General features: G+C 69.4%; 58 protein-coding genes and 1 pseudogene. 24 read left to right on the forward strand and 35 right to left on the reverse strand.

Annotation, left to right across the window (positions count from 1 at the left end; all coding sequences use genetic code 11):
* The 5 genes and pseudogenes from jaqu_RS20495 to jaqu_RS05565 form a co-directional block, all read left to right on the forward strand.
* A pseudogene (locus jaqu_RS20495) lies at nucleotides 1–523 on the forward strand (DNA polymerase III subunit gamma/tau); the annotation flags it as partial.
* A 103-nt stretch (nucleotides 524–626) separates the two neighbouring features.
* Nucleotides 627–1,109 carry a DNA starvation/stationary phase protection protein Dps gene (gene dps, locus jaqu_RS05550; protein WP_043917964.1) on the forward strand — a complete coding sequence of 161 codons (483 nt, stop codon included), beginning with the start codon at nucleotides 627–629 and terminating at the stop codon, nucleotides 1,107–1,109.
* A gap of 98 nt (nucleotides 1,110–1,207) precedes the next feature.
* On the forward strand, nucleotides 1,208–1,552 hold the full coding sequence (locus tag jaqu_RS05555) for a YbaB/EbfC family nucleoid-associated protein (RefSeq protein ID WP_043917965.1): 345 nt from the start codon (nucleotides 1,208–1,210) through the stop codon (nucleotides 1,550–1,552).
* Between the two features lie 25 nt (nucleotides 1,553–1,577).
* A complete protein-coding gene (gene recR / locus jaqu_RS05560) occupies nucleotides 1,578–2,174 on the forward strand; it encodes a recombination mediator RecR (protein ID WP_043917966.1) in 597 nt (198 codons plus the stop codon).
* Nucleotides 2,175–2,261: 87 nt separating this feature from the next.
* Nucleotides 2,262–3,584: a bifunctional diguanylate cyclase/phosphodiesterase gene (locus jaqu_RS05565; RefSeq protein ID WP_043917967.1), complete on the forward strand. Its 1,323-nt coding sequence runs from the start codon at nucleotides 2,262–2,264 to the stop codon at nucleotides 3,582–3,584.
* 55 nt (nucleotides 3,585–3,639) lie between these two features.
* Here the strand turns inward: jaqu_RS05565 and jaqu_RS05570 are convergent, their stop codons facing one another.
* Entirely contained in the window at nucleotides 3,640–4,269 is a 630-nt protein-coding gene (locus jaqu_RS05570; protein WP_043917968.1) for a ribonuclease T2 family protein, read from the reverse strand.
* A gap of 128 nt (nucleotides 4,270–4,397) precedes the next feature.
* On the opposite strand from jaqu_RS05570, the gene jaqu_RS05575 reads away from it, so the two are divergent.
* The gene (locus jaqu_RS05575) at nucleotides 4,398–5,147 is read left to right on the forward strand and encodes a DUF1013 domain-containing protein (RefSeq protein WP_043917969.1); all 750 of its coding nucleotides are present in this window, start codon (nucleotides 4,398–4,400) and stop codon (nucleotides 5,145–5,147) included.
* Between the two features lie 56 nt (nucleotides 5,148–5,203).
* Here jaqu_RS05575 and jaqu_RS05580 read toward each other — a convergent pair whose 3' ends face one another.
* Nucleotides 5,204–6,001: a protein-disulfide reductase DsbD domain-containing protein gene (locus jaqu_RS05580; RefSeq protein ID WP_052500790.1), complete on the reverse strand. Its 798-nt coding sequence runs from the start codon at nucleotides 5,999–6,001 to the stop codon at nucleotides 5,204–5,206.
* A 139-nt stretch (nucleotides 6,002–6,140) separates the two neighbouring features.
* Here jaqu_RS05580 and jaqu_RS05585 point away from each other — a divergent pair, with 139 nt between their 5' ends.
* Nucleotides 6,141–6,686 carry a YqgE/AlgH family protein gene (locus jaqu_RS05585; protein ID WP_043917970.1) on the forward strand — a complete coding sequence of 182 codons (546 nt, stop codon included), beginning with the start codon at nucleotides 6,141–6,143 and terminating at the stop codon, nucleotides 6,684–6,686.
* A gap of 16 nt (nucleotides 6,687–6,702) precedes the next feature.
* On the opposite strand, the gene jaqu_RS05590 is transcribed toward jaqu_RS05585, so the two are convergent.
* Nucleotides 6,703–7,656 carry an L-threonylcarbamoyladenylate synthase gene (locus jaqu_RS05590; RefSeq protein ID WP_043917971.1) on the reverse strand — a complete coding sequence of 318 codons (954 nt, stop codon included), beginning with the start codon at nucleotides 7,654–7,656 and terminating at the stop codon, nucleotides 6,703–6,705.
* A 71-nt stretch (nucleotides 7,657–7,727) separates the two neighbouring features.
* Here jaqu_RS05590 and jaqu_RS05595 point away from each other — a divergent pair, with 71 nt between their 5' ends.
* The 6 genes from jaqu_RS05595 (at nucleotide 7,728) to jaqu_RS05615 (ending at nucleotide 13,446) form a co-directional block, all read left to right on the forward strand.
* A complete protein-coding gene (locus jaqu_RS05595; RefSeq protein ID WP_043917972.1) occupies nucleotides 7,728–9,398 on the forward strand; it encodes an acyl-CoA dehydrogenase in 1,671 nt (556 codons plus the stop codon).
* 73 nt (nucleotides 9,399–9,471) lie between these two features.
* On the forward strand, nucleotides 9,472–10,524 hold the full coding sequence (locus jaqu_RS05600; RefSeq protein WP_043917973.1) for an MBL fold metallo-hydrolase: 1,053 nt from the start codon (nucleotides 9,472–9,474) through the stop codon (nucleotides 10,522–10,524).
* 189 nt (nucleotides 10,525–10,713) lie between these two features.
* The gene (locus jaqu_RS05605) at nucleotides 10,714–11,175 is read left to right on the forward strand and encodes a DUF6173 family protein (protein ID WP_043917974.1); all 462 of its coding nucleotides are present in this window, start codon (nucleotides 10,714–10,716) and stop codon (nucleotides 11,173–11,175) included.
* Between the two features lie 54 nt (nucleotides 11,176–11,229).
* Entirely contained in the window at nucleotides 11,230–11,376 is a 147-nt protein-coding gene (locus jaqu_RS20995; RefSeq protein ID WP_084629439.1) for an aa3-type cytochrome c oxidase subunit IV, read from the forward strand.
* Nucleotides 11,376–11,996, forward strand: a complete 621-nt coding sequence (locus tag jaqu_RS05610; protein WP_043917975.1) for a hypothetical protein — start codon at nucleotides 11,376–11,378, stop codon at nucleotides 11,994–11,996. The genes jaqu_RS20995 and jaqu_RS05610 overlap by 1 nt, the downstream gene beginning before the upstream one ends.
* A gap of 37 nt (nucleotides 11,997–12,033) precedes the next feature.
* Nucleotides 12,034–13,446 (forward strand): MFS transporter, encoded by a 1,413-nt coding sequence (locus tag jaqu_RS05615; protein ID WP_043917976.1) that lies wholly within the window; start codon nucleotides 12,034–12,036, stop codon nucleotides 13,444–13,446.
* Nucleotides 13,447–13,501: 55 nt separating this feature from the next.
* Here jaqu_RS05615 and rpsU read toward each other — a convergent pair whose 3' ends face one another.
* Nucleotides 13,502–13,708 carry a 30S ribosomal protein S21 gene (gene rpsU / locus jaqu_RS05620; protein ID WP_043917977.1) on the reverse strand — a complete coding sequence of 69 codons (207 nt, stop codon included), beginning with the start codon at nucleotides 13,706–13,708 and terminating at the stop codon, nucleotides 13,502–13,504.
* Nucleotides 13,709–13,819: 111 nt separating this feature from the next.
* Between rpsU and jaqu_RS05625 the strand changes: the two genes are divergently transcribed.
* On the forward strand, nucleotides 13,820–14,530 hold the full coding sequence (locus jaqu_RS05625) for a COQ9 family protein (RefSeq protein WP_043917978.1): 711 nt from the start codon (nucleotides 13,820–13,822) through the stop codon (nucleotides 14,528–14,530).
* On the opposite strand, the gene jaqu_RS05630 is transcribed toward jaqu_RS05625, so the two are convergent.
* Nucleotides 14,505–14,846, reverse strand: a complete 342-nt coding sequence (locus jaqu_RS05630; protein WP_201774352.1) for a hypothetical protein — start codon at nucleotides 14,844–14,846, stop codon at nucleotides 14,505–14,507. The genes jaqu_RS05625 and jaqu_RS05630 overlap by 26 nt on opposite strands.
* A gap of 64 nt (nucleotides 14,847–14,910) precedes the next feature.
* Between jaqu_RS05630 and jaqu_RS05635 the strand changes: the two genes are divergently transcribed.
* The gene (locus tag jaqu_RS05635) at nucleotides 14,911–15,897 is read left to right on the forward strand and encodes an NAD(P)H-quinone oxidoreductase (protein WP_043917980.1); all 987 of its coding nucleotides are present in this window, start codon (nucleotides 14,911–14,913) and stop codon (nucleotides 15,895–15,897) included.
* A gap of 8 nt (nucleotides 15,898–15,905) precedes the next feature.
* Here jaqu_RS05635 and jaqu_RS05640 read toward each other — a convergent pair whose 3' ends face one another.
* From jaqu_RS05640 to ubiA, 3 genes are read right to left on the reverse strand one after another with little or no spacing between them, the layout of a single operon-like run.
* A complete protein-coding gene (locus tag jaqu_RS05640; RefSeq protein ID WP_043917981.1) occupies nucleotides 15,906–16,247 on the reverse strand; it encodes a hypothetical protein in 342 nt (113 codons plus the stop codon).
* Nucleotides 16,244–18,208 (reverse strand): OmpA family protein, encoded by a 1,965-nt coding sequence (locus tag jaqu_RS05645; protein WP_043917982.1) that lies wholly within the window; start codon nucleotides 18,206–18,208, stop codon nucleotides 16,244–16,246. The genes jaqu_RS05640 and jaqu_RS05645 overlap by 4 nt, the downstream gene beginning before the upstream one ends.
* 38 nt (nucleotides 18,209–18,246) lie before the next feature.
* The gene (gene ubiA, locus jaqu_RS05650; protein ID WP_043917983.1) at nucleotides 18,247–19,188 is read right to left on the reverse strand and encodes a 4-hydroxybenzoate octaprenyltransferase; all 942 of its coding nucleotides are present in this window, start codon (nucleotides 19,186–19,188) and stop codon (nucleotides 18,247–18,249) included.
* A 9-nt stretch (nucleotides 19,189–19,197) separates the two neighbouring features.
* Here ubiA and jaqu_RS05655 point away from each other — a divergent pair, with 9 nt between their 5' ends.
* The 4 genes from jaqu_RS05655 to jaqu_RS05670 are packed head-to-tail and all read left to right on the forward strand — an operon-like array spanning nucleotide 19,198 to nucleotide 22,691.
* Nucleotides 19,198–19,929: a 16S rRNA (uracil(1498)-N(3))-methyltransferase gene (locus jaqu_RS05655; RefSeq protein WP_043917984.1), complete on the forward strand. Its 732-nt coding sequence runs from the start codon at nucleotides 19,198–19,200 to the stop codon at nucleotides 19,927–19,929.
* Nucleotides 19,926–20,753: a GNAT family N-acetyltransferase gene (locus jaqu_RS05660; protein WP_043917985.1), complete on the forward strand. Its 828-nt coding sequence runs from the start codon at nucleotides 19,926–19,928 to the stop codon at nucleotides 20,751–20,753. The genes jaqu_RS05655 and jaqu_RS05660 overlap by 4 nt, the downstream gene beginning before the upstream one ends.
* The gene (locus jaqu_RS05665; protein ID WP_043917986.1) at nucleotides 20,750–21,253 is read left to right on the forward strand and encodes a hypothetical protein; all 504 of its coding nucleotides are present in this window, start codon (nucleotides 20,750–20,752) and stop codon (nucleotides 21,251–21,253) included. Before jaqu_RS05660 ends, jaqu_RS05665 begins: the two co-directional genes overlap by 4 nt.
* Before the next feature lie 49 nt (nucleotides 21,254–21,302).
* Nucleotides 21,303–22,691, forward strand: coding sequence for a glutamate--cysteine ligase (locus jaqu_RS05670; RefSeq protein WP_043917987.1), 1,389 nt, complete (start codon nucleotides 21,303–21,305; stop codon nucleotides 22,689–22,691).
* Nucleotides 22,692–22,775: 84 nt separating this feature from the next.
* Here the strand turns inward: jaqu_RS05670 and jaqu_RS05675 are convergent, their stop codons facing one another.
* From jaqu_RS05675 to jaqu_RS05750, 16 genes are all read right to left on the reverse strand, one after another.
* Nucleotides 22,776–23,009 (reverse strand): hypothetical protein, encoded by a 234-nt coding sequence (locus jaqu_RS05675; protein WP_084629442.1) that lies wholly within the window; start codon nucleotides 23,007–23,009, stop codon nucleotides 22,776–22,778.
* 23 nt (nucleotides 23,010–23,032) lie between these two features.
* Nucleotides 23,033–23,635 carry a glycerol-3-phosphate 1-O-acyltransferase PlsY gene (plsY, locus tag jaqu_RS05680; RefSeq protein ID WP_043917988.1) on the reverse strand — a complete coding sequence of 201 codons (603 nt, stop codon included), beginning with the start codon at nucleotides 23,633–23,635 and terminating at the stop codon, nucleotides 23,033–23,035.
* 124 nt (nucleotides 23,636–23,759) lie between these two features.
* A complete protein-coding gene (pyrC, locus tag jaqu_RS05685) occupies nucleotides 23,760–25,013 on the reverse strand; it encodes a dihydroorotase (RefSeq protein ID WP_043917989.1) in 1,254 nt (417 codons plus the stop codon).
* Nucleotides 25,014–25,064: 51 nt separating this feature from the next.
* On the reverse strand, nucleotides 25,065–25,598 hold the full coding sequence (locus tag jaqu_RS05690) for a hypothetical protein (protein WP_043917990.1): 534 nt from the start codon (nucleotides 25,596–25,598) through the stop codon (nucleotides 25,065–25,067).
* Between the two features lie 46 nt (nucleotides 25,599–25,644).
* The gene (locus jaqu_RS05695; RefSeq protein WP_043917991.1) at nucleotides 25,645–26,187 is read right to left on the reverse strand and encodes a hypothetical protein; all 543 of its coding nucleotides are present in this window, start codon (nucleotides 26,185–26,187) and stop codon (nucleotides 25,645–25,647) included.
* A complete protein-coding gene (locus jaqu_RS05700; RefSeq protein WP_043917992.1) occupies nucleotides 26,184–27,110 on the reverse strand; it encodes an aspartate carbamoyltransferase catalytic subunit in 927 nt (308 codons plus the stop codon). Before jaqu_RS05700 ends, jaqu_RS05695 begins: the two co-directional genes overlap by 4 nt.
* Before the next feature lie 58 nt (nucleotides 27,111–27,168).
* Nucleotides 27,169–27,507: a DMT family transporter gene (locus jaqu_RS05705; RefSeq protein ID WP_201774353.1), complete on the reverse strand. Its 339-nt coding sequence runs from the start codon at nucleotides 27,505–27,507 to the stop codon at nucleotides 27,169–27,171.
* Nucleotides 27,508–27,514: 7 nt separating this feature from the next.
* Nucleotides 27,515–29,002: an aldehyde dehydrogenase family protein gene (locus tag jaqu_RS05710; protein ID WP_043917993.1), complete on the reverse strand. Its 1,488-nt coding sequence runs from the start codon at nucleotides 29,000–29,002 to the stop codon at nucleotides 27,515–27,517.
* Nucleotides 29,003–29,023: 21 nt separating this feature from the next.
* Nucleotides 29,024–29,878 (reverse strand): ABC transporter permease, encoded by an 855-nt coding sequence (locus jaqu_RS05715; RefSeq protein ID WP_052500791.1) that lies wholly within the window; start codon nucleotides 29,876–29,878, stop codon nucleotides 29,024–29,026.
* The gene (locus tag jaqu_RS05720) at nucleotides 29,875–30,777 is read right to left on the reverse strand and encodes an ABC transporter permease (protein WP_043917994.1); all 903 of its coding nucleotides are present in this window, start codon (nucleotides 30,775–30,777) and stop codon (nucleotides 29,875–29,877) included. Before jaqu_RS05720 ends, jaqu_RS05715 begins: the two co-directional genes overlap by 4 nt.
* A complete protein-coding gene (locus tag jaqu_RS05725; RefSeq protein ID WP_043917995.1) occupies nucleotides 30,774–31,838 on the reverse strand; it encodes an ABC transporter ATP-binding protein in 1,065 nt (354 codons plus the stop codon). The genes jaqu_RS05720 and jaqu_RS05725 overlap by 4 nt, the downstream gene beginning before the upstream one ends.
* A 61-nt stretch (nucleotides 31,839–31,899) precedes the next feature.
* A complete protein-coding gene (locus tag jaqu_RS05730; protein WP_043917996.1) occupies nucleotides 31,900–32,955 on the reverse strand; it encodes an ABC transporter substrate-binding protein in 1,056 nt (351 codons plus the stop codon).
* The gene (locus tag jaqu_RS20500) at nucleotides 32,952–34,247 is read right to left on the reverse strand and encodes a sigma 54-interacting transcriptional regulator (protein ID WP_052500792.1); all 1,296 of its coding nucleotides are present in this window, start codon (nucleotides 34,245–34,247) and stop codon (nucleotides 32,952–32,954) included. The genes jaqu_RS05730 and jaqu_RS20500 overlap by 4 nt, the downstream gene beginning before the upstream one ends.
* Complete coding sequence (locus jaqu_RS20505) at nucleotides 34,244–35,026, reverse strand: PAS domain-containing protein (RefSeq protein WP_052500793.1); 783 nt, start codon at nucleotides 35,024–35,026, stop codon at nucleotides 34,244–34,246. The genes jaqu_RS20500 and jaqu_RS20505 overlap by 4 nt, the downstream gene beginning before the upstream one ends.
* Nucleotides 35,027–35,139: 113 nt before the next feature.
* Nucleotides 35,140–36,348, reverse strand: coding sequence for an acyl-CoA dehydrogenase (locus jaqu_RS05745; protein WP_043917997.1), 1,209 nt, complete (start codon nucleotides 36,346–36,348; stop codon nucleotides 35,140–35,142).
* Nucleotides 36,345–37,637 carry an aspartate aminotransferase family protein gene (locus jaqu_RS05750; protein WP_043917998.1) on the reverse strand — a complete coding sequence of 431 codons (1,293 nt, stop codon included), beginning with the start codon at nucleotides 37,635–37,637 and terminating at the stop codon, nucleotides 36,345–36,347. Before jaqu_RS05750 ends, jaqu_RS05745 begins: the two co-directional genes overlap by 4 nt.
* A gap of 75 nt (nucleotides 37,638–37,712) precedes the next feature.
* On the opposite strand from jaqu_RS05750, the gene jaqu_RS05755 reads away from it, so the two are divergent.
* Nucleotides 37,713–38,306, forward strand: coding sequence for a cupin domain-containing protein (locus tag jaqu_RS05755; RefSeq protein WP_236687800.1), 594 nt, complete (start codon nucleotides 37,713–37,715; stop codon nucleotides 38,304–38,306).
* Entirely contained in the window at nucleotides 38,297–39,418 is a 1,122-nt protein-coding gene (locus jaqu_RS05760; RefSeq protein WP_043917999.1) for a CaiB/BaiF CoA transferase family protein, read from the forward strand. Before jaqu_RS05755 ends, jaqu_RS05760 begins: the two co-directional genes overlap by 10 nt.
* Here the strand turns inward: jaqu_RS05760 and jaqu_RS05765 are convergent.
* On the reverse strand, nucleotides 39,415–40,194 hold the full coding sequence (locus jaqu_RS05765) for a citryl-CoA lyase (protein ID WP_043918000.1): 780 nt from the start codon (nucleotides 40,192–40,194) through the stop codon (nucleotides 39,415–39,417). The genes jaqu_RS05760 and jaqu_RS05765 overlap by 4 nt on opposite strands.
* On the reverse strand, nucleotides 40,191–41,399 hold the full coding sequence (locus tag jaqu_RS05770) for a CaiB/BaiF CoA transferase family protein (protein ID WP_043918001.1): 1,209 nt from the start codon (nucleotides 41,397–41,399) through the stop codon (nucleotides 40,191–40,193). Before jaqu_RS05770 ends, jaqu_RS05765 begins: the two co-directional genes overlap by 4 nt.
* Nucleotides 41,400–41,484: 85 nt before the next feature.
* On the opposite strand from jaqu_RS05770, the gene jaqu_RS05775 reads away from it, so the two are divergent.
* Nucleotides 41,485–42,156, forward strand: a complete 672-nt coding sequence (locus jaqu_RS05775) for an IclR family transcriptional regulator (RefSeq protein WP_043918002.1) — start codon at nucleotides 41,485–41,487, stop codon at nucleotides 42,154–42,156.
* Here the strand turns inward: jaqu_RS05775 and jaqu_RS05780 are convergent.
* Complete coding sequence (locus jaqu_RS05780; protein ID WP_043918003.1) at nucleotides 42,153–42,938, reverse strand: MauE/DoxX family redox-associated membrane protein; 786 nt, start codon at nucleotides 42,936–42,938, stop codon at nucleotides 42,153–42,155. The genes jaqu_RS05775 and jaqu_RS05780 overlap by 4 nt on opposite strands.
* 17 nt (nucleotides 42,939–42,955) lie before the next feature.
* Nucleotides 42,956–43,462, reverse strand: a complete 507-nt coding sequence (locus jaqu_RS05785; RefSeq protein WP_043918004.1) for a DUF305 domain-containing protein — start codon at nucleotides 43,460–43,462, stop codon at nucleotides 42,956–42,958.
* A 102-nt stretch (nucleotides 43,463–43,564) separates the two neighbouring features.
* On the opposite strand from jaqu_RS05785, the gene jaqu_RS05790 reads away from it, so the two are divergent.
* Nucleotides 43,565–43,837 carry a metal-sensitive transcriptional regulator gene (locus jaqu_RS05790; protein ID WP_043918005.1) on the forward strand — a complete coding sequence of 91 codons (273 nt, stop codon included), beginning with the start codon at nucleotides 43,565–43,567 and terminating at the stop codon, nucleotides 43,835–43,837.
* Here the strand turns inward: jaqu_RS05790 and jaqu_RS05795 are convergent.
* The 7 genes from jaqu_RS05795 to jaqu_RS05825 form a co-directional block, all read right to left on the reverse strand.
* Nucleotides 43,834–44,229, reverse strand: a complete 396-nt coding sequence (locus tag jaqu_RS05795) for a hypothetical protein (RefSeq protein WP_052500794.1) — start codon at nucleotides 44,227–44,229, stop codon at nucleotides 43,834–43,836. The genes jaqu_RS05790 and jaqu_RS05795 overlap by 4 nt on opposite strands.
* 3 nt (nucleotides 44,230–44,232) lie before the next feature.
* Nucleotides 44,233–45,642, reverse strand: coding sequence for a multicopper oxidase family protein (locus jaqu_RS05800; protein WP_043918006.1), 1,410 nt, complete (start codon nucleotides 45,640–45,642; stop codon nucleotides 44,233–44,235).
* A gap of 14 nt (nucleotides 45,643–45,656) precedes the next feature.
* Nucleotides 45,657–46,535: a copper resistance D family protein gene (locus jaqu_RS05805; RefSeq protein ID WP_043918007.1), complete on the reverse strand. Its 879-nt coding sequence runs from the start codon at nucleotides 46,533–46,535 to the stop codon at nucleotides 45,657–45,659.
* 6 nt (nucleotides 46,536–46,541) lie between these two features.
* Nucleotides 46,542–46,886: a copper resistance CopC family protein gene (locus jaqu_RS05810; protein ID WP_043918008.1), complete on the reverse strand. Its 345-nt coding sequence runs from the start codon at nucleotides 46,884–46,886 to the stop codon at nucleotides 46,542–46,544.
* Between the two features lie 106 nt (nucleotides 46,887–46,992).
* Nucleotides 46,993–47,460, reverse strand: coding sequence for a DUF411 domain-containing protein (locus jaqu_RS05815; protein WP_043918009.1), 468 nt, complete (start codon nucleotides 47,458–47,460; stop codon nucleotides 46,993–46,995).
* Between the two features lie 41 nt (nucleotides 47,461–47,501).
* Nucleotides 47,502–47,837, reverse strand: a complete 336-nt coding sequence (locus tag jaqu_RS05820; RefSeq protein WP_043918010.1) for a hypothetical protein — start codon at nucleotides 47,835–47,837, stop codon at nucleotides 47,502–47,504.
* Nucleotides 47,838–47,894: 57 nt separating this feature from the next.
* Complete coding sequence (locus jaqu_RS05825) at nucleotides 47,895–48,479, reverse strand: Spy/CpxP family protein refolding chaperone (RefSeq protein WP_089268303.1); 585 nt, start codon at nucleotides 48,477–48,479, stop codon at nucleotides 47,895–47,897.
* 71 nt (nucleotides 48,480–48,550) lie between these two features.
* Between jaqu_RS05825 and jaqu_RS05830 the strand changes: the two genes are divergently transcribed.
* Nucleotides 48,551–49,072 (forward strand): Crp/Fnr family transcriptional regulator, encoded by a 522-nt coding sequence (locus tag jaqu_RS05830; RefSeq protein WP_161793829.1) that lies wholly within the window; start codon nucleotides 48,551–48,553, stop codon nucleotides 49,070–49,072.
* The last annotated feature ends 302 nt before the right edge of the window (nucleotides 49,073–49,374 follow it).

A 49,374-nucleotide genomic window follows, 5' to 3' on the forward strand; every position in this document is an offset into this window, starting at 1 on the left:
CGCCGGTGGTGGGGGCGGCGGGGTGACGACCGCGCGCGCCCGGACTGCCTTGGCCCCCGCCGCGCAGGAGGAGGCCGGTCAGGCGCTGGCCCGGTTCGGCACCTTCGCACAGGTGGTCGACCTGATCCGGGCGAACCGCGATCCCAAGCTGCTCTATGATGTCGAAACGGGTGTCCGGCTGGTCCATTACGCCCCCGGCCGCATCGAGTTCGAACCCCCGCCGGGCGCGCCTGCCGATCTGGCCGCGCGGCTGTCGGGTCGCTTGCAGGGATGGACCGGCGCGCGCTGGGGCGTTTCGGTCGTCGGCGAGGGCGGCGCGCCGTCCATCGCCGAGGTTCGCGACGCCGACCGGCTTGCGGCCGAGGCGGAGGCGCTGGCCCATCCTTCGGTCCAGGCCGCGATGCAGGCGTTTCCGGGGGCGAAGCTGGTCGAGATCCGCACCCGGGCCGACCTGGAAGCCGAGGCCGCCGCGGAGGCGCTGGAAGAGGTCGAGGACGAATGGGACCCCTTCGCCGACGAGTGACCCGACGATAGAAAAGTCTGTCGCAGGTGATCGACATCCTCGATTGAAACCGAATCCGTCCCCGCCGCGTTGCATGTCCCGCACCGCAATACGGAGAGAATATATGCCCGAGAGTTTCGTTTCCGGTCTGGACCAGCAGACCCAGTCCCAGATGATCGACCTTCTGAACGCCCGTCTGGCCGACAGCACGTCCCTGACGCTCGCCGTGAAGCAGGCCCACTGGAACCTGCGCGGCCGCGGGTACATCGGCGTCCACGAATTGCTGGACGAGGTGGCCGACCGTCTGCGTGAGCACTCGGACCTGATGGCCGAGCGGGTCGCGATCATGGGCGGCCATGCCAAGGGAACGGTCGAAGTCGCCGCCGGGGCCACGACGCTGGAAGCGTACCCGGTCGAGTTGACGGACCTTCAGAGCCACGTCCAGGAACTGGTGAAGCGCTTCAAGGATCACGGCGCGAAAGTGCGCGAGGGGATCGAGGCGGCCGACGAGGCCGGCGATCCGGATGTCGAGGATCTGCTGACCGAAGTCAGCCGCGAGGTGGACAAGGACGCCTGGTTCATCGGCGCCAATCTCGCGAACGATTGACGCGCGCGCATCCGCGCCTTGGGGGTCTCCATCGGAGGCCCCTTTTTTCTTGCCCTCCGGGCCGCTACCTGTCCTTCAACCTCACCGGGAGAAATGCGATGTTCAAGGGACTTGGCGGGCTGGGCGACATGGCCGGCATGATGAAGAAGGCGCAGGAGATGCAGACCCGCATGGCCGAGAAGCAGGAGCAGCTCGGCACGATCACGGTCCAGGGCGAGAGCGGGGCCGGGCTGGTCAAGGCGACGGCGACCGCAAAGGGCGAACTGACCGCGCTGTATATCGACCCGACGATCTTCCAGCCCGACGAAAAGGAAATGGTCGAGGACCTGATCCTGGCCGCGATCAAGGACGCACAGTCGAAGGCCTCCCAGCGCGCGCAGTCCGAGATGCAGCAGATGGCCGAAGAAATGGGCCTGCCCGCCGGCATGAAGCTGCCGTTCTGACGCCCCGGACGGCCCGTCCGCGACGATGGACACCCAGGAAGACATCGAGCGCCTGATCGAGGCGATGGCCCGGCTTCCGGGGCTCGGGCCGCGTTCGGCCCGCCGTGCGGTCCTGCATCTGCTCAAGCGGCGGGACGACCGGTTGCTGCCTCTGGCGCAACTCATGGACAAGGTCGGGCGCGAGGTGCGCGAGTGCCTCAATTGCGGCAACGTGGCCGCGGGCGACATCTGCGCGATCTGCGCCGCCGACAAGCGGGGCAACGGTCAGATCTGCGTCGTCGAGGATGTGGCCGACCTGTGGGCCATGGAGCGGGCGAACGTGTTCCAGGGCCGCTATCACGTGCTGGGCGGGACGCTTTCGCCCCTCGACGATGTCGGGCCCGAAGATCTGCGCATCCCTCGCCTGCGCGACCGCGTGGCGACGGAAGGCGTCGAGGAGATCATCCTCGCCCTCAACGCGACTGTCGACGGACAGACGACAGCCCATTACGTCGCCCGCGAATTGGAGCCGACGGGTGTGGCGATAACGGGGCTTGCCCAAGGGGTTCCGGTGGGCGGAGAGCTGGATTACATGGACGATGGGACGCTGCGTGCTGCATTGTCCTCACGCCGGAAATACTGAAGGTCGGCTCGTTAACCAATCCGGCACAATTTCGCCACGACTTCGCCCTATGTTTCGAAACCTGCTCTCGAACGGAGGGTCGCGGCCTTGCCCGACGCCCTGATTCTGGTTTTCGCGGTCGTCGTATCGGCGTCGCTCGGTTATCTGGTTGCCCGCCGACGGTCCCGGCGCCCCGACCCGGTCGCCGCGACCGACAGGCTTGTCTCCGTGCCCCTGCCGGGTCGCACGGCTTCACGGCCGGGATCGCTCATCCTGCTGGACGTCGATGCGATGGGCGCCCTGAACGAGGTCCACGGCTATGATGCGGGCGACCGCCTTCTGGAGCGGATCGCAGACGCGCTTCGCCGGGGCCTGCCGCCCGGTGCCGGGCAGGAACGCCTCGACGGCGGTCGCTTTCTCCTCTGGCTGCCGGAAGTCGACGCGGATCAGGCGCTCGACCTCTCGCGCCGATTGCGCGCGCATATCAGGGAGGTGACGATCGAGGTCGGTGACGTTCGTTTGGCGCGGACCATCTCGGCCGGGATCGTTCCGGTCTCGGGGGAGGAGGGCCGATCCCGTGCGATCCTCCATGCGGACGACGCCTTGCGCCGCGCCAAGGAGATCGGCGGCAACTCGGTCCAGCTGGGGGCCGTCAGGGGGGGGCCGCCCCGGATGCCGAGCGCCGAGGAGGTGACCACCGCGATCCGGGACGGACTTCTGTCCTATTACGTCCAGCCGATCTTCGACCTGAATACGGGCCAGCCGGCCGGCGTCGAAGCCCTGATCCGCTGGGTCGATGCCGAAGGACGCATCGTCCGGTCGCCGGACGACTTCCTGCCTCTGCTGGAACGTCTGCCGGAGGATGTGACGGATACGCTCGTCGGGATGGCGGAACGCGCGGCCCTGCCTTTCGTGACGGGGCCCCGCCCTCTCTACATCGCGTTCAATGCGACTGCCGGCGCGCTGGAGCGGCGGGACAGCCTCGCGCGGAAGTGGTTCCGCGAACTCCGAAAGCGGATCCCGGCCGACCGGATCGTGATCGAGCTGCTGGAAAGCGCCGTGCTCCTCGACCCCGAGAGCGCGGCACGGACGCTGCGAATTGCGCAGTCACTCGGGATCCGCATCGCGCTGGACGATTTCGGGACGGGGCTTTCGAACCTGGATCGGATCGTTCAGTTCCGGCCCGACCTCATCAAGCTGGACCGCGTCTTCATGAACGGTCTGGGCGAGGGCGGACCCGCGGATGCGGTGGTCTCGGCCACGGCCCGGCTTGCAAAGGACCTGAACATCTCGGTGGTCGCCGAAGGGATCGAGACGCCGGCGGATGCCGAGATCATGCGGCAGGCCGGCGTCACGCTGGGACAAGGCTACATGCTGGGCCGCCCAGCGCCTCCGGAGGACTGGGCGAAGAGGCTGAAGAATATCGGCTAGCGGCCGTCGGTCCGCCGCGCCTAGTCCCTCCCCATGACAATCGGTACCGACGCAGTTAGCGGACCGGCGCAAAACCCGCATCGGGCAGCGTGCAATCGCTACGCACGTCTGAGCCGCAGCGCCGAGGCTCCAGATCGCGGGTCAGGCAGATGCGCACCTCCTGAATGCGGTCGCCCCGGCAGGTGACCGTCAATCCATCGGCGCCGAGCGCGGGGTTCACCTCCAGGAAGGCGTCCTCGATGACCGAGGCGGGCAACGTCACCTCGCGGTCGAGTTGCCGCAGGATCTCCGGCCGCTCGATCCGCTCGTAAGCCAGCCGGGCAAGACGGTAATAATCGCCGGGAGCGAGCCCGGAGCAGGTCCCGTGCTTGCGCCATTGATGCCAGGCCAGCCCCGCGCTGCCGTAGATATCCGCCTCGGCCGCCGTCCGCTGACGCGACGGCGGGCGCGCCGACGTGCTGCAATCGGCTGGCCAGCCGCGCTCGTATTGCGGCCAGAGCCCGTGGAGCGTCCAGCCCAGACCTTGCCCGGCCCCGCACTGCTCGGCGCCGCGCGCGTCGCCTTCGGCCGCACACCAGTTCGGCGACCAGGACAGTGCGAGCACGTAGTAGTCGAACGTCCCGGCCTCGTCCGCGGCGGTCGGCCCCGCAAGGGCCGCCAGCACCGCCAATAGCATTGCCCGCATTGTCCCTTCCCTCTGCTTGGCACGCCGCCTATATAGCCCCGCAAGTTCCCCGAAAGCGAGAACCCGCGGGCCCCGCCCGCCGCCCGAGAGGGCGATCGGGAAAGCTATGCCCAAGGAGGCCGAGAGAGATGAACAAGCCGCTGCACGCCAAGGCCACCGCCGTCTGGCTGGTCGAGAACACCACGATGACCTTCAAGCAGATCGGAGATTTCTGCGACCTGCACGAGTTGGAGGTTCAGGGCATCGCCGATGGTGACGTTGCCGTGGGCGTGCGCGGCTTCGATCCCGTCGCCAACAATCAACTGACGCGTGAAGAGATCGAGAAGGGCGAGAAGGATCCGCTCCACAAGCTCAAGCTCAAGCACAACCCGGCGGCCGAAGGTGAGCAGAAGCGGCGCGGCCCCCGCTACACGCCTTTGTCCAAGCGGCAGGACCGGCCGGCCTCGATCCTCTGGCTGGTGAAGTTCCACCCCGAATTGGCGGACAGCCAGATCGCCAAGCTGATCGGCACGACCAAGCCGACGATCCAGTCCATCCGCGAGCGGACCCACTGGAACATCCAGAACCTTCAGCCCGTCGATCCGGTCGCGCTCGGCCTCTGCAAGCAGTCCGAACTGGACGCCGCCGTGCAGAAGGCCGCCGCGAAGAAGGCCAAGGAAGGCGAAGCGATGAGCGATGACGAGCGGCGCAAGCTCCTCTCGACCGAACAGTCGCTCGCCTCCGAGGATGACGAACCGCGCATTCCCTCGGCCATCTCGGGCCTGGAGACGTTCACCCTCACGGGGAACGACGAAGACGAGAAGGACGAGCCCGAAGTCGACGCGGACAGCCTGTTCAACCTGCCCGACAACACGGACGACGAAGACGAGAACCGCTGAGGCGGTGGCGCTCCGGGGCCGATATCAGAGGTCCCCGAGCGCGGCGCGCGGCAGGCCTAAGTCGTGCAGCCGGTGATCTCGATGGCGCGTCCGGGCCCGATGATCGTGATCCGGATCTCGCGGCGGTCCAGGACAAACGGACCGCGCCCCATGATCTTCGCCTGCGCTTTAAGGCGTTCGCCGTGCCGGGCGACCACGGCATCCGTCACCCACAGTGTCGGATCCGGAAGTTCGAAAACCACCGCTTCCTGCCGCCCGAGCGGCGGAAGCGATACCTCTCCGGTCAAGCGCATCCCCCCGTCCACCGGCTCGAACCGGCAGACGACGCCGATATTCCGTCGTACCGGCTGGTGATCGAGCGCGGCCTGGATCGACGGGTCCGGGGCGCCCCCGGCAGGCAGCGTCGCATCTACGTCGATGCGGGCCGGCACGCAGATGTCGGCGCAGACCCCCAACTCCATCCGGCCGCGGAGGCGGACCGGCGCGGCACGGTCCCGGGTCCGGATCACGAGCGGAAGCACGAAATCCGAATCGTAGCCCACGGCCTGCCCTCCTGACTGTTCGAAGACGCGGGGGCTGGGCCAGCGCGGGCTGACCGAGGCGGCATTCCGCGTCTTTCGCCAGTCGAAACTGGGAGAGATGCCGAGGCTGCCGGCACTTCGCCAGTACGTCTTCCACCCCGGCGCCAACGAGATGGCCAGACCCGCGACGTGCGCCCCATCGTCCCGGCGCCATCCCGGCCGGACGTCGATACGGATCACCTGAGACGTGTCGCTCGGCACCTGGGCGGACGCCGTGGACGGGCCATGCACGGCCGAGATTGCAACGAAGAGAGCGAAGAGCAGTCGGATCATTCCTCCCCTTACCCCATCGTGCGAGGGCAGGAAAATCACGAGCCCGGCACCGGCGCGAGAGGCGGCGCGGCAGGTTAAAGATTTGTTACATCAAGGGAATTCGATTGTATGTCAACTTGGGCTGACATACCTTGTCAACATGCGCGATCAGGTCGAAATACGGAATCTGACAGGCTGCCTCCTGGCGGCGACGCCAGCCGTCGATGACCCGACCTTCCGGCATGGCCTGGTCCTGCTTTGCGCCCATTCCAGCGAAGGTGCGATGGGTGTGTTGATCAATCGCCCCGCTCCTGCCCGCATCGGATCTTCGGCGCTCCGCCAGATCCCCGGCCTGCTGGTCGGTGGGCCGGCGCAGACCGATCGCTTGTTCGTGCTGCACTCTCCCGATTGGGAAGACGGCGACGGATCCCTGCGCGTCAACGATGCCCATCTGCTGACCGCGACAGATAGGGCGGTGGAAGCCGCCTCTGCCGAACGGGGGCCGCAGGACTGTCTGGTGATGCTGGGCTATTCCGGGTGGGGACCCGGCCAGCTCGAAGCGGAACTGATGCAGAACTCGTGGATGCCCGTACCGTCGGACCCGATGATTACGTTCGGGATGGATCCGTCGATGAAGTGGGGTGCTGCGATCGGTGCACTGGGCATCGACCCGATGGCCCTCTCGGGAACCGCTGGACACGCCTGACCCCTGCGAAATGACCTCATCCTCGAGGCGCCGCCGCCCGTTTTAGACGGTCGTTGATTGCCCACCCAAGGCCCATTTCCGGCACGGGCGCGACGTCGATGCGGGATTTACCTGACCGCCGGGCCAACGCATCCGCGCGATGCAGGTGATCGAATAGATTGGCCGCCGCCTCCCGCAAGTCTCCGCTGGCTGACAGGGTCAGGTCGCCGGATACGGGTCCGAATCCAAGCAGCACGGCATCTTCATCGGGCCCCGTGACATCCAGGCGCACAGGCACGACCGGCGCGTAATGCGACGTCATCTGGCCCGGCGCGCTGACCTTGCCGGGCGTCGTATCCCGGGCAAGCGGGCCGGTGATCTCCTCGATCTCCTCGACCGGAACACCGCCGGCGCGCAACAGGGTCGGTGGGTCGGTGCGCAGGATCGTCGATTCCAGCCCGACCGCGCACGCCCCCCCATCGAGCACCGCATCGACCCGGTCGCCCAACCCTTCCAGGACATGCTCTGCCCGCGTGGGCGAGATGCGCCCCGACGGATTGGCCGAGGGGGCCGCGATAGGTCGCCCCGCCGCCGCGAGGACGGCCTGCGCGAGGTCCAGTGCGGGCACGCGCAGGGCCACGGTCGGCAGACCCGCCGTGACCAGTCCCGACAGGCCATGACCTTCCCGCAAAGGCAGGACCAGCGTCAGCGGGCCGGGCCAGAACGCCTCGGCCAAGCGGTGGGCAAGCGGGTCGAAAACCGCGAGCGGCTCTGCGGCGGCAAGGTCGGGCACATGCACGATCAGGGGATTGAAGCTGGGGCGGCCCTTCGCCTCGTAGATGCGAGCGACGGCCTCGCCATTGGTCGCGTCGGCCCCGAGCCCGTAGACGGTCTCGGTCGGAAAGGCGACCAGCGCCCCCTCGGCCAGCAGGGCACCGGCGCGCCGGGGATGGGCGATGACGCCGTGACGTGGTGTCTTGCTTGATGCCATAGGCCCCCGCCCCTTACCTGTAGGTCAACCGATTACAGCCGTGCCCCCGGCCCCGCCAGAGGAGACGATCCATGCCCTATCGTGCCCCCGTCGACGAGATCCGCTTCGTCCTCGACAATGTCGTCGGCTTCGACCGCGTCGCGGCGACCGAGACCTTCACCGAAGCGACGGCGGAGACGGTCGATGCGATCCTGACCGAGGCCGGCAAGATGACGAACGAAGTGCTGGCGCCGCTCAACCGCCAGGGCGACCTGCATCCAGCGCGGCTGGAGAACGGGGTCGTGCGCACCTCGCCGGGTTTCAAGGAAGGCTTCGAGGCCATCGCGGAGGGCGGCTGGCTCGGCATGTCCGCCGATCCGGAGCATGGCGGGATGGGTCTGCCCATCACCCTGACCATGGCGGTTAACGAGATGATAGGCTCCGCCTGTCTCGCGATCCAGTTGAACCCGCTGATGACCCAGGGCCAGATCGAAGCGCTGGAGGCCCATGCCAGCGACGAGATCAGGGATCTGTACATTCCCAAGCTCATCTCCGGCGAATGGACCGGCACGATGAACCTGACGGAGCCGCAGGCAGGCTCGGATGTTGGCGCGCTCAGGACCAAGGCCGAGCCGAATGGCGACGGCACCTATGCGGTCACGGGCCAGAAGATCTACATCTCCTGGGGCGACCACGACATGGCCGAGAATATCTGCCACCTCGTGCTGGCGCGCCTGCCCGATGCCGGGCCGGGGACAAAGGGGATCAGCCTCTTCATGGTGCCGAAGAAGCTGCCGGACGAGAACGGGAATGCGGGCGTGGCGAACGATCTCAAGGTCGTCTCGCTGGAGCACAAGCTAGGCCTGCACGGCTCGCCGACGGCGGTCATGCAGTATGACGGTGCCAAGGGCTGGCTTGTGGGCGAGCCACATCGGGGCATGGCGGCCATGTTCACCATGATGAACAATGCCCGCCTCGGCGTCGGCGTGCAGGGCCTGTCCATCGCCGAGGCCGCGATGCAGCATGCCATCGGTTACGCGACGGATCGCCGCCAGGGCCGCACCGAAGCCGAGAACGGCTCGATCCTGGAACATGCCGATGTTCGGCGCATGGTCCTCGACATGAAGGCGCGGACCTTCGCGGTGCGCGCGCTCTGCCTCGATTGCGCGGTGGCACTCGACATGGCCAAGGCCACCGGAGACGCCTCTTGGGCCGCGCGCGGCGCCTTCCTGACCCCGATCGCCAAGGCCTTCGGCACGGATGTCGGCATCGCGGTGGCCTCCGAAGGCATTCAGGTCCATGGGGGCATGGGGTTCGTCGAAGAGACGGGAGCCGCCCAGTATCTCCGCGATGTCCGCGTCACGGCGATCTACGAAGGAACGAACGGCATCCAGGCGATGGATCTCGTGGGCCGCAAGCTGATGGATGGGGGCGCGGCCGCCTTCGCGATCCTCGACGAGGTGGATCAGGCCGATCACGAGGGGCTGCGCGCCGCCGGCGCGGAATTGCGCACGTTGACGGAATGGATGCTCGAACGCCCTATGCAGGACCGCTTTGCCGGATCCGTCGCCTATCTGGCGGCCTTCGCGCGGATTCTGGGCGCGCATTACCACCTGCGTGCCGCTGAGGCCGACGCCTCTCGCGCGCCGCTTGCGCGCTTCGCCGCCGGTCGCCTGCTGCCCGAGGCGCTGGCCGAGATGGCCAAGGCGCGGACCGGGGCGGACGAGCTCTATGCGCTCAGCTCCGAGGAGATCGCGGCTTGATCGCGCGCGGGCCGGGGGGCCAGCCGGCCTCCGGTCCGTCCATGGTGATCCGAGATCCCGCGCGGGGGCGTAGATGAACGCCCCCCTCGCCGACGGCTATGCCGGGCTGCGCTTTCCGTGGGAGGCGCCGCCCGCCGAGGGTGAAGCGATCGAAGTCGCCGACGGGGTGCTCTGGGCGCGGCTGCCGCTGCCGATGGCCCTGGACCACGTCAACGTCTACTTCCTGCGCGAGCCCGATGGCTGGACCATGGTCGATACCGGCTTCGACAGCCGCCGGACGCGCGCGATAATAGAAACGTTGCGGCAGGGCCCGTTGGGCGGAGGGCCGATTACCCGCCTGCTGGTCACGCATCATCACCCCGACCATGTGGGTCTCGCCGGATGGCTGCAATCTGAAGGCGCCGAACTGCTGATGACCCGCACGGCATGGCTGATGGCGCGCATGCTGACGCTGGACGAGCAGACCGTGCCCCCGCCCGAGACGCTGGACTTCTGCCGCCGCTACGGGATGGATCCGGAGGTGCTGGAAACCCGGTCGCGGGAACGGCCCTTCAACTTCGCCGACATCGTGGCGCGGCTGCCGCTGGGCTATACCCGGATCGCCCGGGGCGACCGTCTCAGCCTGGGCGGACGCGATTGGCTGGTCGAACAGGGCGACGGGCACGCGCCGGAACATGCCGTCCTGTTCGAGCAAGGGGGCGATGGTCTGGTGATCGGGGGCGATCAGCTTCTGCCCGGCATCTCTCCGAATCTCGGCCTCTATCCGACCGAGCCTGGGGGTGACCCGGTCGGCGCGTGGCTTCGGGCCTGCAGCGACCTCGTGCCCTGGGCCGACGACGATCAACTGGTCCTGCCCGGGCACAAGACGCCCTATCGCGGCCTGCCCACGCGCCTTCGCTCGCTCGAGGCGAACCATGTCGCGGCGCTGGACCGTCTGCATCGTCACCTGTCGGAGCCGCGCATAGGTGGCGAATGCTTCGCGCCGCTCTTCAAGCGGCCGGTCACGGGGGACACTTACGGCCTCGCCTTCTTCGAGACGGCCGCGCATCTGAACCACCTGTGGCTCACCGGGCGGGCAACGCGAGAAGAGCGGTCGGACGGCGTCTGGCTCTGGCGAGCGGCATAGACCGAAAAACAGGACGGGCCGGACTTACCCGACCCGCCTTACACTGAACAAGTGGCGACGTACCCCTGCCGCTCTACCGCTTACGTCAAGAACATAACGCGAAGGCGGCGTCAGGTGAACTTGGCGAAATGGTCAGGCAGGGGATGCGGCGCGGTGTGCAAATCGAGGCGCTCGGGCTAGATCGTGCGCATGACAGAACCGCTCACGACCGCCGAGGCGATGGAGGCCGCGGCCCTCAACCGCGAACCCCATACCGACGGCACCGATCACGCACCGGCCCCTCCGCACGGGCCCCGACCCCGGTCTCCGGCGGAATGGGCCTGCCGCCGAATTGTCCTGTATCTCAAGGCGTTCGAGGAAAATCTCGACGAAGAGCACGAGGCGGCGATGGGCTTCGCTTCGGGGCCGGGGGACGGGGTGATGCGGATCCAGGGGATCGGCTTCTCGGCCCCCGACCTCGTGACATTCGCGGGGGTCGATGCCCGTGGCGAGAGGATGCAGCTCGTTCAGCATCTCAGCCAGCTCAGCGTCGCGTTCCGGGCCGTCCGGAAAGCGCCCGACCGTCCGGCCCAGCGAATCGGCTTCAAGTTGAGCCGCGCTTTGGAAGACGACCCCGCAACAGGGGCGAAACGCCACGCCGACACGACGTGACAGGCTGGCACCGGCACGCTATGGGGCGTGCCGAGACGACCAACGGAGAGAGACATGGCCGACCCCGAGCCCAAGCACGAACACGGGCGGATGGACATCACCGAGCATGAGAAGACCTTCGCGGGCTTCGTGACCTTCACAAAGTGGACGGTGATCGTCATCATCGCGGTCCTCGTCTTCCTGGCCCTCTTCCGCACCTGATGCGCGCTCTGATCGTGGTGGCGGCGCTGGCCCTCGCGGGGTGCGGCGCGGACAACATCTACGCGCCGCTCGAAGAAGTGCAGAGCCGCGCCTGGAGCGAACCGGGCCCGACCAAGCTCACGCTGATCACCGCGATCAACAATCGCTCGGGATCGGGCGGGCACTCGGCGCTGATGATATCCGGATCCCAGCGCGTGATCTACGATCCGGCGGGGACATGGTGGCATCCGGTCGCGCCCGAACGTGGGGACGTGAAATACGGAATCACACCACAACTTCTGGATTTCTACGTCGATTACCACGCCCGCCCCACCTACCACGTCGTCATGCAGGAGATCACGGTGTCGCCGGAGATTGCCGAGCGGGCCCTGCGTCTGGTGCAGGAACGCGGACCTGCCAGCAAGGCGACCTGTGGGCAGGTCGTGTCCGGCGTGCTGCGCGATCTGGGATTCACCCAGGTGCGGCAAGGATGGTTCCCGGACCGGATCATGCGGGACTTCGCCAATGTGCCGGGCGTGAACGAGAGCAAGGTCTTCGACGATACCGTCGATCCATGGTCCCCCGAACGGCCCGGCGTGGCCCGAATCGAAGACGACGGCATCGTCCTCGAAGACAGCTGACGTTACACGCGGGTCCCGCCCGTGCTAGGGCGGGGCGATGTCCAACGCGCTGCCCCTCCCGTGCCAGCCAGCCGATCCCGGCCATGCCGACTGCCCCGATACGCGCGGCACCCTGATCGCCACGGTGATCGGCTCCAGCCTCGTCTTCGTCCTCGGCTCGATCGTGAACGTGGCCTTGCCGCAGATGCAGGACGGCTTCGGCACGGGACCTGCCGGTGCCCAGTGGATCGTGAATTCCTACCTGCTGCCTCTGTCGGCGCTTGTCCTCCTGGGAGGCGCGCTGGGGGACCATTACGGACGCAAGGCGGTCTTTCTCGCGGGCCTTGCGGTCTTTGCGGCATCCTGCATCCTTTGCGCGATCGCGTGGTCCTTCCCGGTCTTTCTGATCGGGCGCGTGCTGGAAGGCGTGGGCGCGGCGATGATCGCGCCGACATCGCTCTCGATCCTGTCCGGTGCCTTCACCGGCAAGGCCCGCGGTGCCGCCATCGGGACCTGGGCCGGCGCGGGGGCGGCTGCGGGCGCGCTGGCGCCGGTCGCGGGCGGCTGGATCGTCGATGCAGCCGGGTGGCGCTGGGCCTTCGTGGCTGTTCTGCCCTTCGTGGCGGCGGCAATGGTGATCGGCGCCCGCTCGGTCAAGGAAAGCCGGGCCGAACGCGGCGAACGCGCGCCGCTCGACTGGACGGGGGCGGTGCTGGCAGCGCTGGGCCTGCTGGCGGCGACCTGGAGCCTGACCTCGCTGCCGGCGCAAGGCGCGACACCGGCGACGCTGGGAGGACTTGCCGGGGGCCTCGTCCTGCTGGGCGCATTCCTATGGGTCGAGCATCGCAAGGGAGAGCGGGCGATGACCCCGCTCGCGCTCTTCGACGACAAGGCGTTTTCGGGCCTCTCGGTCTTCACGTTCCTGCTCTACGCGGCGCTGGGCGGGCTGATGTTCCTGCTGCCCTACGTCCTGATCCGGGGGGCGGGCTACTCCTCGACGGCGGCAGGCGCCGCCATCCTGCCCTTTCCGCTGATCCTCGGCCTGCTCAGCCGTGCCGTCGGGGGGTTGCTGACGGAAAAGTTGGGCACGCGCCTGCTGCTGACGGCGGGGGCGGGGCTGGTGGCGGCAGGCTTCGCGCTGTTCGGCCGCGTCCCGTCCGAGGGGCTGTCCTATGCGGTCCATATCCTGCCGCCCCTTCTGCTGCTGGCAGTGGGCATGGCCTTCGCGGTCGCACCCCTGACGGCGGCGGTGCTGGACGCCGCCGGGGAGGAACGGTCCGGCGTCGCCTCGGGCGTCAACAACGCGATCAGCCGGGTGGGCGGCCTGGTGGCGACCGCACTCCTGGGCCTGGTCCTGGGGGGCGAGGCGCTGCTGTCGGGCTTCGCGACGGCGGCTTGGGCGGGCGCGGTTCTCGCGGCGGCGGCGGGCGTCGTGGCCTTCGCATCCCTGCGACCGGCCCCGCCCCCCTGAAAAGGCAAAGCCCCCGCAGGGACGGGGGCTTTCCAGTTCGCGAAGCGGCGTGATCTTACATCATGCCTTCGCGCTGGGCCTTCTTCCGTGCGAGCTTGCGGGCGCGGCGGATGGCCTCGGCCTTTTGGCGGGCTTTCTTCTCCGAGGGCTTCTCGAAGTGCTGCCGCAGCTTCATCTCGCGGAAGACTCCTTCGCGCTGAAGTTTCTTCTTCAGAGCGCGAAGCGCCTGATCGACGTTGTTGTCGCGGACGCTGACCTGCATGTGGTTGTCACCACCTTTCCGAGTTAGAGTTGCACAATAGATGCAGGAGGCGCCCCAATAGCGAGGCGCGTCCGCCTTGTCCACCCGCCCGTCACCCGACAGGAGTCTCCGATGCGCAACGATCTGAAGGACCGCCTGCTGGATGCGATCCTGCCCCATGTTCCCTTCGACGGCTGGTCCGAATCCGCGTTCCGCCGCGCGGTCGAGGATGCGGGCGTCACCCCCGCCGAGGCGCGCGGGGCGTTTCCCCGCGGCGCGCTGGACGCGGCCTTGCATTTCCACGCGCGTGGCGACGAACGGATGGCCGAACGGCTCCGCTCCGAAGATCTGAGCGAAATGCGATACCGTGACAAGGTCGCCTACGGCGTCCGCGTCAGGATCGAAATCGCGGGCGAGCATCGTGAGGCCGTCCGCCGGGGCATGACGCTATTTGCCTTGCCGATGCACGCGGCCGATGGCCTCAAGGCGATGTGGGGGACGGCGGATGCGATCTGGGACGCGCTCGGCGACACATCCGACGACGTGAACTGGTACACCAAGCGGGCGACGCTCTCGGGTGTCTACGGGTCGGTCGTGCTCTACTGGCTTGGGGATCAGTCCGAAGGCCACCGGGAAACGTGGGAGTTCCTCGACCGCCGGATCGAGGATGTGATGCGGATCGAGAAGGTGAAAGGCCGGGCGCGCCAATCGCGCCTCTTCCAACGTCTCGGCTCCATGGCCGACCCACTCCTGTCGCGGATTCGCGCGCCCGTGCGGATGCCGCGCGGCGACCTGCCGGGCTACTGGGCCACGCCGCCTAGCGGAGCACGACCGCCAGAGTGACCGCATGCAGCGCGGCGATGCCCAGATTGGCCATCGCGACCGGATGCCCGACGCCGAGCAGCGGCGCGGTCAGCAGCTTGTAGACCACCTGCACCGCCAACAGCCCCGGCCCCAGCGCGGACCGCGCCGCGGGCCAGGCCAACAGCAGCGCCGAGAGGATCAGGATCGCCGCATAGACCGCCACCAGGATGCGGCGGGCCGGCGTGTCCACCCCGAAGGCCACGTCCTGCGCGCCGGTCGACAGGCCCCAGATCACCGGGACCAGCACCACGACGTTCACGATCAGCGAGACGAACATCATGGGGGGCATACGCACGGGCGCTCCGGCTGGATGGGCCCCGCCCCACCTGCTACCCCCGGACAGGATAGGAGGACCACCGATGCCCATCCCTGACACCATGCGCTGCGTCGAGATCTCGGCGCCCGGCGGACCCGACGTCCTGCGCCTGACCGAGCGTCCGGTGCCGATGCCGAGCGCCGGCGAGATCCTGATCGCAATCGCTCATGCGGGGGTGAACCGGCCCGACTGCCTGCAACGCGCGGGCGCCTACGATCCGCCGCCCGGCGCCTCGGACCTGCCGGGTCTCGAAGCGGCCGGGACCGTCGCAGCCGTCGGCGAAGGCGTCGGCCGCTGGAAGGTCGGCGACGAGGTTTGCGCCCTGCTGCCGGGCGGCGGCTATGCGGATTACGCCGTCACCCCGGCCGAGCACGCCCTGCCGATCCCTGCGGGCCTGACCCTCGCTCAGGCGGCGGCGCTGCCCGAGACCTGCTTCACCGTCTGGTCGAACGTCTTCGACCGGGGCGGCCTGCGGGCCGGGGAGCGGATGCTGGTCCATGGCGGCGCCTCTGGCATCGGGACGACAGCGATCCAGCTGGCCGTTGCACGGGGCGCCCGCGTCTGGGCCACCGCCGGGGGCCCCGAGCGGGCGGCGCGCTGCACCGATCTGGGCGCCACGGGCATCGACTACCGGTCCGAGGACTTCGTCCAGATCCTGCGCGACGCAGGCGGCGCGGATGTGATCCTCGACATGGTCGGTGGCGACTACATCGTCCGCAATCTGAAGGCTCTGGCCGAGGACGGGCGGCTGGTGCAGATCGCGTTCCTGAACGGCCCGAAGGCCGAAGTGAACTTCGCGCCGCTCATGACGCGGCGCCTGACGATCACCGGCTCGACCCTGCGGCCCCGTTCCGATGCCGAAAAGGCGCGGCTGGCAGAGGCTCTTCGCACGGAAGTCTGGCCGTTGATCGAGGCGGGCCGGATGGGTCCGATCATGGACCGGGCCTTTCCGCTGAAAGAGGCCGCCGCCGCCCACGCCCATATGGAGAATGGCGGCCCGGTCGGAAAGATCGTGCTGAACGTCGCCTGACGGCGCGGTCAGGAAGCGGCCTGGCTGCCTGAATTGACACTTTCGATGTAGCGCCGCAGCTCTTCGGCCTCGTGGCGCGCCTCGCGCAGGCCTTCCATCGCGGCGCGCGCCTCGGCCTGCGCTTCTTGTAGCTGCTGGCCCAGCTCCCCCTCGCGGTGGTGGATCCAGGCGATCGCCTGATCGCGCTGCTCCTCGGCCTCGTGCAGGGCCTGCGCCATGCCGTCGAGCTCGGTCATGTCGTTCTGTGTCACCCGACCGAACCGTCCGACCAGCCACGAGGCGACCCAGCCCAGCACGAAAGCAAGGAACAGGATCACCGCGATGGCGATGACGAATTCGGTGCGGTTCATTGGCCTTCCTCTGCCGGGGCCTCTGCCCCCTCTTCGGATGGGGCGTCGCCCTCCGTCTCCCCCGCGCCATCTTCGCCCAGCTCGGCCGCGTCCGCAACGGCCGCTTCCTGCTGCGCCTCGATCAATTCCGCATCCGCGTCGATCTCGCTCCGCGAGCGGCGTCCGAGCAGCGTGAAGGCGATCCGGCGGTTCGCCTCACGCCCCTCTTCGGTATCGTTGTCGGCGATGGGTTGCGTCTCGCCATAGCCGACGGCGACCAGTTGGCCCGGCGCGACGCCCCGTTCGATCAAGGCCAGCCGGACCGCATCCGCCCGTGCCTGGCTCAGCTCCTGGTTCATGACCTCACGGCCCTGGCTGTCCGTGTGGCCCGCGACTTCGACGGCGACGCGCTCACACTCCCGCAGGATGGCGACCAGATCGCCCAGCAGGCCCGCGCTCGTCTCCTCGATCACCGCCTCGCCGGGCGCGAAGCTCAGCTTGCCACCGTCCTGCGCGGCGTTGAGCCGGGCCAGGCACTCCTCGGGTGTCGGGATCGAGAGCAGCGGATCCAGCTCTTCCATGTATTCGACGTCGATGCGGTAATTCGCCCCCTCGCCCAGCTTCTCTGACAGGAGACGGCTCAGATCGGCTTCGGCGTTGCGGTTGCCGGTCCGTCCGCGTAGGTCGACGACATCGGGCTGCACGACCACCGCGCCTGCCTCCAGCCGGGACAAGGCGTCCAGCCCCGCAAGCACGCGCGTCGGCCACCCCTGTGGCAAGTCCGGATCGGTGCGCGTGGCGACATAGGTGTCGCCGCTTCCGAACAGCGCGCGCCCGTAGGAGCCGACGGCCGCCACCTGCATCTCGTCCCGCAGGCGCCCACGCAGCTGCACCTGCCCTTCGGGCGAGCGGGTTGCCACGAATTCGGGCGTGTTCCCCCCGTCGCCGGTCCCGTCGATCACGACGGGGTCGGGATTGATCGCCGTCAGCGAGAAGATGTCGGGCAGATCCGATTCCAGTTCGGCCGCCCGCCGCTCGAACAACAGCGGATCGGCGCCCTCGGCGGCAACGAAGGTCACATCGGCGTCCGAAAGCGTGACGCTGCCCCCACCCAGATCGGCGACCGCGCCGATGGCCAAAGCTGCGGCCTGCCCCCAGCTTGCCGACGGCACGCCCAGCGCGATGGTGCAATCGGCCTTGCCTTCGAACCCCGCCGCCGTTGCCGCCGCCAGGACCCGCCCCTTGGCCTCTGCTGAGTCGACGGCACAGGCGTCGAAGCGCCCGGTCTGCCCGTCATGGACGAACCGCAGGGTGAAGGGCGTGATGACCGGGCGCGGCGCGGCGATATCCAGCTTTAGGCTGACCTCGTCGGGCGCCGCGCGCGAGAGCTGCGTCTCCAGCCGTCGCCGTTCGGCGTCGCTGTCGGCGATCGCCGTGATGCGGACCTCCCCGGCGACGACGCTGATTTTCGCTTGGGGCAGATCCTCAAGCGCCTCCATCGCGAAGGCGACGGCGGGGTCCCAATCGGCGGGCACGGCGCGGTCGGCTGTATCGACCATGTCGGTCACTTCGTCGAAGCGCCGCAGCCCCCGCTCCAGCGCCTCGCGCCCGCCCTCGGTCGGGACGAGCCCGATCAGAGAGATCCCACCTTCGTTGCGCAAGATCTCCAGGCTGTAGCGCGGGGGGCCCAGCGGGGCGCGTGCGGCCACTTCCATCGCATCGATGACGCGCGCCGGGTCGACCACGCGCCCGGCGCGGGCCACGGCCCGCAGGCGCGCCGCCTCGCTGGGCGCGGTGCCGGTCAGGATCAGTTGCAGGCCGTCCGCCTGCACCTTCGCCCAATGCGCCCCCTCGGTGGCAAGCACCCGGCCCACATCCCGGATCGAGGTCCGTTCGATATAGCCGGCGGCGGACCAAGCCGTCCCCGTTGCAAGGGCGGCGGCGAGCGCGAAGCTCAGAAGCGTGGCACTATAGGATTTCATCGCCCGGCTTCGTTAGCCGCTTGCCCGGGGCCACGCAATCAGACGAAGGCGGCGGCGGCGAAAAACGGCAGGGGGATCAGCCCGGCATCGCGGTTCGACCGAAAGAGCTCGAGGCAGGTGGCGGGATCGCGGTGATCCAGCCGCCGGAACTGCCAGGCCAGATGCGCCACGAACCCTGCGACGCCCACCAGTGCGACCCAGCGCCCGGCCCCCCCCGTGGCCAGCCCGACCGACAGCGCCATCAGGCAGGCGGCCCCCGCCGCGAACCCCGCAAGCCAGGGCCCGGGCCTGTCCCCGAACCGTCGCGCCGTCGACCGCACGCCGATCAGCGCGTCGTCCTCGATATCCTGATAGGCGTAGATCGTATCGTAGAAGAGCGTCCAGGCGATCCCTCCGGCATAGAGCGGCAGCGCCGCCATCGGCAGGTTCCCCGCATGGGCCGCCCAGGCCAGCAGCGCGCCCCAGTTGAAGGCCACGCCCAGAAACACCTGCGGCCACCACGTGAACCGTTTCGCAAAGGGATAGACCGCCACCGGCAGCAGCGACAGCACCCCGAGCCAGATCGCCGCCGCCGGAAAGGTCAGCAGGATCCCGAAGGCCACCAGCGCCTGCGCCACCAGCCAGACCAGCGCTCCGCGCACCGTCACCTGCCCCGACGGGATCGGGCGGGAGCGGGTCCGCGCCACCGCACCATCGAAGTCGCGGTCGGTGATATCGTTCCAGGTACAGCCCGCGCCGCGCATCAGAAAGGCGCCGATCCCGCAGCCCGCGATCAGCCATAGATCGAAGGGGCGCCACCCGCTCTGCGCCGCCGCCAGCGTGACGGCCCAGAGACAGGGGATCAGCAGCAGCCAGGTCCCGGCAGGACGGTCTGCGCGCGACAGGCGCAGCCATGGCCGCATCGCGGGCGGGGCCAACCGGTCGACCCAGTTGCCCGCAACGGCATCTGCCACCTCGCCAGTCTCGCGCAGGTCTGTCATCAGGTCCCCATGGTGGTTCGGCTTTTCGTTAATCCCCCGCTTCACGAGGGGCAATCGGTCGCTCTGACGCGGGAGCAGGCACATTACCTCGGCAACGTCATGCGGATGAGCCCGGGCGAGAAGCTCGAGATCTTCGACGGCCAGTCCGGCGGATGGACGGCGCGGATCGACGAATTGGGAAAGCGCGGCGGTACCTTGCACACCTATGCGCTCGCCCGGCCCCAGCGCGATCCGCCGGATCTTTGGCTGGTTTTCGCGCCGATCAAGAAGGCCAGGACGGACTTCATCGTCGAGAAGGCGACCGAGCTGGGCGCCGCTCGTATCCTGCCGGTCGCCACGCGCTTCACCAATTCCGACCGGATCCGGCAGGACCGCCTTCAGGCCCATGCGGTCGAGGCGGCGGAGCAATGCGGCGGCACGTTCGTCCCCTCGGTCGAAGCGTTGCAGCCGCTTGATCGCTTGCTGTCGAGTTGGCCGCAGGACCGCGCCCTGATCTTCGCCGACGAAGGGCTGTCCGGCGATCCGGACTGGGCCGCCGACGGAACCGCCTCGACCTTGCCCCCTGCCCCCGCCGCGATCCTGATTGGACCGGAGGGAGGCTTCTCCGACGACGAACGCGCGCGGATCCGCACCCTGCCTCAGGCCGCTCCGATCGCCCTCGGGCCCCGTATCCTGCGGGCCGACACGGCGGCGGTGGCGGCCCTGACGCTTTGGCAGGCGAAACGGGGGGATTGGACGTGATCCAGCTCGAACCCCGGCACCGCGATGAGATAGAGACGTTCCTGCGTGGCCGGATCACAGAGGCGATGTTCCCGCTCGCAAACCTCTCGCGCTACGGCATGGAGGGCGGGCATCCGCGCGCGATGACATTTTGGGCTGGCGATCCAGCCGCTCCCGATGCGCTCCTCGGTCTGAGCGACGAGTGCATGGCGATGCCCGTCTGGCCGGACGGCACAGATCCTCGCCCCTTCGCGCAACACCTGACGGGCCGCGATCTGATGGGCGCGACAGGCGCGACGCACGCGGTGCGCCCGGTGATCGAGGCCTGCGGCCTGATCGGCGCCCCCGCCCATCTCGATGCGGACGAGCCGCAATTCCTGCTGTCGCTGGATCGCCTCGACGTCCCCGACGGGCCCGGCCGTCTCGTCCCGCTCGATGCCGACCGGCAGGCCGCCGAACGCTGGCGCCTCGCCTATCTCAGAGAGCTTCACCTCGGCGAAGGCACCCCCGAAGACGCAGCCAAGGATATCGACCGTTGGATCGAGGCCGACAGCCACCGCCTGCTGATCGACGATGGTCGCCCCCTTGCGCTTACCGGCTTCAACGCAGCCTTGCCCGATATCGTGCAGGTCGGCGGCGTCTATGTCCCGTCAGAGATGCGCGGGCGTCGCCTGGGCGGTCGCGCCGTCGCGCTTCATCTGGCGGAGGCGCGAGAGCAGGGCGTGCGTCAGGCCACCCTGTTCGCCGCGTCGGAGACGGCCGTCCGCTGCTACGCCCGTCTGGGCTTCGAGCGGATCGGCACGTACACCCTGCTCCTCTTCGACGGAAAGCAGGTGGCGCGATGATCCGCCCCGAACTCCAGGCCCTGTTCTGGCGCTGGCGCGAGGTGATCGGCGGCGCGGGGCTGGTGGTACTCGGCTTGGCGCTATGGGTCGGCTCCGCCGGGCTGCCGGCGCTCTTCGGCCTCGCCGCACTGGCGGTCGGTGTCGTCCTTCTGATCCCCGGCCTTCGCCGCGCGCGATTCCGGGGCACGGCCGACGGCCCCGGAGTCGTCGACGTGACCGAGGGACACATCTCCTATTTCGGCCCCACGAACGGGGGCGCCGTTGCGCTGGACCTGCTGGAGGAAGTGTCCTTCGACGGCGCGGCCCGCGCCTGGAGGCTCGAAGACAGCCGAGGGGAGGTCCTCGTGATCCCCGAAGGCGCCAGCGGCTCGGAGGCATTGCTGGAAGCGCTGGCCCCCCTGCCCGGCTTCGATGCCGGTCACATGGTTCGTGCTGTGCGTGAACGCGCACCGACCTCGCGCGTGGTCTGGACCCGCCGGGCCCGCCCGGCCTTGACCTGACCGCGCAAGGGCGCCAACCGTCCGGGACGAAAACGAGGAGCCCTCGCCCATGTCCATCCCTCAATCCGGCGGCGGGCCGATCGAACATCCCTCCCAGTTGGCAGGCTACATGGAGGCGGGCTGCAAGCCCCGCGACCAATGGCGCATCGGCACCGAACACGAGAAGTTCGGCTTCTGCGAAGACACGTTGCGCCCCCTCCCCTATGACGGCCCGCGCTCGATCCGTGCGGTGCTCGAAGGGCTGCGCGACCGCTTCGGCTGGGCTCCGGTCGAGGAGGACGGCCGCATCATCGGGCTGGAGAAGGACGGCGCCAACGTCTCATTGGAACCCGGCGGCGCGCTGGAGCTTTCGGGCGCCACGGTCGAGACCATCCACCAGACCTGCGACGAGGTGAACGAGCATCTGCGCGAGGTCCGCAGCGTCGCCGACGAGATCGGCGCCCGCTTCATCGGCCTGGGCGCCGCGCCGATCTGGACGCACGACGAAATGCCCCTGATGCCCAAGGGCCGCTACAAGCTGATGGACGCCTATATGGGCAAGGTCGGCACGATGGGCCGCGACATGATGCGCCGCACCTGCACCGTTCAGGTGAATCTCGATTTCGGCTCCGAGGCGGACATGGTCAAGAAGCTGCGCGTGGCGCTGGCGTTGCAGCCCGTCGCCGCCGCACTGTTTGCGAATTCTCCGTTCTGGGAAGGTCGGCCCAACGGCCATGTCTCCTGGCGGTCCCGCATCTGGCGCGACCTCGATGCGGACCGGACGGGCATCCCCCGCTTCGTCTTCGAGGACGGCATGGGGTTCGAGCGTTGGGCCGACTACGCGCTCGATACGCCGATGTACTTCGTCTATCGCGACGGAGAGTATGTCGACGCCCTGGGGCAGTCGTTCCGGGACTTCATGCGCGGAGAGCTGCCCGCCCTGCCCGGAGAGAAGCCACAGCTCAGCGACTGGGCCGACCACCTGACGACGCTCTTTCCCGAGGCGCGGATCAAGAAGTTCATGGAGATGCGCGGCGCCGATGGCGGCCCGTGGCGCCGCCTCTGCGCACTGCCCGCGCTCTGGGTCGGGCTGCTCTACGACGATGCCACGCTGGAAGCCGCCTGGCGGCTGGCGCAGGACTGGCGCCTCACCGCCCCCGACGATCAGGAGCGCCGCGACGCCTGGCGCGTCGCCGCCAGCGAGTCCGGCCTGCGCGCCGAGGTCGAGGGACGCGTCATGCACGACCTCGCCCGCGACGTCGTCGCCATCGCCAGGGACGGGCTTCGCGCGCGCGGCAAGGCGGGGGCTGGCGGCTTGGTGCCCGACGAGACCCACTTCCTCAACGCCCTGCACGAGACCATCGAAAGCGGCCTGACCCCCGCCGACGAGCTGCTGGCGCTCTATGAAGGCGAGTGGGCGGGCGACCTGACGCGTATCTATGCCGAACGGGCGTATTGAAAGGCCCACAGGACAGAGCGAAGAGGAGCCCACCGGCGGGCCGGGATGCGGCCGTTCCGCACGGGACAGCTTCGGTGGTGCGTGTCACTCCACCGCCAGATCCATCACGAAGGCCGTCACCTTCGCCGCCGGCATCTCGCAGGGGCGCAGGCGGGGGCCGCCGTCCAGTCGGTAGAGATTGAGGCTGATGTAATCGCCCCCGTCCAGGCGCCGGGCGACCAGCTTTTCGGAGGCGCCTCCGACGAACAGGCTGCGCGTCGCGATCCAGTCGTGACCCAGCGCGCGGGCGCGGAAGGTGCCCAGAGGCAACGCATCCAACCGGTCCGCGACGTCCTGCGCGCTCAGCTTCCGATCCTCGGCTCCTGCCCCTTGAGAAGCCGGGCGATGTTCTCCCGGTGGCGCCACAGGACGATGGCCGCCAGCACCGCCGAAAGGACCACTGCGTCGGGCCGCAACCAGAATGCCGCCAGCGGTGTGGCCACCGCCGCCACCAGCGCCGACAGCGAAGAGATCCGCATGACCGCCGCCGTTGCCAGCCAGATCAGGCAGGCCAGCGCGCCCAGCGGCAGCGACACCGCCAGCAGCACGCCCAGGAACGTCGCCACCCCCTTGCCGCCCTTCACCCGGCCCAGCCAGGGGTAGCAATGGCCGATGAAGGCGAAGAGGCCCGCAAGCTGCGCCGCGTCCTCTCCGATCAGAGCGCGCGCCGCCAGCACGGCCACGGCGCCCTTGCCCGCGTCGCCCAGCAGGGTCACCAGAGCCGCTGCCTTGCTGCCGGTCCGCAGGACGTTGGTGGCCCCCGTATTGCCGGAACCGACCTCGCGCAGGTTGCCCAGCCCGAAGAGCCTGGCCGAGATCAGGCCGAAGCTGATCGAGCCCAGCAGATAGGCGATCAGCGCGGTCAGGATCAGCGGCGTGATCGGCCAAGAGACGAGTTCGGGCATGGCGCACTCCTGCGGCGGTTCCCCGGTTCCTGTCCGGCGCGGCTTGCGCGATCAAGTCTTCCCGGCGGCCGTCCCGCACACGCGCCGCGAACCGTTGCAGCCGGAAGACGCCGCAGCGTGCCGATCATTCGCCGAAGACGCGCCGCCCGCCGACCCAAGTGCCAAGCACCCGCCCCTCCATCCGCGCGCCGTCGAAGGGAGTATTCTTGGCCTTCGAGGCCAGCGTCCAGCGGTCCAGCACGAACGGCGCGTCGGGATCGAACAGCACGAGGTCCGCGGGCGCGCCCTCCTCCAGCGTGCCGCCCTCCAAACCCAGCCGCTGCGCCGGGTTCGTCGACATCGCCCGCCAGATCTGCGGCAGGCTCAGATGGCCGCCGTGATAGAGCCGCATCGCCGCGGGCAGCAGCGTCTCCAACCCCACGGCGCCTGGCGCGGCGGCCTCGAAGGGCAGGCGCTTCGACTCCTCGTCCTGCGGCGTGTGGAAACTGGCGATGACGTCGATCGTCCCGTCCGCCACCGCCTCGATGGCGGCCAGCCGGTCGTCCTCGTCCCGCAGCGGCGGCGTCAGCTTGAAGAAGGTCCGGTAATCGGCCACGTCCAGCGCGTTCAGCGTCAGATGGTGGATCGACGTGCCCGCCGTGACGTCCAGCCCCGCCGCCTTGGCCGCGCGCAGCGCGGGCAGCCCCGCGGCGCAGGTGATCTGGTCGGCATGGTATCGCACGCCCGTCATCTCGACGAGGGCGAGGTCACGCTCCAGCCCCATGCGCTCTGCCATCGGAGAGACGCCGGACAACCCGCGCAGCGTCGCGAACTTGCCCGAGGTCACGCAGGTCCCGGCCGTCAGGCTCGGTTCCTGCGGATGGGCCACGACGAGCGCGCCCAGCGACCGGGCATAGGTCAGGCAACGCGACAGGATCCGCGCGTCGCGCACCACGCGCACCCCGTCGGTGAAGGCCAAGGCGCCCGCATCCAGCAGGAACCCGATCTCGGTCATCTCGCCGCCGGATCGCGCCTTGGTCAGCGCCGCCATGTGATGCACCCGGACGGGCGCCTCTTCGGCATGGGATCGGGCCTGCGCCAGGATCTCGGGGCTGTCGATGGGCGGCTGCGTGTCGGGGCGGCAGACCATCGTCGTCACCCCGCCCCGCGCCGCCGCCTGCCCGGCGCTGCGAAAGCTCTCCTTGTGGCGCTCGCCCGGCTCGCCGACCTTGACGCCCCAGTCTACCAGACCGGGCGCAAGGCACTTGCCGCCGCATTCCACCACCTGCGCCGCCGGGCCCGGCGCGGTTATGCGCCCGTCCTCGATGCGCAGGTCGCCGCGCCGCTCCTCGCCTGAGACGGGGTCGATCAGGCGGGCATCGGTAAAGAGCGTGGACATGGGGCGCGGATTATCCCGCCGGACCGACGGGCGCAATCGCGCCCCCGCGCGTCAGAGCAACACGAACACGATCACCGCCACGACCAAGGCGGCCGCCACGATGGCGGCGATGGTCGGGCGGCCCAGCGCGCCGCCGCCCTTCGTCGTGTCGGGCGCAGCGGTCTCGGGCTCCTTCACGGCGCGCGGCAGGGGGCGCGGAGTGTCGTCAGCCTCGACCGGGTCGTAGGCGCCCATATGGGTCAGATGCGCCGCCGGTTGCAGCACCGACACCCCCTCCAGCGCGGCGGGCGCCAGAACCACGACGTCCCCGGACAACGCGTCCAGCTTGGCGGCGTCCGCGACGAGGTTGGCGGGAGGTATGTCATGGGCCTGCGACAGGTAATCCCGCAGCGTCATCGGCAGGATGTCCGAGATCGCGAACACCTCCGCATGGGTCGGGTCGATCTGCGCCCCCAGCGCCGCCCGCAACGCCGCCCCGTCGCTGGCCGTGCCGCCCAGATATGTCTGGTGCGGGATCGCCTCGCCCCCGTCGGAGACGGCGAAGACATGGATGCGGCGGTCGCGGGGGGGCAGGTCGATGGTCATGGGGTCCTCGGTGGGTGCGGTTCGTCCGTGGGGGAACGTCAGGGATCTATCCCGGGTTCGACGGATAGACCTCGGGCAGCACGGCGAGCCGTGTCGTCGACCTGGTGGGGGTCGGGATCGCACGAAAGGCGAAGGCGGCATCCCTCCGTCCGAAAGGGGATCGCGATACTGCCGCGAATGTTGCGACGGCCAGATCGCCGAACGCGACGTCGCCCTGCGCTTCGTCAGAGACGGAAAGCGGAAGGCCCGGGCTCAACGGCTTCTCTTCCTGGCCTTGGAATGGACGGCTTCGGACGACGAGGGCGCGCCGGTCTGTCAGGATGTACCTCGTTCCGGCGCGCCGCCACATATCCGTCAGGTAGGGCCCGACGAACAGGTGAAGCCCCAGCAGGAACATCGCACCCGGGATCACGGCGGCGATCGACGAAGCAGACCATAAGAACAGAAAGCCCGCGCCGATCCCGCCGAGCCAGATCGTGGCGAACGGCAGCAGGAGAGCGAGTTCCGACGCCCGGAACAGGATACTCCGCGAAGGCCGGCCGAGCCAGAGGACCTCCTCTCCCGCGTCGAGACGGACGTTGAGGCTCATCCCGCCCGGTTCCGGGCCAGGAGTTCCATCGCGGCCATGCGCACGGCGACGCCCATCTCCACCTGCTCCTGAATGACGGATCGGTTGATGTCGTCGGCCAGCGTGCCGTCGATCTCGACCCCGCGGTTCATCGGGCCGGGATGCATGACGATGGCGTCCGGCTTGGCGTGGGTCAGCTTGGCGGCGTCCAGCCCGAAGCGGTGGTAGTACTCCCGCTCGGACGGGATGAACGCGCCATCCATCCGCTCCCGCTGAAGGCGCAGCATCATCACCACATCCGCGTCGCGCAGACCCTCTTCCATGTCGTCGGTCACCTCGACGCCCAGATCGGCAACGCCCGCCGGCATCAGCGTGGGCGGCCCGACCAGTCGGACGCGGTTCTCCATCTTGCCCAGCAGGATCAGGTTCGAACGCGCCACCCGGCTGTGGGCGATGTCGCCGCAGATGGCGATGGTCAGCCGGTGCAGGCGGCCCTTCTCGCGGCGGATCGTCAGCGCATCCAGCAGCGCCTGGGTCGGATGCTCGTGCCGACCGTCGCCGGCGTTCAGCACGGCGCAATCCACCTTCTGCGCCAGCAGGTCCACGGCGCCCGATTGGGGGTGGCGCACCACCAGCAGATCCGGGCGCATCGCGTTCAGCGTCATCGCCGTGTCGATGAGCGTCTCGCCCTTCTTCACCGACGAGGTCTGCATCGCCATCGACATGACGTCCGCGCCCAGCCGCTTGCCCGCGATCTCGAAACTGGCCTGGGTGCGGGTGGAGTTCTCGAAAAACATGTTCACCTGCGTCAGCCCCTGAAGGGGCCGATGCGGCCGCTCACCGGCGCGGGCGCTTTCGGCGTAGGTGTCGGCGAGATCCAGGATCTCGGTGATCTCGAGCGGATGCAGGGGCTCGATGCCCAGCAGGTGCGGCTGTCGGAACATGGCGCGCTTGTGCGGCCAGCGCGGTCCGGGATCAAGGGGCGCGGGGGCAACCCGCCCGTCACGCGCCCGGCGACAGGCGCAGGACGAGGATCCCCGCGACGATCAGGACGATCCCGGCCAGCGCCTGCGCCGAGGGCCGCTCGCCGAAGGCCACGAACGAGATGCACGTCACCAGCGCGATGCCCGCCCCCGCCCAGATCGCGTAGGCGATGGACAGCGGCACGTGGCGGAAGGCCAGCGCAAGACAGCCGAAGGACGCCGTGTAGCCCAGCGCCGAGGCCAGGACCCAGACGGGCCGCGACAGCCCGTCCGACAGTTTCAGCGCCGAGGTCGCCGCGACCTCCGACAGGATCGCCGCCGCGAGCCAGATCCAGGCCACGGCGGCCCCGTGGATCACGCCGACCTCACCAGCCGCCTTCGGCGCGGCGGTCGTAGCGCTGCGCGCCGCCCAGATCGAAGACCAGCAGCTTCTTCTCGGTAAAGGTCTCGAGGAACCACTGGCTCAGCTCGCGGCCCACGCCGGACTGCCCGGCCCCGCCGAAGGGGGCGAGCTGGTCCCAGTAGTTCGAGGTCTCGTTGATGTTCACCGAGCCGTGGGGCAACGCCTCGCCCACACGCCAGGCGGTCGCCAGATCCTGCGTCCAGAGCGACGCGATCAGGCCGAGCCCGGACATGTGCGCGATGTCGATCGCTTCCTCGGCCGAGCGGATCTTGTAGATCGGCGCGACGGGACCGAACGTTTCTTCCTGCATGATCTCCATGTCGAGCGTCACGTCCGTCAGGATCGTCGCCGGGAAGTAAAGCCCCTCTTCCTTGCCGAACTGCTCGATCGTGGCGCCCTTGGCGCGGGCATCGTCCACATGGCGCTTGACCCGCGCCAGCGTATCCGCGTTGCAGAGCGGGCCCATCTCGGTGTCCTCGGCCATGGGGTCGCCGATCTTGAGCGCGGCGGCCTTGGCGCGGAACTTCTCCAGGAACTCGTCATAGACGGCCTCGTGCACCAGCAGACGCTCGGCCGATGTGCAGACCTGCCCGGAATAGTAGAAACACCCGTTCATCGCGCCATCGACGGCGGCGTCGATATCGGCGTCCGGCAGAATGATGAACGGCCCGTCGCCGCCCAGCTCCAGCAGGTGCGGACGCAGGGCGCAGGCCTCGGCGATCTTGCGGCCCGTCGCGGTGGACCCGGTGAAGAAGACGCCGTCCACCCCCTTGTGGTTCACCAGCGCGGCGCCGGCCTCGCCCTTGCCTTGCACGACGTTGATCACGCCGTCCGGGACGCCAGCCTCCTTGAAGACGTCGGCGAGCATCGCGCAGGAGACAGCGGCATATTCCGACGGCTTCCAGATCACGCAATTGCCCGCCGCCACGATATGCGCCAGCGCGATCGAGGAGATATCGGTGGGGAAGTTGTAGGGCGTGATCGCCGCCACCACGCCCAGCGGGCGATGATTCATGACGAGGCGCTTGTTCGTCGTCCGCTCCTGCGTGGACGGGAAGGACAGCCCGCGATGGCGCAGGATCTCTTCGGCCGACTTTGCCCATGACGGGGCGGAGTATTCGAACACCTCTTCGCGGGCATCGGTGATCGTCTTGCCGATCTCCTGCGTGATCTTCTGCGCGATGGGCTCTGCACGTTCGAGGAAGATCTGGTGGATGCGCCGCATGATCTGCGCGCGCTCGATTACCGACAGCGCGGCCCAGGCCGGCTGCGCGGCGCGGGCGGCGGCGACCGCAGCATCCACCTCGGACTGCCCGCCCAGACCGACCTCGGCGACGAGGCTCCCGTCATGGGGGTTTCGGACCTCGAAGCTCTCGGCCGTATCGCACCACTTGCCGTCGATCAGCGCGGCCTGCGTCGGGGCGACGCGGATTTCGGATTGCACGTTCATGGGTCTAACCTCCCTTGAGGGTCATGCCCGGCCACCGGGCTTGTCGCGAAGAAGAAGGACGGACAGGACGACCAGAACCGCCGAAGCCAGCACGATCAGGGCACCCACGGCGTTGATCTCGGGAGTGAGCCCCCGGCGCATGGTCGACCAGATATACATCGGCAGCGTGTTGTCCCGCCCCGTCAGGAAGAAGGTCACAGGGATCTCGTCGAAGCTGAGCGTGAAGCTCAGCAGGCCGGATCCGATGACCGCCGTGCGTATGTTGGGCAGCGTCACGAAGAAGAACGTCTGCAGCCCGCTCGCGCCCAGATCGGCGGAGGCTTCCTCGTAGGATCGGGGCAGGCGCTGGAGCCGGGCGTAGACCTGCGTGACGACGACCGCCAGTAGCGCGGTCGCATGCCCGATGATGACGGTGGTCAGCGACAGGTTCGCGCCCATGAGGCGGAACAGCGTCAGCATCGAGATGCCGGTGATGATGCCGGGCAGCGCGATGGGCAGCAGAACCAGCTTGCGGAACAGGCCCTTGCCGGGAAAGGACAGCCGGTCCAGCGCCAGCGCCGCCGGGACCCCGATGATCAGCGTCAACGCCGTCGAGCAGGTCGCCACGTAGAGCGAGTTCCACGCCGCCTCTATCAGTTGCTCGTTGCTGGCCAGCTTGCGGTACCAGTCCAGCGTGAAGCCCTGGATCGGCCAGGACAGCAGCCGCCCGGAATTGAAGCTGAACAGCACCAGCACCGCAATCGGCAGGTAGAGGAAGGCGAGGATCGCGGCGATCGCGCCTCCCCAGGCGAGGCGTGCGCCCAGGCCGTTGCGGCTTCGGCGCCGGCCCTTCGCGCGGACCGGGACGATATCGACCTGTTCCTGGACCACCGTCATGCCAGACGCCCCTGCCCCACCCGTTCCAACCGGTCCGAGGCGGAGATCAGCACAAGGATGAATACCAGCATCGTCAGCGCAAGCGCCGAGCCCAGCGGCCAGTTCAACGCCGCCCCGAACTGCGTCGCGATCACCCCTGCGATCATCTGCCCATCCGGGCCGCCCACCAGCATCGGCGCGATGAAGTCACCGAAGGACAGACAGAAGGTCATCGTGAAGCCCGCGATCACGCCCGGCATGGCCAGGGGCAGCGTCACCTTGAAGAACGTCGACAGGTGCCCCTCGCCCAGATCGGCCGACGCCTCGTGAAGCGAGGGCGGGATCTTCTCCAGCGCGGCATAGATCGGCATCACCATGAAGGGGATGAAGACGTAAGTCAGCGTCAGGACCATCGCCGCCTGGTTGTAGAGCAGCACCGTCAGCGGCTCGTCGATCAGGCCCGCCGAGATGAGAAAGCTGTTGAGGATCCCGTTCGTGCCCAGGATCGTTTTCCAAGTATAGGCGCGCAGCAGGTAGCTCACCCACAGAGGCGCCACGACGGCCATGTAGAGCGCCAGCCGCCAGCCCGGACTGCGGACCCGGAAGACAAGGAAATAGGCATAGGGAAACGCCAGAAGCAGCGCGCAGAGGCTGACCAGCGACGCGATCTTGAGCGTCCGCAGGAAGACGTTGCGATATTGCGGATCGGTGAAGATCGTCACGTAGTTCCCGAACTGGAAGTCGGGCACGGCCAGCGGAAACTCGGCCCGCCAGACGCTGTAGACGACCAGCGTCAGGTAGGGGACGAACATGAAGACGACCGTCCACAGAAGCGGCGGCGACAGGACCAGGTAGCGGCGCATCGCCGTCCAGCGCCGGGCGCGGAGGCGCGCCTCCGGAAGGGGCTCGGCCAGGCTCATGCGGCCTTGTCCGCCGCGGGGCCGAACGCCATCAGGCGTGCGGGCGGGATGACGATCGTGACCGCCTCGTCGGGGCGTGGCAGGCCATCGGTTGCGGCGCGGTCGGTCACCTGGAGATCGACGGCAAGCCGTCCGTCGCCGACATTGACGAAGACGCGGACCGCGTCGCCGCGATAGAGCAACTCGTCCACATGCCCCGTCAGGCCATCGGCGACGTGGCCCTGCCGAAGCTCCACCTTCTCGGGGCGGTAGCCGAAGCGGGCCGGGCGGCCATGGGGCGCGAGGTCTTTCGGCGCCCGGATCGTCTGGCCGAAGGCGCGCAGGCCGGTGCGCGTCATCTCGCCCTCGAAGAAAGAGGTCGTGCCGACGAACCCGGCCACGTAGGCATCCGCAGGCTTGTCATAGAGCTCGGACGGCGCCGCCTGCTGCACCACACGGCCGTCGCGCATCACGACGATCCGGTCCGACATTGCCAGCGCCTCGGACTGGTCGTGGGTCACCATGATGAAGGTCAGACCCACCAGCCGGTGCAGCCGGCGCAACTCCACCTGCATCTGCTCACGAAGGTTCGCGTCGAGCGCGCTGAGCGGCTCGTCCAGCAGCAGGACCTTCGGGTGCCGCACGATGGCACGCGCAAGCGCGACGCGTTGGCGCTGCCCACCCGATAGCTGATGCGGCATCGCTTCAGCGCGGTCCGCAAGACCGACCATGTCCAGCGCCTTCCGCGCTTCGGCCGCCGCCTCGGACCGGGCCATTCCGGACACCTTCAGGCCATAAGCCACGTTCCGGCCCACGCTCATATGCGGGAACAGCGCGTAATCCTGGAACACCATGTTCACCGGACGCCGGTTGGGCGGCAGGTCGGTGACGTCCCGCCCGTCGATCGAAATCGTGCCCTCGGTCGGCTCCTCGAAGCCGCCGATCATGCGGAGCAGGGTCGACTTGCCGCAGCCCGAGGGGCCCAGCAGCGTGACGAACGCGCCTTCCTCGACACGCAGGTCCACGCAATCCACGCCCACCACCTCGCCGAAGCGCTTGGTCAGTCCGGTCAACTCGATCATCGCGTCACCTCCGCCGATGGGCGGGGCGCGGGTGGGAGCGGGCCCGCGCCCCAAGGGCCTGTCACTGCGATTTCACCGCGTTCCAGGCATTCGTGTAGGCGCCGAGCCGGGGGCCCAGATTCTCCCACAGGAGAAGACTGTCGAGATACGCGGGATCGTCCTGATGCAGCGCCTCGAACTGCTCGGGCGTCATGCATTCCCGCGCGGCCACCGGGTTGGCCACCGAATAGCCGTTCACGCTGGCGACGCCGCATTGCCCGGCCTCGGAGATGGCCATGTTCAGGAACTGGTAGGCGCAATCCTCATTCGGCGTGCCCGAGACGACCATCCAGCTGTCCATCCAGCCCTCGGCGTTCTCCTCAGGGATGAACTCGACCACCTCGATGCCCTGCTCTGCCAGAAGCGCCGACTGGTAGCCCGCCCAGGTGTTCGACAGGACCACCTCGCCGCTGGCGAACAGGTCCACCAACTCGCCGGCGGACGACCAGTATTTGCGGACGTTCGAACGCATCTCGCCCAGCGTTTCCTGCGCGGCGGCGATCTGCTCGTCGGACAGGTTGTAGATATCCATGTCGCCGTTCATGCGCGCCGCGACATAGATCGCCGACTTGTCGTCCCAGAGCGCGACCTTCCCCTCCAGCGCCGGATCCATCAGCGCGTCAAGGGATCTCGGCGGAGTCTCGAAGGCGTCCGGCTTGTACATGAAGGCGATCGCGCCCCAGGCGTAGGGCACGCCGTAGACCTGCCCGTCCGAGTTGATCCCTTCCGAGGTCCGGAACCGCTCGTAGAGCTCGTCCCACCGGTCCAGCCGCGACGTGTCGATCGGATCGACGAAGCCCGCGGTGATCAGCGGCGCGGTCGAGTCCGAGGACGGCGAGACCAGGTCGAAGACCCCGCCGCCGGCCGCCAGGCGCGGCGCGAAATCGTCGTTCGAGCCGACATAGGTCGCCGAGACAGTGCAGCCCGTCGCCTCCTCGAACGGCGCGATGAAAGATGGATCGGCATAGCCTTCCCAGGTCAGAAGGTTCAGCTCGCCCTCGGCCATCGCCGGAGCGGCGGCACCAAGCGCCAGGGCGGCCGAAGCCACCCCACCGGCGAGGCGGGTCTTGATCGTCATGCTGTCTCTCCCTTGTTGCGGGGCCCGTCTGCCGGGGCCTCCCGGTTGGTGGTGTCCGCCTTGTCGGCGGTCTTCCGCACGATCGTTCCGATATCGACGCCCAGCGCGCGCGCCGCGGCCCGCTTGGAGCCGTGGGCCGCCACGGCCCGGTCGATGAGATTACGTTCGAACCGCCGCACCTCGGCCCGTAGGTCCATCGTCGCTCCAGCCTCCGGCTCGGGGGCGTCGTCGGCTGGCAGCATCAGTTCGGCCAGAAGCTCTTCCATGTCGGCGGCGTCCTCCACGAAGATCGCGGCGCGCTGCACGAGGTTTAGAAGCTCCCGGATGTTGCCGGGAAAGGCGTAATCGTCCAGCAGCGCGAGCAGGCGCTGCGGCAGGATGACGGGCGTCGTCCGCCGCTGGTTGATCGTCCGCAGGAAGCGCTGCGTCAGGTGCGGGACCAGACCCGGCATCTCGCGCAGGGCGGGCACCCGCAGCGTGGCCACGGCAAGCCGCCAGAACAGATCGGCGCGGAACCCGCCCTCGGCCACGGCGGCCCGCAGATCGGAATTGGTCGCGGCGATGACGCGCGGCGGCGGAGCGGCGGGGCCGCGACCATCCCCATCCTCGAGCCAGCCGATCAGCCGGGCCTGCAATTCCAGCGGCATCTCGGCCACGTCGTCCAGAAACAGCGTTCCGCCTTCGGAGGCGGCCAGCGCGCCGTCCTCACCGAACAGCCGCCCGGCCAGCGCGTCGACACCCAAGGCGCAATTGACGGTCTGGAACGGGTCGCTCGCATCCGCGACGGAGGCATGCAGGAACCGGGCGATCTCGGATTTTCCGACGCCGGATTCGCCCACGATCAACACGCGCATCCCCGCGCGCATCGCGCGTTCCCCGCGCGAAAGGACGCGGTGCAGGTCGGGCGACAGGCGGCGCTGCGCCTCGAAATCGGGGCGGGTGCGCGCGGGTGCGGCCTGCGCCGGGCGCGTGCCACCGCGCCGCCAGTCCAGCGCATCGAGATCGCGCAGCTCGACCAGCCGCTCGCCCCCGGCGGGCCCGCGCAGCGTCGCGAGGACGTGGCGCGGCCCGAGGCGAAGCGGCGCATCCAGCGCGACGCCCTCGCCGACGGCGCGCGACAGGGCGGCCCATCCCTCGGCCGTCGGGGCGAGGCCGTCGATCGCGCGCCCCACGGCCGCACCGGGCGCAAGGCCCAGCATCGCGGCAGCCGTGGCATCCACCCGTCGGACCCGACCTTGGGGGTCGAGGACAAGATGCCCGTCGTCGCTCAGCTCCAGGATGTCCCAGCTCATGCGCCGCCCTCCGGCAACAGCGTGAGAACGGCTTCGCCATGGGGGGCGGCCGCCGCCTCGATGATCCAGCCGGGGGCGGTCCGCCGCGCGGCCGGGCCGCCCGGAACGGCGGCGTCCAGTGCGGCCCGGGCCACCTCGCCCAGCGAAAGCGCATCGAGCGCCTCGACCAGATCGGATCCGACCGGGTCACGGCCCAGGATCCGTGCGGCGGCAGGGTTCGACTGTGCGATCCGTCCCTGTCCATCCACCGACAGGGCCGCCACCGGCAGCGCCGACCAGAGCGCCGCGGCCTCCGAGAGGCGACGCTCCAGCAGGTCGGCCCGGCGGCGATGCTTGCCGACGTCGCGAACGGTCCCGAACATCCGGATCAGGCGGCCGCCCTCCACGTGGGCGCGGACGTCGTTCTCCACGTAGATCGGCTCGCCGTCGTATCGGGTGTCGAGCGCGGGCGCAGCATCCACTTCGAAGCCATTGGCCAGAAGGTTCAGGACGAAGGCTTCGTTCTGCGGATTGCGCGGAAAAATCTCGCTCACAGGCCGGTCCAGCAGGCTCTCTCCGGCGGGGAGCATGTAGAGTTCGTGCATCGCGCGATTGGCCAGCGACCAGCGCGGCGCATTCTCGAAGACCTGCCGGACGACTTCGGCGTCCGGGGCCGTCACGTCGACGGGCCGACCGAACTCCATGCACCAGCAGGCATCACGAGAGGCGTCGACGATGGCCCGCAGGATCTCGGCGTCGAGCTGGGGCTGGGCGGCTTGATCGGCAATTGATGATTTCATGCAGCAACGCTGCAATAACGCATCGCATCTGGCAAGGCCGAATTTCGTAGGCCGGCACAAAAAACGAAAAAGGGGGGCGTATCGCCCCCCTTCGACCGTGCCGATCGACCGGCTCAGCAGAAGGCCTGAAGCCCGGTCTGCGCCCGCCCCAGGATCAACGCATGAACGTCATGCGTGCCCTCGTAGGTGTTCACCGTCTCGAGGTTGATCATGTGGCGCATCACCCCGAATTCCTCCGAGATCCCGTTGCCGCCATGCATGTCTCGGGCCTGCCGGGCCACGTCCAGCGCCGCGCCGCAATTGTTGCGTTTCATCATCGAGACCAGCTCTGGCGAGGCGGTTCCCGCCTCCATCATCCGGCCCAACCGCAGGCTGCCCTGCAGCCCCAGCCCGATCGCCGTCTGCATGTCGGCCAGCTTCTTCTGGTAGAGTTGCGTCTGGGCCAGGGGACGGCCGAATTGCTTACGGTCCAGCCCGTATTGCCGGGCGGCGTGCCAGCAGGCCTCCGCCGCGCCCATCACCCCCCAGGAGATCCCGTATCGCGCCCGGTTCAGGCAGCCGAACGGCCCCTTCAGGCCCTCGACGCCGGGCAACAGGGCCTCTTCCGGCACCTCGACCCCGTCCATCACGATCTCGCCGGTGACTGAGGCGCGCAAGGACAGCTTGCCGCCGATCTTGGGAGCCGAGAGGCCGGGCGTCCCCCGTTCGATCAGAAAGCCGCGAATTACGCCGTCGAGCTTGGCCCAGACGACGAAGACATCGGCGATGGGCGCGTTCGAGATCCAGGTCTTCGTGCCCGTGATCCGGTAGCCGGTCGCCGTCTTCTCGGCGCGGGTCTTCATGCCGCCGGGGTCCGATCCGGCATCGGGTTCGGTCAGGCCGAAGCAGCCGATCGCCTCGCCCGAGGCCAGCTGCGGCAGCCATCGGGCCTTCTGCGCCTCGGACCCGTAGGCGTGGATCGGATACATCACCAGAGACGACTGCACCGACATCATCGAGCGATAGCCCGAATCCACGCGCTCGATCTCTCGCGCGACAAGGCCGTAGGTGACGTAGCCCGCGCCCAGCCCGCCGTATTCCTCGGGGATGGTCACGCCCAACAGGCCGGCGGCACCCATCCGGCGAAAGACCTCCGGGTCGACCACCTCGTCGCGCGCGGCGCGGGTCACCCCCGGCGCAAGCTCCGCCTCGGCGAAGGCGCGCGCCGCATCACGCAGCATCCGCTCGTCCTCGGAAAGCTGATCCTCCAGCCGGAACGGATCGCTCCAGTCGAAGGGGCCCAGTGCGGGGCCTTTGCCCGTCTCGATCATGACGTCCTTCATGCGCCCGCCTCCCGTGTCGCGGCCTCGAAGATGTCCATCGCGCGGGCCAGCGTGGCGTCGTCCACCACCAAGGGCGGCAGCAGACGGACGGCGTTGCCGCGGGTGCCGCAGGGCAGCACGATCAGCCCGCGCGCCTCGCAGCCCGCGATGACCCGTCCGGCGCGTGCCGGATCGGGCCGGTAGGCAGATCCCTCGCCCTCGCCGAATTCCACCGCGACCATCGCACCGGGGCCGCGCACTTCCGCGATCCCGTGCCCTTCGGCGGCCAGCGCCGACAGCCGTGCGGTCATCGCCTCGCCGATCCGCCGAGCGGCGGCGCACAGACCCTCTGCCTCGACCGTGTCGAGCACCGCCAGAGCGGCGGCCGCCGCGACCGGATTGCCGGCATAGGTTCCGCCCAGCCCCCCGGCAGGCGCGGCATCCGCGATCTCGGCCCGCGCGACCACCGCCGACAGGGGGAAGCCGCCTGCCAACCCTTTCGCCAGCGTCGTGATGTCCGCCGCGACGCCCGCGCGCTCCATCGCGAACAGCGCGCCAGTCCGAGCGATCCCGGTCTGCACCTCGTCGGCGATCATCACGATCCCGTGGCGGTCGCACCGCTCCCGGAGGGCGCGCAGGAAGTCTGGCGAAGCGGGATTGAACCCGCCTTCGCCCTGGACCGGCTCGACGATCATCGCGGCGACGCGCGCGGGGTCGATCGCGCCGGCGAACAGACGGTCCAGCGCCGCCAGAGCCTCGGCTTCGTCGATCCCGCCCAGAGGATCCGGGAAGGGCGCGTGGTGGATCTCGGGCGGCATCGCGCCGAACCCGGCCTTGTAGGGCACCTGCTTGCCCGTCAGCGCCATCCCCATCAGCGTGCGGCCGTGAAAGCTGCCACCGAAGGCCACGACGCCCGACCGGCCCGTGAATGCCCGCGCCATCTTGATCGCGTTCTCGACCGCCTCGGCCCCCGTGGTGACCAGCATCGTCCGCTTGGCGAAGGCGCCGGGGGCGGCGGCATTCAGCCGCTCGGCCAGCGCGACGTAGCCTTCGTAGGGGGCGACATGAAAGCAGGTATGGGTGAACCGCGCCATCTGCGCGCCCGCCGCTTCCATCACGGCGGGATGCCGATGACCGGTGTTCACCACCGCGATGCCCGCGGCGAAGTCGATCATCTCCCGCCCGTCGGCCAACGTGAGAATGGCGCCTTGTGCGGCGTCGGCCCAAAGGCCGCGTGTCGCCACCCCGCGTGGCACCGCCGCTTCCCGACGCAGGTCCAGCGCGTCGCCGATGTTCTGTTGCCCGTCCATGACCCCTCGCCCTATGCTTCGAATTCTGATAGACACTGCTCAACATTCTGAGCAATCGCGGAGACGTCAAGAGGAATGATGGACGGAACCGAAGAAGAGGACGGCGCGGTCGATGTGGGCGCGCGACTGCGCGCGCTCCGCACGCAGCACGGCTTGTCGCAACGCGAACTCGCGGAACGGGCGGGCGTCCCCCATGGCCAGGTTTCCATGGTCGAAACCGGCCGCTCCTCTCCCACCGTGGCCAGCCTGCGCAAGATCCTGAGCGGGCTGGGGCTGAGCATGGCGGAGTTCTTCGATACCGGCCCCGCCGATCCACCCTCGCCATTCGTGCCCGCCGACCGCCTGCGCGATCTGACGCCGCTTCTGGGGCGGCGCGGCGCGGGACGAATCACCTTGCGGCAGGCCGGGGACGCCCGCGCGCACGGGCTCCAGATCCTGCACGAAACCTACGCGCCCGGCGCCGATACCGGCGAGACCATGCTGGAGCATCGCGGCGCCGAGGGCGGCGTGATCACGCGCGGGCGGATCGAACTGACCGTGGGCGAAGAGACCCGCATCCTGCGGACGGGCGACGCCTATCTCTTCGACAGCCGGCAGCCCCACCGCTTCCGCAATCCCGGACCGGAGGAGGCCGAGATCGTCTCGGCCTGCACGCCGCCATGGCTGTAGGCGAGACCCCGCTCGCCGGGCTCCGCGTGCTGGAACTGGCCCGCGTTCTGGCCGGTCCCTGGATCGGACAGGCCCTCGCCGACCTGGGGGCCGAGGTCGTCAAGATCGAGGCGCCCGGCGGCGACGAAACCCGAAGCTGGGGCCCGCCCTTCGTCGAGGACGGGGGGTCGGCCGCCTATTTCCACGGCGCCAACCGGGGCAAACGGTCGGTCGTAGCCGATTTCCGCACGGAGGACGGGCGCGCCCTCGTCCGGGACGAGGCCGCCCGCGCCGACATCCTGATCGAGAACTTCAAGGTCGGCGGACTGGCGAAATACGGGCTGGATTACGCCAGCCTGTCGGCCCTGAATCCACGGCTCGTCTATTGTTCGATCACCGGGTTCGGACAGAACGGCCCCTATGCCGCCCGCCCGGGCTACGACGCGCTGATCCAGGGCCTCAGCGGCCTGATGTCCATCACCGGAGAGCCGGACGGCGCGCCCCAGAAGGTCGGCGTGGCCGTCACCGACATCGTGACGGGTCTCTACGGCACCATCGGGATCCTCGCCGCAATCGAACAACGCCACCGGACCGGGCGGGGCCAGCATATCGACATGGCATTGATGGATTGCGCGATGGCCATGCTGGCGAATCAGGCGATGAACGCACTGGTCACGGGCCGCGCGCCGCCCCGGCAGGGCAGCGCCCATCCCAGCATCGCCCCGTATCAGGTCTTCGCCTGCGCCGACGGGCACCTGATCGTCGCGGTCGGCAATGACGGCCAGTTCGCGCGGCTCTGCGAGGTGCTGGAGCGCCCGGACCTCGCCACCGACCCGCGTTTCGCCACCAATCCAGACCGGGTCCGCAACCGCCCGGCCCTCGAGGAAGCGATCGGCCCACTCATCGCCGGATGGGCGCGCGATCCGCTTCTGGCGGCGCTCGAAGGGGCGACCGTTCCCGCCGGACCGATCAACGACGTGGTCGAGGCGCTGGCCGATCCACAGGTCGCGGCGCGCGGCCTCGTGATCCGGCCCGGGGGCGTTCCGGGGCTTCGTGGGCCATGGCGCTTTTCCGACGCGGATCTCAGTCTGGATCGCGGCGCCCCTGCCTTGGGCGAGGCCGGTCGCGCCTAGGCCCCTTCATCCGGATCGTAGGTCCAACGGTGGCCGGGCGGGGTGGGCCCCTTGTTGCGCCCGCCCTGCCGGGTCTGCTCCCAGGCATGGGCCAGGATGCCGACGCTGCGCGAGAGGACGAAGAAGCCCCGCGCCAGAGGCGGCGGGCAGCCCAGTTCGCCGTAGATGACGGCTGTCGCCCCGTCGATATTCATGGGGATGAGCCGGCCCTTCCGGCGCGCCAACTCCGCCTCGACGGCGCGTCCGGCGCCGGCGTGGCGGCCGTCCACCGCGCCGCGCGCCTCCGCCGCGTCGACCAGGCCCAACAGCGCCGGCGCGCGCGGATCGACAGGGTGGAACCGGTGTCCGAAGCCCGGAACGTAGCGCACGCCCCGCGCCGCCAATGCGTCCAGCGCGGGGCCTGCGCCCTCTGCGATGACATGCGTGTAGAGGTCCAGCGCCTGCTCGCCCGCGCCGCCATGCACGTCGCCCAGCATCCCGATGCCGGTCGCCATGGCGGATTGCAGCCCCACGCCGCAGGTGGCCGCCATCCGCGCCGCGGCGATGGACGGCGCCTGCGGGCCATGATCGACCGCCGCCACCAGCGCGGCCTCGAACAGGTCCAGCCGCGCGCCGCCCAGGTCCCCGCCCGTCACCAGCCGCCAGATCATCGCCGGGAACCGCTCCGTGCCGATGGACTCCTCTATGGGACGTCCGCGCAGGTCTATGCGCCCGGGCTCCATGTCGATGATCGCTGTGCGCCACCAATCGGCAACCGGGTCGATCTCGCGGCTCATGCCGCGTCCTGCCGGCGCAGCACGGCGTCGATATCCGCCTGGTCCACCCCCGCCTCGCGCAGGATCTCCGCGGTATGGGCGCCCAGTTCGGGCGGCGGCGCCTCGACGCTCAGCGGTGCGCCGTCCCAATGCAGGCCCGGACGCACGGCGCGGACGGGTTTGCCCGCGATCTCTCCGAAATCGGCGACCAGCCCGCGCCCCTGGACCTGCGCCGAGGCCAGCGCGTCGGCCACGGTCGCGACGGGCCCCGCAGGCACGCCCGCCGCGTTCAGGCAGTCCACCGCGTCGCCCACCGCCCAATCGGCCAGCGCCGCTTCGATCGCGGCGGTCAGGTCCCGCCGGTTCGCCATCCGATCGGCCCGCCGGGCATAGCGCGGATCGTCCGTCAGTCCGTCCAGCCCGAGCACCCCGCACAGGGCGATCCACTGCTCCTGCTTGTTGGCGGCGATGTTGATAAGCCCATCCGACGCCCGGAACGCACCCGAAGGGGCAGACGTCACGTTGTCGTTGCCCCGTCGCGCAGGCGCCACGCCCGCCACCAGCCAGTTCGAGACCGCCCAGCCCATGGTCGCCAGGGTCGCCTCCAGCATGGAGACGTCGATCGTGGCGGCGGGCCGCGCGCCGTCCGGGCCGCGCGCCGACAGGGCCGCGCAGATCGCCATGGCCGCCGTCAGCCCTCCGATCGTATCGCAGAGCGGATAGCCCACGCGGGTCGGCGGCCCGTCGGGATCCCCCGTGATCGACATGACCCCCGACGCGCCCTGCACGATCTGGTCGTAGGCCGGCAGGCCCGCCATCGGCCCGTCCTGCCCGAAGCCCGAGATCGCGGCATAGACCAGGCTCGGATTGGCCGCGCGCAATGTCCCCGCATCGAGCCCGAGGCGCGCCATCACGCCGGGACGGAAGTTCTCGACCACCACGTCCGCCCGCGCGGCCAGCGCGAGGAAGGCCCGGCGCCCCGCCGCGTCCTTGAGATCCAGCGCGACCGACCGCTTGCCCGCATTCTGCGCCAGAAAGCTGACGCCCATCCCGGCGGCGTTAAGCGCCTCGTCGGCGCCAAGCTGTCGGGCCAGATCCCCACGGCCCGGCGCCTCCACCTTGACGACATCCGCGCCCAGGTGAGCGAGCTGGTGACAGCAGAACGGCCCCGCCAGAACGTTGGTGAGATCCAGCACCCGGATCCCGGCCAGCGGTTTCGCGGTCATGGCAAGTGTTGCGCAGAATGAAACATGCGTTTAGCCAAGCAGAACACGCGCGCCGTGTAAACCTGTCGCAGCCGCAAGGGGACGCATGGAAGGGACCGGCCGGGTCGATGCCGTCGCCAAGGCGATGCGCCTCCTGCGGGTGATCGGCGATGCGGGCGCCCCGCTCAGCCTGTCGGAGGCATCGCGACGCGCCCGCCTGCACAAGAGCACTGCGCTCCGGCTCCTCTCGACGCTCGCCGATGACGGGATGGCCGCCCGCACGCCTGATGGCCTCTGGCGCCTCGGGCCCGAACTGCGCCGCCTGGGCGGCCTCCCTCCCACCGACCACCTCTCACCAGACCTGGTCCGACCCGCCCTCGACCGCCTCGTCGCCGCCACACAGGAGACGGCATCCTTCTACGTCCGGGACGGAGAGGAGCGCGTGATCCTCTACCGCCGGAACGCACCCCGCGCCGCCCGGCATCATCTGGAAGAGGGGGCTCGCCTCGACCTCTCGGACGGGGCCGCCGCCCTCGTCCTGCGGGCCTTCGCGGGCGAATCGGGCGCCCGGATGGAGGAGATCCGGCAGGCGGGTCACGCCACCTCGCTCGGCGCGCGCGATCCGGACGTGGCGGCCGTCGCCGTTCCCGTCTGGCGGGACGGCGCGCTCGCAGGCGCACTCAGCGTCTCGGGCCTGATCGGGCGCATGGACACGCAGGCCCGTGCACGCGCGCTGGCCGCCTTGCAGAAAGAGGCCGAAACCCTGTCCGGCGCCTAGATCAGCAGAACCAGCATCACGATGGCCATGCCCATCATCATCAGGTTCTCGGTCAGCGATACGAAGCCCAACGGCACGTTGGAGTTGCCGCCCACGCAGGCGCATTTCAACTCACGCTTGTCGACATAGACCGCCTTGAACACGCTGACCGCGCCGATGGTCGAGATCACCAGCGCCGCCGGAGCCGCCAGCCAAGTCAGCAGCATGCCGGTCATCAGCACGCCCGCCGCCGTTTCCACCCACGGGTAGACATAGGCATAGGGGACCCAGCGCCGTGCCAGCAGGTCGTAGTTCAGGAACATGGTGGTGAAGCCCTCGACGTCGCGCAGCTTCTGCATCCCCAGAAGGATCATCGAGATCGAGATGAACCAGCCCAGCGTCTGCCACGTGATCGCGCCCAGCATCCCGATGGACAGGGCCACCGCCGTCGCGGCCGCCACGGCGAAGAGATAGATCACCGGCTTGTAGGTCGTGGCCTTCGGGTCGTGGTCGGTCAGGCGCTCGCGCAGGTCGCTGTAGCCGCCGACCCGCGCGCCCTCGATCCAGATCTGCGGCGTGGTCGGAACGCCGTATTCGGCCTTGAAGGCGTCGACCTCGGCACGGGTGCGGAAGACGCGGTCGTCGACCTCGTAGCCCTTGCGCTCCAGCAGCCAGCGGGCCTTCTGCCCCGCGGGGCAAAGATGATCCGGCAGCGCCATGCGATAGAGCACGGCCGTCTTGCCGGTGGCGGAGGTGGCGGGGTCGGTAGACACCTCCGAGACGTCGCGGGTATCCTTGGGCATGTCAGGGCTCCTTCGGATCAGGGTTCGGTTCTGGGCGTGCCGGGGACGGCGTCGCCGTTCGCCTCGATGTCGGCAATGTAGCGCTTCATCTCCGCGATCTCGGAACGCTGCGCCTCGATGATCGCGTCGGCCAGCGCGCGCACGCGCGGGTAGGAAATGTTCGCCCGCTCGGAGGTCATGATGGCGATGGAGTGATGCGGGATCATGGCCTTCATCCAGGCGATGTCGCCCACGGTGTCCTGGCTGCGCACGAGGTAGAGGAAGGCGCCGAAGGCGATGGCCGCGCCAGCGAAGATCGCGAGGTTCAATGTCCGATTGGCATACATGCCCAGCATGAAGGCGAGCATGACGATGGCCATGACCGCCCCCATATAGAGCGCCATCCACATGCGCGTCTGGCTGAAGAACACGTGGTCCAGCGCGTAGGTGTTCAGGTACATCAGCCCGTACATCACGACCGTCGAGGTCGCGATCATGGCGGCGAAGCGGGCGTAGGAGCCGCCTTGGTGGTCTTTAGTCTTCATCGGGCCCACATATACCCCTATAGGGTATCTGGACAAGACCGGCGGGCGGCGGGTTTCCCCCGCCCCTTCATCGCCCGGCCAAGTGGCAGATAGGATCGCGCCATGCACCAGAACCGCGACGCCGCGCTCAAGCGCCTCAGCCGCCTCGAAGGCCAGATCCGGGGGATCGCCCGGATGGTCGAGGAGGACCGATACTGCGTCGACGTACTGACGCAGATCGCCGCCGTGCGCGCTGCACTGAAGGGGGTGGAGAAGCTGGTCATCGACGACCACGCCGCCCATTGCATCGAGGATGCGCTAGCCTCCGGGGACCTCGACGATCAGCGCGCGAAGTTCACCGAACTGCTGGACTTGCTCGACAAGGCGCGGAGCTAGGCGCCCCGCTGCCAGGGCCGCGCGAACAGGAACCACCCCCCGAGGACCACGTCCACGCCCAGGCAGAACGGCCCCCACCAGCGCGGGGCGGGGCCATCCGACGCCACGTGAGCCGAGATATCGAACAGGCCGTGTCCGATCATGGCGGCGGCCACGAGGGGCAGGGCGCGCGCATGGCCGATCACCGCGACCCCGAGGAAGGCAAGTGCGATCGCGATGTGGAGGGCGATTTCGGGACCGGTCCCGGCTTCGATGGCGAAGACGGGATAGAACAGCGCGATCGCGGCCAGCAGGATAGGTCCGGTCGCGCGATCCCGGTCCATGCCCGTCGCGCGCAAGAGACCGGTCGTGGCGCCCCCGAACACGACCCCGGCCGCGAGCGGAGCGAGCATCGGTCAGGTCACCTCGAACCAGCTCAACATGCCGGAGGCCTGGTGGCCGAGCATGTGGCAGTGCAGCAGCCACCGCCCCGGGTTGTCCGCGACGAAGGCGATCTCGACAGGCTCGCCGGGACGGACGAGGACGGTGTCGCGGCGCGCCTGATAGGCGTCGGGCTGCTCGCCGCGCGTCAGAACGGTGAAGTGATGTCCGTGCAGGTGGATGCCATGCGGCCAGCGCGTCTCGTTGACGAGACGCAGCCGGACGGTGCGTCCCAGCGGCGCCCGGAAGGCGGGCTCGTCCATGTCGCCCGCGACGCCGTTGAACGCCCAGACCCGCCGGGCCGCCACGAGTTGACGGAAATCCTGTTCGACGCCGCCCAGACGCGCCCGCTCGAGCCTGCCCATGGCGCCGCCCTCCATGCGCAGCACCTCCTCCTGCGGGGCGGAGAGGTCGGGCGCACGGGCCGTCCCCGCCGGCAACGGACGGACGGGGCCGGCCTGCGGCGGCAGGGCCGTCACGCCTCCGTCGATCAGCGATCCGATCTCGACCCACTCGTCCCGCCCGGCATCCATCAGGATCGGAAGCGGTGCGTCCAGTCCGGCCGGGATGTCCACCACGATGTCCGCGCGCTGCGCGGGCGCCAGCAGGATCCGCTCCGCCGGTCGCGGCGCGACCGGATAGCCGTCGAGCGCGATCAGCAGGGGCGCGAGGCCCGGCATCCGCAGTGGCATGATCCGCGCCGTGGCGGCGTTGATCAGACGCAGGCGCAGGCGTTCGCCCCGGCGCACGGGCAGGCGCGCGTCGATGGCTCCGTTGATCGTCACCGTGTTGCCCAGCCGCCCGGCATGGGCCCAGTCATGCAGGTCACCGAAGCTCGCCTCGTGCAGCGCGCCATCCTCTTGCAGGCGCCAATCGGCCAGCATCAGCGTCGCCTCGGCCGTCGCGGCCCCCTCCAGCCCCTCCCAGGCCTCCACGTCGTCCACGATCAGCGGCCCGGCGAGCCCGCGGGCCACCTGCTCCCACGATCTGGCATGGGCATGATACCAGTAGGTGCCGGGATCGGGCGCGACGAAGTCGTAATCGAATGTGCCTCCCGGCGGCACGGGATCCTGCGTGACGCCCGCCGCCCCGTCCATCGCGTTCGCGATGCGGATGCCGTGCCAGTGGACGGCACTATCCTGCGGCAGCCCGTTCTCGAAACGACGGCGCACACGCTCTCCGGCGCGGACGCGGATCTCGGGCCCCGGCACCGTGCCGCCATAGCTCCAGACCGGGCTGGGCCCGTAGCCCGCCGGCGCGATCTGGGCGGTCGATGGCGCGGCGCGCAGGACCGGCATGTCCCGCGCGGCCGCGCGCCGTGCGAGGGCCGGAAGGGTCAGGGCCGCGGTCCCGGCGGCGAGGAGGGTTCGGCGCGTGATCGACATGCGAGGCTCCGGGGTCAGAGGTTGACGGGCGGCGTGGTCACCGTGGTGATCGCGGCCGTTGCGACAAGGATGAGCGCGACCATGGCACCTTCCAGCGCGATGGACCGGCGCAGGGAGGCCGAGGCGCCCGGCGTTCCGGCGGCGAGTGCGGGGACGAGCCGCAGCTTGTTCCACGCGGCAAGGCCGAGCAGGGCCGCCACGACGGCGACCTTCGCAAGCAAGACCCAGCCATAGGCCGTGCCGAACAGGGCGGCAGGCGACCCCGACAACAGCCAGGCAAGCCCCGCCCCGGCAACCGCGAGCCCGGCGACGACACCCATCGCGACGAGGCCGAAACGGTGGAGCAAGGCGCCCCCCTCGGGGCCGGCGCCCGCCCGGCGAAGCGGCGCGAGCGCGCCGACCCAGAAGGACGCGGCAAGGACATGGGCGACGAGGAGCAGGGCCAGCGCCGCGCGGGGATCGCCCAGGCTGTGCCCCACCTGCGCATAAGAGACCGCCACCGCGGCGCTGCCACCCAGTGCGATCCAGAGGCCGGCGCCCGGCAGCAACACCGCCAGGATCACCGCCTCTCCGAAGCCCCGCCAGATCGCCGCCACGCCGAGCGGGCTGTCCCAGACGAAGCCGAGCATCGTCGCGTCGGTCGCCCCGTCCAGCCCCATCCCGGAGATGCGAGCGGCCCGGATACCGAACCGAACCGCAAGCACGGCGAGCCCCACAAGCGCCGCCGCCGCCGCGATCCGCCGGGCCAGCCGCAGCACGTCCGGCGTCGCCAGCCGCCGGAAGACGGCAACGAACAGGACACCACCCATCGCCAGAAGCGCGGCCGCGTAGCCCGCCGCCTTCGCGGCGATGGCAAGCACGGCCAACCCGTCGATGGGGGCGAGACCCGTCATGCCCGGTCAGTCCGACACGGTGAATCCGAAACCGCCCTGCATCGGGTGGCCGTCCTCGGCCATGCCGCGCCAATCCAGCCGGTAGGTGCCGGGGGCGAGCGTCTCGGCGGGCACGGCGTGGAACTCCGCGACCGGCTCCATGCCCGTCTCGCGATCCATGGCGATCTCCGCGCCATCGCGCGTGAGCGCGGCAAAGATCACCCTCATGGGCGCATCGAAAACGATGTGCAGCATCGGCACCTCCGCGACCGTCGCACCGTCGGCGGGGGTCGTGCCCTCGGCCTTCGAATGCGCCGCGGCCGCGCCCGCCAGGACAGACAGCGGCAGGGCGAGAATGGCGGATCGGATCATGGTCGGTCCTCCCGGCCCGGTCGCTGCCGGGTCCTTTCGGTGATGGCGCCGCGCCGGCCACGCGCCCGCAAGCGCACCGGCCGAGTTCCGTGCGAGACGGCGCGTGTCATTGGGCAAAGGGGTCGGCCGTCCCGGCGCGGTAGAATACGCGCCCGGCGCCCGCCGTACCGCCGAACGCGATCACGTCATAGCGCGCGTCCGGATCATCCCCCATGCCGGGTGAGCCCATGGGCATCCCCGGCACGGCGAGTCCCGCGATGTCGGGCCGGTCGCGCAGCACGGCCTCCAGCGCCTCGAAGGGGACATGCCCCTCGAAGACGTAGCCGCCAGCCTCGACGGTGTGGCAGGACGCCAGCGTCCGCGGCACGCCGAGCGCGGCCTTCTCGGCATCGGGATTCACCAGTTCGGAGATGGTCACGGCATAGCCCCGCGCGCGGGCGAGGTCGGCCCAGGCGTGGCAGCAGCCGCAGGACGGCGCGGTATGCACATGCATCGGCACCGCGGCCCGGGCGGGCAGGGCCGCGACCGAAAGGGTGGCGGCGGAAAGGGCGAGGAAATCGCGTCGATTGGTCATGGGATCGGTCCTTGGTTCGATGGATCGGAGCGGCAGGCCTCTCAGGCCAGGGCTCGGATCTTCGGCGGACCGGTCGGGACGGCGGTCCTGCGTCCGTCCCCCACGACCGGGACCGTCGCCCCGAGCCGCGCGGGCGATGCCGCCGCCAGATGATGGATCGACAGACAGGGGGCGACGGCGTCGATCAGACAACCGCCGTTTCCGGCGCCGGCCGCATCACAACACTCCTCCAGGCTCGCCGCGTGGCTATGCCCGCTCTCATGACCCTCGGCCGCATGATGTCCGTCCGCGCCGTTCCCGATCCCGTGCGCCATCGAGGCGGCACCGGTCACGGCCAGAAGGACCGCAAGGGTCAGAGAGAGGACGACGCGAAGCACGCGACATACCTACCCAGGGTATCCGAGTCGGGCAAGCCGCAGCGCGGTCCGCGCCGATCAGCCGCAGCCGTTGTGCCGCCGCCACATCTCGACATCGTGGCCTTCGGGGACCGTCTCGCACGGATCCTCAGCATAGCCGCGAAGCACGGCGTAGAGGTCGATCTGCGCCTGCGTCAGCAACGGCGCCGTGCCAAGATGCGCCGACAGATGCACCAGTCGAAGCGCGGCGCGCGCATCACCGGCTTCCTGCACGAGACGGGCCAACTCCGCCCGGTCCGGACCGGTCTGCTCGAACGCCCTGTCCAGCGCCCGTTCCGCTGCCACGAAACGCTCACCCGCCGCGACGGCATCTTTCCGCATCGAATCCCGGATCGCCGCGATGGCAGAGCGCTGACCGGCATCCAGGCCGATCTCGTCGGCAAGCTCCAGCAGATGCGCGGGCCCCGGCACGCCGTTCAACTCCGCGGCACGCGCGAGGCCCCATCCGTCGCCCCGGGCCAACTCGGCGAGGTCGTCTGCGGACAGGGACGCGATCTCGCGGGCCTGCTCGCCGGCATAGGGCGACGGAGGCGGACCTTCCTCCGCCCCGACCGGCGTGGCGAGCAGGACAAGCACGGTCAGGACGTTTCGCAATGGGGACATGTGTGGTTCCTCCGACGTGCCGTTGACGCCGATCTTGCACGGGACGGCTCCGTACCGACATGATCGTGATCATGTCCGATGCATGGTCGCCCGCCTTCGTCTCCGCCCCCGAGCGCAGCCTGCGACGTGGCGACGTGTTGTTCCGGCGCGGTGATCCGGTCCGTCACCTCTTCCATCTCCGCGACGGCCGCGTCGCCCTGCGCCGCGCGCTGAGCGATGGCGGCGAGTTGACCCTGCATGTCGCCGGTCCCGGCGAAATCGTCGCCGCGGCATCGCTCTGGGCCGAGGCGACCCATTGCGACGCGATCTGCGAAACGGATGTGCGTCTCGCCATGCGTCCGGCCTCCGACCTGCGCGACTGGTTGGGAACCTCGCCGGCCGCGACCGCGCTGGCTCGGGCCGCGCGCGAGATCCAGGCCCTGCGCGCCCGCGTCGAGATCCTGCGCCTGCGCCGCCTGAGCGACCGGCTCGACGCATATCTCGATCTTAACGGACCGCCCGCGCCCGGCGACTGGGTCCGCGTCGCCGACTGGATCGGCGTGACGGCTCCGGCGCTCTACCGCGAATTGGCCCGGCGGCGGGGCGAAGGCTGAGGGCTTCCTGCGGGACGACCATCCGGGGCGAGCCGGTCCTCGCTGTCGGCTGCCGGAGCGGGTCTGAAATCTGCCCCGGGCTCCGAGCGTCGTATCGGACCGACCCTGGGCGACCCGATCGCCGGTCGTCTCCGATCCCGGCGCCGCGGATGGAGTCGCTTATTCAGGACAGAGCCCCTCGGACGGGCTTGACCCGGCCCGTGCTCCATCTTTCGTGACCGGGTGTAACAGTCCTTAATCCGTCGTGCCGTGCATTTCCGTCTGTACGGGGGGTGCACGGGGGGTGCACGGGGGGTGCACGG

The sequence above is a fragment of the Jannaschia aquimarina genome, assembly GCF_000877395.1.
Taxonomy (GTDB): domain Bacteria; phylum Pseudomonadota; class Alphaproteobacteria; order Rhodobacterales; family Rhodobacteraceae; genus Jannaschia; species Jannaschia aquimarina.

Coding starts and splice junctions, on each gene's coding strand:
- jaqu_RS05670 (WP_043917987.1), top strand. CDS start 21,303: ATGTCCATCCCTCAATCCGGCGGCGGGCCGATCGAACATCCCTCCCAG.
- jaqu_RS05815 (WP_043918009.1), bottom strand. CDS start 47,460: ATGACCAATCGACGCGATTTCCTCGCCCTTTCCGCCGCCACCCTTTCG.
- jaqu_RS20505 (WP_052500793.1), bottom strand. CDS start 35,026: ATGAAATCATCAATTGCCGATCAAGCCGCCCAGCCCCAGCTCGACGCC.
- plsY (WP_043917988.1), bottom strand. CDS start 23,635: ATGCCCGAACTCGTCTCTTGGCCGATCACGCCGCTGATCCTGACCGCG.
- jaqu_RS05555 (WP_043917965.1), top strand. CDS start 1,208: ATGTTCAAGGGACTTGGCGGGCTGGGCGACATGGCCGGCATGATGAAG.
- jaqu_RS05725 (WP_043917995.1), bottom strand. CDS start 31,838: ATGATCGAGTTGACCGGACTGACCAAGCGCTTCGGCGAGGTGGTGGGC.
- jaqu_RS05645 (WP_043917982.1), bottom strand. CDS start 18,208: ATGAAATCCTATAGTGCCACGCTTCTGAGCTTCGCGCTCGCCGCCGCC.
- jaqu_RS05775 (WP_043918002.1), top strand. CDS start 41,485: ATGGAAGGGACCGGCCGGGTCGATGCCGTCGCCAAGGCGATGCGCCTC.
- jaqu_RS05780 (WP_043918003.1), bottom strand. CDS start 42,938: ATGCCCAAGGATACCCGCGACGTCTCGGAGGTGTCTACCGACCCCGCC.
- jaqu_RS05570 (WP_043917968.1), bottom strand. CDS start 4,269: ATGCGGGCAATGCTATTGGCGGTGCTGGCGGCCCTTGCGGGGCCGACC.
- jaqu_RS05760 (WP_043917999.1), top strand. CDS start 38,297: ATGGCTGTAGGCGAGACCCCGCTCGCCGGGCTCCGCGTGCTGGAACTG.
- jaqu_RS05575 (WP_043917969.1), top strand. CDS start 4,398: ATGAACAAGCCGCTGCACGCCAAGGCCACCGCCGTCTGGCTGGTCGAG.
- dps (WP_043917964.1), top strand. CDS start 627: ATGCCCGAGAGTTTCGTTTCCGGTCTGGACCAGCAGACCCAGTCCCAG.
- jaqu_RS05695 (WP_043917991.1), bottom strand. CDS start 26,187: ATGAGCCTCAACGTCCGTCTCGACGCGGGAGAGGAGGTCCTCTGGCTC.
- jaqu_RS05825 (WP_089268303.1), bottom strand. CDS start 48,479: ATGTCCCCATTGCGAAACGTCCTGACCGTGCTTGTCCTGCTCGCCACG.
- jaqu_RS05720 (WP_043917994.1), bottom strand. CDS start 30,777: ATGAGCCTGGCCGAGCCCCTTCCGGAGGCGCGCCTCCGCGCCCGGCGC.
- jaqu_RS05655 (WP_043917984.1), top strand. CDS start 19,198: ATGGTGGTTCGGCTTTTCGTTAATCCCCCGCTTCACGAGGGGCAATCG.
- jaqu_RS05640 (WP_043917981.1), bottom strand. CDS start 16,247: ATGAACCGCACCGAATTCGTCATCGCCATCGCGGTGATCCTGTTCCTT.
- jaqu_RS05615 (WP_043917976.1), top strand. CDS start 12,034: ATGTCCAACGCGCTGCCCCTCCCGTGCCAGCCAGCCGATCCCGGCCAT.
- jaqu_RS05830 (WP_161793829.1), top strand. CDS start 48,551: ATGTCCGATGCATGGTCGCCCGCCTTCGTCTCCGCCCCCGAGCGCAGC.
- jaqu_RS05755 (WP_236687800.1), top strand. CDS start 37,713: ATGATGGACGGAACCGAAGAAGAGGACGGCGCGGTCGATGTGGGCGCG.
- jaqu_RS05765 (WP_043918000.1), bottom strand. CDS start 40,194: ATGAGCCGCGAGATCGACCCGGTTGCCGATTGGTGGCGCACAGCGATC.
- recR (WP_043917966.1), top strand. CDS start 1,578: ATGGACACCCAGGAAGACATCGAGCGCCTGATCGAGGCGATGGCCCGG.
- jaqu_RS05805 (WP_043918007.1), bottom strand. CDS start 46,535: ATGACGGGTCTCGCCCCCATCGACGGGTTGGCCGTGCTTGCCATCGCC.
- jaqu_RS05625 (WP_043917978.1), top strand. CDS start 13,820: ATGCGCAACGATCTGAAGGACCGCCTGCTGGATGCGATCCTGCCCCAT.
- pyrC (WP_043917989.1), bottom strand. CDS start 25,013: ATGTCCACGCTCTTTACCGATGCCCGCCTGATCGACCCCGTCTCAGGC.
- ubiA (WP_043917983.1), bottom strand. CDS start 19,188: ATGACAGACCTGCGCGAGACTGGCGAGGTGGCAGATGCCGTTGCGGGC.
- jaqu_RS05730 (WP_043917996.1), bottom strand. CDS start 32,955: ATGACGATCAAGACCCGCCTCGCCGGTGGGGTGGCTTCGGCCGCCCTG.
- jaqu_RS05690 (WP_043917990.1), bottom strand. CDS start 25,598: ATGACCATCGACCTGCCCCCCCGCGACCGCCGCATCCATGTCTTCGCC.
- jaqu_RS20995 (WP_084629439.1), top strand. CDS start 11,230: ATGGCCGACCCCGAGCCCAAGCACGAACACGGGCGGATGGACATCACC.
- jaqu_RS05665 (WP_043917986.1), top strand. CDS start 20,750: ATGATCCGCCCCGAACTCCAGGCCCTGTTCTGGCGCTGGCGCGAGGTG.
- jaqu_RS05590 (WP_043917971.1), bottom strand. CDS start 7,656: ATGGCATCAAGCAAGACACCACGTCACGGCGTCATCGCCCATCCCCGG.
- jaqu_RS05580 (WP_052500790.1), bottom strand. CDS start 6,001: ATGATCCGACTGCTCTTCGCTCTCTTCGTTGCAATCTCGGCCGTGCAT.
- jaqu_RS05745 (WP_043917997.1), bottom strand. CDS start 36,348: ATGAAGGACGTCATGATCGAGACGGGCAAAGGCCCCGCACTGGGCCCC.
- jaqu_RS05610 (WP_043917975.1), top strand. CDS start 11,376: ATGCGCGCTCTGATCGTGGTGGCGGCGCTGGCCCTCGCGGGGTGCGGC.
- jaqu_RS05605 (WP_043917974.1), top strand. CDS start 10,714: ATGACAGAACCGCTCACGACCGCCGAGGCGATGGAGGCCGCGGCCCTC.
- jaqu_RS05785 (WP_043918004.1), bottom strand. CDS start 43,462: ATGAAGACTAAAGACCACCAAGGCGGCTCCTACGCCCGCTTCGCCGCC.
- jaqu_RS05710 (WP_043917993.1), bottom strand. CDS start 29,002: ATGAACGTGCAATCCGAAATCCGCGTCGCCCCGACGCAGGCCGCGCTG.
- jaqu_RS05790 (WP_043918005.1), top strand. CDS start 43,565: ATGCACCAGAACCGCGACGCCGCGCTCAAGCGCCTCAGCCGCCTCGAA.
- jaqu_RS20500 (WP_052500792.1), bottom strand. CDS start 34,247: ATGAGCTGGGACATCCTGGAGCTGAGCGACGACGGGCATCTTGTCCTC.
- rpsU (WP_043917977.1), bottom strand. CDS start 13,708: ATGCAGGTCAGCGTCCGCGACAACAACGTCGATCAGGCGCTTCGCGCT.
- jaqu_RS05750 (WP_043917998.1), bottom strand. CDS start 37,637: ATGGACGGGCAACAGAACATCGGCGACGCGCTGGACCTGCGTCGGGAA.
- jaqu_RS05595 (WP_043917972.1), top strand. CDS start 7,728: ATGCCCTATCGTGCCCCCGTCGACGAGATCCGCTTCGTCCTCGACAAT.
- jaqu_RS05810 (WP_043918008.1), bottom strand. CDS start 46,886: ATGATCCGATCCGCCATTCTCGCCCTGCCGCTGTCTGTCCTGGCGGGC.
- jaqu_RS05795 (WP_052500794.1), bottom strand. CDS start 44,229: ATGCTCGCTCCGCTCGCGGCCGGGGTCGTGTTCGGGGGCGCCACGACC.
- jaqu_RS05600 (WP_043917973.1), top strand. CDS start 9,472: ATGAACGCCCCCCTCGCCGACGGCTATGCCGGGCTGCGCTTTCCGTGG.
- jaqu_RS05800 (WP_043918006.1), bottom strand. CDS start 45,642: ATGTCGATCACGCGCCGAACCCTCCTCGCCGCCGGGACCGCGGCCCTG.
- jaqu_RS05700 (WP_043917992.1), bottom strand. CDS start 27,110: ATGTTCCGACAGCCGCACCTGCTGGGCATCGAGCCCCTGCATCCGCTC.
- jaqu_RS05770 (WP_043918001.1), bottom strand. CDS start 41,399: ATGACCGCGAAACCGCTGGCCGGGATCCGGGTGCTGGATCTCACCAAC.
- jaqu_RS05585 (WP_043917970.1), top strand. CDS start 6,141: ATGCGCGATCAGGTCGAAATACGGAATCTGACAGGCTGCCTCCTGGCG.
- jaqu_RS05635 (WP_043917980.1), top strand. CDS start 14,911: ATGCCCATCCCTGACACCATGCGCTGCGTCGAGATCTCGGCGCCCGGC.
- jaqu_RS05715 (WP_052500791.1), bottom strand. CDS start 29,878: ATGACGGTGGTCCAGGAACAGGTCGATATCGTCCCGGTCCGCGCGAAG.